General features: G+C 41.3%; 46 protein-coding genes and 1 pseudogene (1 of these 47 running past the window's edge). 17 read left to right on the top strand and 30 right to left on the bottom strand.

From position 1 onward, the window contains the following. Window positions 1-899: the final stretch of a DNA sulfur modification protein DndD gene (gene dndD, locus CWC28_RS00560; RefSeq protein ID WP_138624575.1), read on the top strand. Its footprint begins 1093 nt before the window's first position; the window shows 899 of its 1992 coding nt (coding positions 1094-1992); its start codon lies off the left edge, out of view; it ends in the stop codon at window positions 897-899. After that, window positions 899-1258, top strand: a complete 360-nt coding sequence (gene dndE, locus CWC28_RS00555; RefSeq protein WP_138624574.1) for a DNA sulfur modification protein DndE — start codon at window positions 899-901, stop codon at window positions 1256-1258. Before dndD ends, dndE begins: the two co-directional genes overlap by 1 nt. Before the next feature lie 64 nt (window positions 1259-1322). On the opposite strand, the gene CWC28_RS00550 is transcribed toward dndE, so the two are convergent. The 6 genes from CWC28_RS00550 to dptF form a co-directional block, all read right to left on the bottom strand. Next, window positions 1323-2531 (bottom strand): AIPR family protein, encoded by a 1209-nt coding sequence (locus CWC28_RS00550; RefSeq protein ID WP_138624573.1) that lies wholly within the window; start codon window positions 2529-2531, stop codon window positions 1323-1325. Window positions 2532-2654: 123 nt separating this feature from the next. Continuing rightward, window positions 2655-2894: a hypothetical protein gene (locus CWC28_RS00545; RefSeq protein WP_138624572.1), complete on the bottom strand. Its 240-nt coding sequence runs from the start codon at window positions 2892-2894 to the stop codon at window positions 2655-2657. Window positions 2895-3114: 220 nt separating this feature from the next. After that, window positions 3115-4239 (bottom strand): PIN-like domain-containing protein, encoded by a 1125-nt coding sequence (locus CWC28_RS00540; RefSeq protein ID WP_138624571.1) that lies wholly within the window; start codon window positions 4237-4239, stop codon window positions 3115-3117. Further along, a complete protein-coding gene (gene dptH / locus CWC28_RS00535; protein ID WP_138624570.1) occupies window positions 4229-9283 on the bottom strand; it encodes a DNA phosphorothioation-dependent restriction protein DptH in 5055 nt (1684 codons plus the stop codon). The genes CWC28_RS00540 and dptH overlap by 11 nt, the downstream gene beginning before the upstream one ends. Next, the gene (dptG, locus tag CWC28_RS00530) at window positions 9264-10562 is read right to left on the bottom strand and encodes a DNA phosphorothioation-dependent restriction protein DptG (RefSeq protein WP_138624569.1); all 1299 of its coding nucleotides are present in this window, start codon (window positions 10560-10562) and stop codon (window positions 9264-9266) included. The genes dptH and dptG overlap by 20 nt, the downstream gene beginning before the upstream one ends. Before the next feature lie 3 nt (window positions 10563-10565). Further along, on the bottom strand, window positions 10566-12155 hold the full coding sequence (gene dptF, locus CWC28_RS00525) for a DNA phosphorothioation-dependent restriction protein DptF (RefSeq protein WP_138624568.1): 1590 nt from the start codon (window positions 12153-12155) through the stop codon (window positions 10566-10568). A gap of 396 nt (window positions 12156-12551) precedes the next feature. Between dptF and CWC28_RS00520 the strand changes: the two genes are divergently transcribed. Continuing rightward, window positions 12552-12812, top strand: coding sequence for a hypothetical protein (locus CWC28_RS00520; RefSeq protein WP_138624567.1), 261 nt, complete (start codon window positions 12552-12554; stop codon window positions 12810-12812). Between the two features lie 64 nt (window positions 12813-12876). Here the strand turns inward: CWC28_RS00520 and CWC28_RS00515 are convergent, their stop codons facing one another. Continuing rightward, the gene (locus tag CWC28_RS00515) at window positions 12877-13470 is read right to left on the bottom strand and encodes a class I SAM-dependent methyltransferase (RefSeq protein ID WP_138624566.1); all 594 of its coding nucleotides are present in this window, start codon (window positions 13468-13470) and stop codon (window positions 12877-12879) included. 328 nt (window positions 13471-13798) lie between these two features. Between CWC28_RS00515 and CWC28_RS00510 the strand changes: the two genes are divergently transcribed. The 3 genes from CWC28_RS00510 to CWC28_RS00500 all read left to right on the top strand — a co-directional run bounded on the left by CWC28_RS00510 (window position 13799) and on the right by CWC28_RS00500 (window position 16806). Then, window positions 13799-14569, top strand: coding sequence for an EAL domain-containing protein (locus CWC28_RS00510; protein ID WP_063703958.1), 771 nt, complete (start codon window positions 13799-13801; stop codon window positions 14567-14569). A 671-nt stretch (window positions 14570-15240) separates the two neighbouring features. Beyond that, window positions 15241-16386 (top strand): porin, encoded by a 1146-nt coding sequence (locus CWC28_RS00505; RefSeq protein ID WP_063703955.1) that lies wholly within the window; start codon window positions 15241-15243, stop codon window positions 16384-16386. Window positions 16387-16398: 12 nt separating this feature from the next. After that, window positions 16399-16806, top strand: a complete 408-nt coding sequence (locus tag CWC28_RS00500; RefSeq protein WP_063703953.1) for a type 2 periplasmic-binding domain-containing protein — start codon at window positions 16399-16401, stop codon at window positions 16804-16806. 57 nt (window positions 16807-16863) lie between these two features. Here CWC28_RS00500 and CWC28_RS00495 read toward each other — a convergent pair whose 3' ends face one another. Continuing rightward, window positions 16864-18489: a methyl-accepting chemotaxis protein gene (locus CWC28_RS00495; RefSeq protein WP_063703950.1), complete on the bottom strand. Its 1626-nt coding sequence runs from the start codon at window positions 18487-18489 to the stop codon at window positions 16864-16866. A 742-nt stretch (window positions 18490-19231) separates the two neighbouring features. Here CWC28_RS00495 and CWC28_RS00490 point away from each other — a divergent pair. Both CWC28_RS00490 and CWC28_RS00485 read left to right on the top strand, forming a co-directional pair. Beyond that, window positions 19232-20830 carry an ABC-F family ATPase gene (locus CWC28_RS00490; protein ID WP_082874043.1) on the top strand — a complete coding sequence of 533 codons (1599 nt, stop codon included), beginning with the start codon at window positions 19232-19234 and terminating at the stop codon, window positions 20828-20830. 136 nt (window positions 20831-20966) lie between these two features. Continuing rightward, the gene (locus CWC28_RS00485) at window positions 20967-22892 is read left to right on the top strand and encodes a hypothetical protein (RefSeq protein ID WP_063703948.1); all 1926 of its coding nucleotides are present in this window, start codon (window positions 20967-20969) and stop codon (window positions 22890-22892) included. A 730-nt stretch (window positions 22893-23622) separates the two neighbouring features. On the opposite strand, the gene katG is transcribed toward CWC28_RS00485, so the two are convergent. Continuing rightward, on the bottom strand, window positions 23623-25800 hold the full coding sequence (katG, locus tag CWC28_RS00480; RefSeq protein WP_063703945.1) for a catalase/peroxidase HPI: 2178 nt from the start codon (window positions 25798-25800) through the stop codon (window positions 23623-23625). 264 nt (window positions 25801-26064) lie between these two features. On the opposite strand from katG, the gene CWC28_RS00475 reads away from it, so the two are divergent. Next, window positions 26065-26322: a hypothetical protein gene (locus CWC28_RS00475; RefSeq protein ID WP_063703943.1), complete on the top strand. Its 258-nt coding sequence runs from the start codon at window positions 26065-26067 to the stop codon at window positions 26320-26322. 63 nt (window positions 26323-26385) lie between these two features. On the opposite strand, the gene CWC28_RS00470 is transcribed toward CWC28_RS00475, so the two are convergent. Beyond that, window positions 26386-27759, bottom strand: a complete 1374-nt coding sequence (locus CWC28_RS00470) for a GAF domain-containing sensor histidine kinase (RefSeq protein WP_063703941.1) — start codon at window positions 27757-27759, stop codon at window positions 26386-26388. Window positions 27760-28030: 271 nt separating this feature from the next. On the opposite strand from CWC28_RS00470, the gene CWC28_RS00465 reads away from it, so the two are divergent. The 4 genes from CWC28_RS00465 to CWC28_RS00455 all read left to right on the top strand — a co-directional run bounded on the left by CWC28_RS00465 (window position 28031) and on the right by CWC28_RS00455 (window position 31046). Next, window positions 28031-28921, top strand: a complete 891-nt coding sequence (locus tag CWC28_RS00465) for a tetratricopeptide repeat protein (protein WP_063703939.1) — start codon at window positions 28031-28033, stop codon at window positions 28919-28921. A gap of 371 nt (window positions 28922-29292) precedes the next feature. Beyond that, on the top strand, window positions 29293-29505 hold the full coding sequence (locus tag CWC28_RS22725) for a pentapeptide repeat-containing protein (RefSeq protein ID WP_502704927.1): 213 nt from the start codon (window positions 29293-29295) through the stop codon (window positions 29503-29505). Window positions 29506-29545: 40 nt separating this feature from the next. Beyond that, window positions 29546-29845: a helix-turn-helix transcriptional regulator gene (locus CWC28_RS00460; RefSeq protein ID WP_063703937.1), complete on the top strand. Its 300-nt coding sequence runs from the start codon at window positions 29546-29548 to the stop codon at window positions 29843-29845. Beyond that, a complete protein-coding gene (locus CWC28_RS00455) occupies window positions 29835-31046 on the top strand; it encodes a type II toxin-antitoxin system HipA family toxin (protein ID WP_063703934.1) in 1212 nt (403 codons plus the stop codon). The genes CWC28_RS00460 and CWC28_RS00455 overlap by 11 nt, the downstream gene beginning before the upstream one ends. 482 nt (window positions 31047-31528) lie before the next feature. On the opposite strand, the gene CWC28_RS00450 is transcribed toward CWC28_RS00455, so the two are convergent. From CWC28_RS00450 to CWC28_RS00430, 5 genes are all read right to left on the bottom strand, one after another. Continuing rightward, window positions 31529-32338 carry a nuclear transport factor 2 family protein gene (locus tag CWC28_RS00450; RefSeq protein ID WP_167350242.1) on the bottom strand — a complete coding sequence of 270 codons (810 nt, stop codon included), beginning with the start codon at window positions 32336-32338 and terminating at the stop codon, window positions 31529-31531. A 71-nt stretch (window positions 32339-32409) separates the two neighbouring features. Continuing rightward, window positions 32410-33150, bottom strand: a complete 741-nt coding sequence (locus tag CWC28_RS00445; RefSeq protein WP_063703931.1) for a ferredoxin--NADP reductase — start codon at window positions 33148-33150, stop codon at window positions 32410-32412. A gap of 172 nt (window positions 33151-33322) precedes the next feature. After that, window positions 33323-35677, bottom strand: a complete 2355-nt coding sequence (locus CWC28_RS00440; protein ID WP_138624565.1) for an Ig-like domain-containing protein — start codon at window positions 35675-35677, stop codon at window positions 33323-33325. A 268-nt stretch (window positions 35678-35945) separates the two neighbouring features. Continuing rightward, window positions 35946-36647: a purine-nucleoside phosphorylase gene (deoD, locus tag CWC28_RS00435; protein WP_036972525.1), complete on the bottom strand. Its 702-nt coding sequence runs from the start codon at window positions 36645-36647 to the stop codon at window positions 35946-35948. Next, window positions 36647-37876, bottom strand: coding sequence for a phosphopentomutase (locus tag CWC28_RS00430; protein WP_063703926.1), 1230 nt, complete (start codon window positions 37874-37876; stop codon window positions 36647-36649). Before CWC28_RS00430 ends, deoD begins: the two co-directional genes overlap by 1 nt. Before the next feature lie 191 nt (window positions 37877-38067). Here CWC28_RS00430 and udk point away from each other — a divergent pair, with 191 nt between their 5' ends. The 3 genes from udk (at window position 38068) to CWC28_RS00415 (ending at window position 40828) form a co-directional block, all read left to right on the top strand. Further along, window positions 38068-38697 carry a uridine kinase gene (udk, locus tag CWC28_RS00425; RefSeq protein ID WP_054553619.1) on the top strand — a complete coding sequence of 210 codons (630 nt, stop codon included), beginning with the start codon at window positions 38068-38070 and terminating at the stop codon, window positions 38695-38697. An 18-nt stretch (window positions 38698-38715) separates the two neighbouring features. Then, on the top strand, window positions 38716-39939 hold the full coding sequence (locus tag CWC28_RS00420) for a NupC/NupG family nucleoside CNT transporter (RefSeq protein WP_063703924.1): 1224 nt from the start codon (window positions 38716-38718) through the stop codon (window positions 39937-39939). Window positions 39940-40096: 157 nt separating this feature from the next. Beyond that, the gene (locus CWC28_RS00415) at window positions 40097-40828 is read left to right on the top strand and encodes a substrate-binding periplasmic protein (RefSeq protein ID WP_063703922.1); all 732 of its coding nucleotides are present in this window, start codon (window positions 40097-40099) and stop codon (window positions 40826-40828) included. Here CWC28_RS00415 and CWC28_RS00410 read toward each other — a convergent pair. The 15 genes and pseudogenes from CWC28_RS00410 to CWC28_RS00345 all read right to left on the bottom strand — a co-directional run bounded on the left by CWC28_RS00410 (window position 40825) and on the right by CWC28_RS00345 (window position 54776). Then, window positions 40825-41553, bottom strand: coding sequence for a substrate-binding periplasmic protein (locus tag CWC28_RS00410; protein ID WP_119852742.1), 729 nt, complete (start codon window positions 41551-41553; stop codon window positions 40825-40827). The genes CWC28_RS00415 and CWC28_RS00410 overlap by 4 nt on opposite strands. A 138-nt stretch (window positions 41554-41691) precedes the next feature. After that, the gene (locus tag CWC28_RS00405; RefSeq protein WP_054553399.1) at window positions 41692-41901 is read right to left on the bottom strand and encodes a cold-shock protein; all 210 of its coding nucleotides are present in this window, start codon (window positions 41899-41901) and stop codon (window positions 41692-41694) included. Window positions 41902-42101: 200 nt separating this feature from the next. Beyond that, complete coding sequence (locus CWC28_RS00400) at window positions 42102-42806, bottom strand: hypothetical protein (protein WP_063703917.1); 705 nt, start codon at window positions 42804-42806, stop codon at window positions 42102-42104. Continuing rightward, window positions 42794-43543: an iron transporter gene (locus tag CWC28_RS00395; RefSeq protein WP_233999094.1), complete on the bottom strand. Its 750-nt coding sequence runs from the start codon at window positions 43541-43543 to the stop codon at window positions 42794-42796. Before CWC28_RS00395 ends, CWC28_RS00400 begins: the two co-directional genes overlap by 13 nt. Next, complete coding sequence (locus tag CWC28_RS00390) at window positions 43527-43847, bottom strand: cupredoxin domain-containing protein (protein ID WP_082874063.1); 321 nt, start codon at window positions 43845-43847, stop codon at window positions 43527-43529. Before CWC28_RS00390 ends, CWC28_RS00395 begins: the two co-directional genes overlap by 17 nt. A gap of 19 nt (window positions 43848-43866) precedes the next feature. Then, window positions 43867-45177, bottom strand: coding sequence for an ATP-binding protein (locus CWC28_RS00385; RefSeq protein ID WP_063703910.1), 1311 nt, complete (start codon window positions 45175-45177; stop codon window positions 43867-43869). Next, the gene (locus tag CWC28_RS00380; protein WP_063703908.1) at window positions 45177-45836 is read right to left on the bottom strand and encodes a response regulator transcription factor; all 660 of its coding nucleotides are present in this window, start codon (window positions 45834-45836) and stop codon (window positions 45177-45179) included. The genes CWC28_RS00385 and CWC28_RS00380 overlap by 1 nt, the downstream gene beginning before the upstream one ends. A 3-nt stretch (window positions 45837-45839) precedes the next feature. Continuing rightward, entirely contained in the window at window positions 45840-46487 is a 648-nt protein-coding gene (locus tag CWC28_RS00375; protein WP_063703906.1) for a tetratricopeptide repeat protein, read from the bottom strand. A 20-nt stretch (window positions 46488-46507) separates the two neighbouring features. Continuing rightward, window positions 46508-47284 carry an SDR family oxidoreductase gene (locus tag CWC28_RS00370; protein ID WP_054563176.1) on the bottom strand — a complete coding sequence of 259 codons (777 nt, stop codon included), beginning with the start codon at window positions 47282-47284 and terminating at the stop codon, window positions 46508-46510. Then, complete coding sequence (locus CWC28_RS22245; RefSeq protein WP_105173768.1) at window positions 47281-47970, bottom strand: iron-containing redox enzyme family protein; 690 nt, start codon at window positions 47968-47970, stop codon at window positions 47281-47283. Before CWC28_RS22245 ends, CWC28_RS00370 begins: the two co-directional genes overlap by 4 nt. 12 nt (window positions 47971-47982) lie before the next feature. After that, window positions 47983-49440, bottom strand: a pseudogene (locus CWC28_RS00365) (AMP-binding protein); the annotation flags it as partial. Then, a complete protein-coding gene (locus tag CWC28_RS00360; RefSeq protein WP_063703902.1) occupies window positions 49437-50078 on the bottom strand; it encodes a thermostable hemolysin in 642 nt (213 codons plus the stop codon). The gene CWC28_RS00360 and the pseudogene CWC28_RS00365, both read right to left, overlap by 4 nt. A 186-nt stretch (window positions 50079-50264) precedes the next feature. Beyond that, complete coding sequence (locus CWC28_RS00355; RefSeq protein WP_063703900.1) at window positions 50265-52424, bottom strand: S46 family peptidase; 2160 nt, start codon at window positions 52422-52424, stop codon at window positions 50265-50267. Window positions 52425-52548: 124 nt separating this feature from the next. Then, window positions 52549-53433 carry a GTP cyclohydrolase FolE2 gene (folE2, locus tag CWC28_RS00350; RefSeq protein ID WP_063703897.1) on the bottom strand — a complete coding sequence of 295 codons (885 nt, stop codon included), beginning with the start codon at window positions 53431-53433 and terminating at the stop codon, window positions 52549-52551. 11 nt (window positions 53434-53444) lie between these two features. After that, on the bottom strand, window positions 53445-54776 hold the full coding sequence (locus CWC28_RS00345; protein ID WP_063703894.1) for a dihydroorotase: 1332 nt from the start codon (window positions 54774-54776) through the stop codon (window positions 53445-53447). A gap of 431 nt (window positions 54777-55207) precedes the next feature. Here CWC28_RS00345 and CWC28_RS00340 point away from each other — a divergent pair, with 431 nt between their 5' ends. After that, window positions 55208-57373, top strand: a complete 2166-nt coding sequence (locus CWC28_RS00340) for a M3 family metallopeptidase (RefSeq protein ID WP_063703891.1) — start codon at window positions 55208-55210, stop codon at window positions 57371-57373. Window positions 57374-57671: the final 298 nt, after the last annotated feature.

Here is a 57671-nt window from a genome sequence, read left to right as displayed (position 1 = left end):
AGAGTAGTATGGAATCGCCAGAGCTGGATATTTCTGATTCTGAGTTTGCACTTATTCAGGCACAAGTAACAGATGCTCAAAAATCACAGGCATTACTTAAAGAGCTAACACAAGCCCTTGAAGCTGTTCAAAACAAGCTAAGTACCTTATCAATAAATATTGAACGTGCCCCAGATGCAGAAGAGCTTAAAGACCTTTACGAATCGTTACGAGCTCTTGAAAAACAGCGCGATGCAATTAGCAAAGAGTACATTAGCGAATTACTTAAAGCGAAAGAACTCAAAACGAAAGAGCTCGAGTTAGCAAAACGTTTAGAAAAGTTTTACGCAAAACTTAAAAATAAACACTCATCAGACAAAGCTGTGGAGCGAGTAGAGCAAAGCCAAAACGTACTCCACGAATTTAAAGAAGCACTTACTTCACAGCGTGTTAGCCAGCTTGAAGAGCTATTTGTTAAGGCATACCGCAAACTTGCTCGTAAAGAAGATTTAAAGCTATCAGCTAAAATTGACCCTAACAGTTTTGATGTAAACCTTGTTGATGCGGAAGGCTCTGTGATTAACCGCAAATCAATGTCCGCTGGTGAAAAACAAATTTTTGCTTTTGCTATTTTAGAGGCGCTAGGTAAGCTTTCTGGCAAAGTACTACCTGTGGTGGTAGACACGCCTCTTGGCCGATTAGACTCTAAACACCGCGACAAGCTCATTAAACACTACTTCCCTGAAGCCAGCGAGCAAGTAATTTTACTATCAACAGACACCGAGGTAGATGAAAGCTTCTACCAAGCTATTGAGCACAAAGTATCTCACGCGTTCGAAATTGAATTTAATCAGCAAGCAAGTAGCTCAACTATTCGTGAGGGTTACTTTTGGGCTGAGCTTGCACAGGAGGCCGTATAATGCTCCCACAAACAATGTGGCTAAATAAAGCCGTTGAAGAGCAATTACAAACGCTAAAAGGCAAAACAGGCGTTACACCAAACGTTGCTGCCCGTATTGCTTTTTTTCGCTCTATTGAAAAGGGCTTTGTATTTGATAAAGATACTGATTATAAGCTCTCTGGCAGCTTTAAGCTTGATAAACATACTTGGCTGGGTAAAACGCAAATGGTCACTGAATTGCTTTTAAAACAACGCTACCCAGAATATTCTGATAAAGAATTACAGATGGCTTGGGCAGCGCATGTTGAGGATGGGGTATCTGCTATTAGGAATCAAAGTGAGCTTTGCTCATTAATTAACGCAATAACTCGGAATTAACTTTCAGATACCTCTAATTTTGAAAGGGCCTCAGAGGCCCTTTCAATATGGAAAATAGATTTAGTTACCCTACCTTTCCATCCTCAACCAGCTTCATGAACACCGTAAAGTAACATAACTGATATGCTGTTGGCTTGCGTCCAACTTCTCCTGGCCTACTTTTTTGTTCTTTGTGAGCTGTAGTAATTATTTCAACTAAATCATTTATGACTTCAGACAATAATACAAGTGGTTCCTCTAACCACACCAATTGACCACTATCCCAAGATTTTCGACAAATGTTAGCTCTAAAGGATGCAAGCATTGGGTACAACCATCCCTGAGGAATTAACCCACTAATCTCTCCATCAGAGAATATTGCGTCACGTTTGTGGTCAACTGAGCCGACTCGATTTGAGTCTTCAGTATTTTTTATTTTGTAATAACTTGTAATCTTAGCGCATTGCTTTTGAACCTCATCAGATAAGATTAGAATCTCATCAATCCTTGGCAGTAAACGTGCAAAACTTGAGTTTTCTTTATTATCAATATCAGTATCATATCGCTTTAACACTTTTTGTTTACTACCAAAAATATCATTCGGATGTTTATCTTTCCCAGGATATTGGTTTAAATCAAAAACACTCAAAATATGAAGGACATCCAAGATATCAACTTTTCCAGGCTCGCCATCCGAGTATGCAATTTGATCTCCGCCTCGCTTCCCGCTCATTGCTTCTTTTATAGGATCGAATTTTTTGACTAAGTTTTTTAAACTTGCTTGATCAACTTGTAAATTTTTATTTAACCCTTCTGCTAAATCTACGATTTGTTGCTCAGGAATATTTTGATACAAATGTAGCCTTACAAAAGCTTGTCCCTCATATGTATTTTGTTCGATGACTTGCCGAATAGCCCTATAAGTATGACCACCATTAACAATACCATGCTTATCTATATCGCTTAATGTAATACTAACTTCATGCCTATCACCACTTATTCTATTAGATTCAACATGGTCTACTAGTAAATACACACCTAAGTTTTTCAATGCGAATTTTTCGGGTTCTTCTTCTAAAGTCTTTACAATTGATCTAGCAACTTGCCCTGATAGTTTTTCAGTTTTAGAAAATTTTGGATTCCTAGGGTTTACAGACGTCCACTCCTTTAAATCCTTAGGTAAATCTTCAACTCTAGCGAACAAGGTACCTAACTTTGATTTCTGACCTTCGCTGTTTGGTATTTGCAATACTCTGTAGTCATCACAGGTAATGTTAAATGTTAACTCTTTCATATTTTTCCTATTTATTTTGGGGGATGCTTGCCGCCAATACGATCTTGCGATAGTTATGTGAAAGCGATATCTCGGTTTCAAAAATAGGGGGGCACGCCCCCCTATACATTCAAATAATAAAAGCTAATTAGACTCTTTTTCCAACTGGAATACAGTACTCCCTTTGGTAATAAATCTAAAGCTATAGTCCTGAACAACTTGCTGCTCATTAGCTGTTTGAGATGTCGTAGATTCCTCTATACGGAACCCAAAATCCACCTGAAGGTCAGCTGTAACTATAAAGCTTAAACTTATCAAAGCCATAAAGATAATAACAAATGGATTCTTTGAAAAGTTCTTACTTGATTTTTTATTTTTTGACATAATTATACCTCTAAAAAACCGTGCCTCTTAGCGGTAGCTATACCTACTTGAGTATGACGGTGACTGTAAGTAACAGCTTCAAGGCCATAAGAACTGGAGTTGAAGCCATTAATTTATCCCAAGCCTGCTTGCAGGCTAGGGGGCTAACCTAACTTACGCAGCTAGGAATCTAACGCATGATAAAACTTTATTAAACTATATCAATGCATTAAAACTAAAATCACTTTCTCAATTCATACTTTCCACTTTCGAGCTTTCTAAATAAATCTTTTTTCCCTAAGTAAGCTTTCACATCGGAACAATGGTTATATATTGTCCTTCTAATAATTACATCCCAACTAGGCGGTAAGTCGCGTGAGGTAGCGTCTAAAATGGTCTTATAAACTTCTTTTAAATGTAAAGGCCTGTCGTAATGATGAAAAACACTCAAGACATCCTCAAGCCAACCTGTGTTATCTTTTTGGTTGAGTTCAATTATTTCATTTGTTGTTTGCTCAGATAGCTTACGTTTAAGTTTCGGTTCAAAAAAACGTTGAAAGTTTGGCAGCGTAAGAGAATAAAAGTCTTGTCCTGTTTTCAACTTAAACTCATTGATAAGTTCAGGTCGGACTCTATCATATTCCTTTGAATGCCAATCAGGCTTCTCATCTCCTGTTACCAGTACTAGTGTCATTGCATTGGATTTAGCTTTATCGATTAATTGGCTCCATAAAATATAATCTCCATACTTAGCATCAACTTTTGTACCCATATAACTGTAAGTTATCTCCTTACTATCATCCTCAAAACCTGGCGGAATATTATTATTAAACCTATAGTTCCCTTCGGCTTCAATGTGTTCCATTCTCTCGCTTGAATAGCAATCACCAACTAAACCATCAAATATTTCATATATGTGGTCTATTACTGAATCTTTTCGCTTCACTCTGTTCTGTTGTGGTAAGTGACTATTAATAACATTTGCAATTTTATCAAAGTGGGCACCTAGCTCTTTTTTTAAGGGAAATAACTCACTGTTTTTACCACCAACAATAGAGTGTCCCTCAATTTTCTTTTTAAACGACCTAAACTCGTCTTTAATGGATTGAACTGCTTTTTCCTGTTTTTTAAAAGTAGACTTTCTTTGTAAATTAAACTCTAACGCTACTTGATGTGGTAACCATATTTCAAAAAACTTGTTTTTCTTTAAAGATTTCATTTGCATTAATATGTCGTTAACGATTTTCTTTTCATAGCGGTAAAGGTTCAATAGAATATTTGTATCAAAAACAACTATTACTTTCTCACTATTAAGAATATTATTTTCCAAGTAATCATCTATATAACCAGGAAACTTACTTTTCATTTAACAACTCCCAAAACGCCTTATCTTTAATACGTTTAATTTGTTTTTCACCGTTGATATAAAGGCTGGTATGCTTTTCTAGTTCGCGAATGTTTTTCATCAGCAGCTCTTGCTCTGATTTATCATCCACATTGAATATGCCTTTAATATCTTGATTTTTGATTTGCGCTACGCGGTGTACAATCCAGCTTAAAATGTAGGCTGAATAGTCGTTTTCACCGGTTTTAAAATGCGTAATATCTTGGGTCGATAAAATCACACCAACACCGTATTCACGGCCTTCTTTTAAGATCTTGCGAAGGCTTGGAAAGTTCTGCGACATAAAATTGTCTGCTTCATCCACCAGCACAAGTTTAGTAACTTGCCTAAAGTCACCTTGCACTTCGGGCTTACCTTGCTTTTGCATTTGTGAGTAAAACAAATCAAGCGTAAGTGCTACCACTAAGTTTTGAACTTCGCTTGGGTAACCAGCTAACTCTACAACCGTAATGCCATCTACTAGATCATAAAGCGACATACACTTGGAAGTATCATCTTCAAATACTTCAAGCTCACAAACACTTTCTAGCGCAGCATAAAGCGAATCTTCAGCGGGTTCGCTATCTAAAAATAGCGCCCAAAGGTCTGCCATTGTTGGTGCAGCTTTGTGCCATGTTGATTTGTCAGATTTATGAATCCCCGCAAGGTCGTAAGCTTCACCTATAAGCTTACGTAATTTAAGCTGCTGCTTAGTGCCTAAGTTGAATGCTTTACCCATCGTCTCTGAGAAACCGCGGGCAGTGTGCACAGGCAACATTGGCGTATCACCAAACAAACTAAGAGGGTTGTACGGAAGCTTATGCAAATTAAACTTTTTGCCACTCGTAGCATTTAAAAATTTATCGTCCACATAATCTGACTTGTAATCAAAAATCAAAATGCCAATCGGTTTACCCTCTACATTTTGATGTTGATTTCGATAAAGCTGAGTTACTACAGATTTAGTACATTGGGTTTTACCTGTACCCATTGTGCCTATAATGCCTGAATTGGTATTCATAAACTTGGCGGTATTTGTGGGCTCCCAATAAACAGGTTCGTTACTCGGTATAACATGCCCCACCAATACTTTTAATGGCTCTTTCTCTTTTCGCTCAGCCACTACAATCGGCCCATCAGCAATTTTAGATAATACAACTGGAGTTTCATTATTGACTGCAGGTGCATCATCACTCGTTTCAGGGTTGTCACTTGCAGGCTTAATGCTAATGCTCTCATCAGCTTGAGTACTGCCATTCAATATATATTGTTCAGGTATATAGCAAAGCTCACTGCTTTGAATGTTGCTTAGCAAGCTTTGCAATGGTGTGCTGATAAAACGATTCAAATTTGCGCTCGGTAATTTTATTTGCAGAATGTCTTCTTGTAGGTCGAATTCTTCTTTCGCAAATGAGGCATTTTCAAAAAATGCCATCATGAAACCTTGCGGGTAATCAGCTAAATCAGCAACCTTGTAGTCACCTTGTAACCACCATTCTCGTTGTGATTTAAGAGCATCAAAGTAATCTGGTTGATAAACTTTATATAATTCAAACTTATCAACTTGCATTAAAATTTGTCTTACGAATAGGCCGCGGTATAAATGCCCTGCTAAGTCGTCACGGCCAAATAGATTTTCAACTAAATAGCGCTTTAACTCTTTAGCTTGTTTAACGCCTTTATCATGAGTACGTTGCTTACCAATTTTCACTTCGAGCGGTAGCAAATACATGTTTTGATCTTTGAAACCAACGAACAATACATCATCTGAAATAGCGCCGCTTTTAAAACCTTGAGCAAAGCGCGAAAACTCACTTTCACTCATTTTTAAACCAACATTACCTGCTACGCGTAGCATTTCGGCCACGCTCATTGGTACCCAGGTAATATCGCTTTGGTGTAATAGGCAGTTAATGTACTTATAAGCGCCAATGATACTTTTTTTCTCTTTTCGCTCGTTATCATTGCAAGTGATCATTTTAAGCAACCACTCACCATTAAAGGCATTAAACTCATCAATTAAGCCTTTAACACCTTGTGAAAGTACTTGGTCGTATAAATCGCGGCGCTTTGTTACGGTGATTGCATCGTAATTAGCTGAATTTGAAAAGTTGTCTGAATAATGTATTAGTACGGCATCTTTTTGCGATTTAAAAAAGTCGAGCGTTACTTTTGGATCAATAATTACTGTCCAAACAGAGCTCTCATAAACATCTTCTAGTAACTCGGTAAGCTTGCCCGCCACTTTTAATGCTAGACCATTATTGGTTTCATACTTTTGCCCGCACCAAGCTGCTTTGGCTAGATTATTAAATTGACTGCTCAATTTGAGGCTTGGGTTATTATCTAACACTAAATTCTGCAAACCGTATGTTGTAAGGTAAGTGTTTTGCTCGTTATAGGCGGTTTCACCTGCTAATAAACCATGGCATGCAACACCCGACTTTTCTGTTAACACATCAACAGGCGTTGGCTCAACACTTGTGTCGTTACGAACAAAACTAATGTGCGCATAAGCAAAGTCAAGTTCACTTTCTAGTTTGAACTTGCTGTAAGTTATACGGTTTTTAAGCATATCTGCTATAGCATCAGCTTTGTCTTTTTCACCGCTCAGCTCTGCAAGTTTCTTTAACTCATCGTAACTTGGCGCATCGGCAAACTCATCAAAATAAGTACGCTGTAGTGATTTATCGTATAAATTTACATGGATCCGATTTGCATCGTCTGGTGTTTGTTTTTTTAGATAATCAACTAACCCTAGAAACAATGCTTTGTTATCGGCATTATTAATTGAGTTGATATGCAGAGTTTCTTTTTTGCCCTTACTAAATAACACATCAAATGCTTTAGCAAACTCGCTTGCTTTTTGTCTTACCAGTGGGCGTACATAACCTAAACTAACGTCTTTATTTGCAACTAGATTACACCACATGCGATTGTCAGGCAGAGCTTGGTTGTATGCAAAACCATCTTTTGCGTGCCAAACAAAAGGTAATAGTCCTTCCGCATTTAAGCGTTTTAATGTGGCTTTTGGTAATGTATTAAAGCTTTTGTCGTTTTCATCACCCGCTTTAGTTACTAATTGAGTAAAATAAGCTAAGCATAGTGGGTGATATGGCGTTATAAACTCTTGCTCTTCAAACTCTGCGATACCAATATTTACTAGCATGCTAGACTCAGGGGAGAGTAATGCTTTGGTTTCTATTTTTTCTATTTCGCTTAGATAGCACTCAACCACATTTTGCGCCAAGCTTGTAAACTGTTGCCCCCAAGAGCATGTACTTATTAGCGCTTTACGTGCATCTAGGTAATCAAATAGTTCGCTGTAAGCGTTATATAGTGATGGGTGAGTATTTTCGATATCGCTTAGCATTAATTGAGGTCGCTGCCCCACTGTAGTTGCTAGAGCCCTATTATCTTGTAGTTCTGCTTCCCATTTTAATAGCGTTTTACGCAAACCTTTAGGTGTTAGGTCTTTACCATCTAGTACCACTTTCTCTTTTGCACGATTATAAAGACCGTTAAAATCATCGTTATATAGTCGGTTAAATAAATTGGTATCTAAAACTAATGGCAATGATAGGCTGTCTGATGACACTGCGCCATCGACCTCAAAATTCAAAATACTCTCGCCACTTTGGACGGCAAAGGTAAGTGTATCAGTTTCATTTGCGAACTCAGCAAAGTCAACTACTTGAGTTTGTTGAACCAAAAACGTTTGATTAGACTGAGTTACCTTAGCAGTACTACCCTGCTCTGAGACTTTAAGCATTCCAGCATTAGTTTGCAGTGTAATTAGTTGTTTTCGAGGTACAAGTAAAAAGCTATCAGCTAAGTCCTCAAGGAAAAATGCCCCTTTTGGTAACACAAGGATCCGGTATTTAAATCTCTCTTGCGGCTTTTCTCGTTTAAAGTCAACGCTAAAGTAAAGAGGCTGCCCAGAGAAAGAGCCTATAACTTCAACGACACTATGCTTTGCTGAGCGGTTATTTACATCTAGCGTAATTGGCTCTTTTGTGTGTTGCAGTTTTAATTCATTTTTTAAAATCTTGCCGCCAGTGAAGTAAGACTCTAATTTAAACTCAGACTCACCCTCTGGCATTTCAATGATTAGATGCCTTTCTTTTTTATTTTCACGAGCAATAAAAGTAAGGTTTTGCGCAATTTCTTTTTCAAATGAAAGTAGATTTTCTTTGTTATCTCTACGCTCTTTTAAAATTGCGCCAAAATCTAGATCTTGCCAGTTTTTATTATCACCAAAGTGCTCTGAGACAAACTTTTCACCAAGGTCTAGATCACCCAGCTTCTCAACTAGCTCTTGCGGGTATTTTTCAACAATTTCACTAATATTTTCAAATAGCTGATGATTTTGTGATAATCGCTTATCTATTTGTGCCGTATCATCCCAACCAATTATGGTGTTGTCGTTAAATAGACCTAGCTCACGAAATTGAATAACGCCATCTTCAAGTGCTTCAAAGAGCTCGCTGAAGCCGAACATGGTTGCGCCATCTTCAATTATTAGTTTAAAGCGATGTTCAAGAAGGCATTGAGAAATTTGATCCGTACCGCTAATTGATGTGATCAATTCACTCAATGAATGCTTTATTGTAGAGGGGTGCCAAACCTCGCCTACATTGCCTAAGTCTCTTGCAGAGTTAATTAATGTATCTAAGTACGAGTTGTGTACTACAAGTAAAATGCAATCACCCAACTCTCCATCTTGGCTGGATATTAAATCGCGTAGGTGCGAAATATAGTTTTCACTTAGGCCATTTTCAGATTCACTGTGTACAACTGGAATGAGCTTTTTATCAGCTAGAGATAGAGCTTTAAATTGCTGGTTTATATCTGCCGTTACTATTTCTACAGTCGTGTCTGCCTTTCTTAATAAAGCTTCATATAAGTTTTGGCTATTTGAGCTATCCGGAGAGCGAAATTGAAAACGACTTTCGCCTTCAAAGCCCTTAGCTGCCCACTTACAAAAGTGCTCGACTAAAAAGTCTTCATATAGTTTTTTTGACATATACTGCATCCCCGCTGTCACTCATTCGCTCAACATTACCCATACGCTCAAATAGGTCTATTAAACATTCTTCACTACTTTTATCAAAAAATACGCCACGGTTTTGAAACTCAACTAGCAGCTCATGAAGTCTTAGCTTTTCTCTTGAGCCAATTGAGATATTGGTAAGTAATAAAAGGTAGTCCTGATTTAAAACAAGGTATGAACCAGCTCGCCCACGACTTTGTTCAAAAGGCTTAATTAAGGTTTCACGCGTCGCTTTTACAAAGTTACTAAAGGCTGTTTCGCGTGTAGCGCCTTTCTTAAACTGCTCAGTAAATAACTTTATTAGGCTTGTAATGGCTTGATCTATATTTTCTGCCGGTAGTAGCTCACTAGTTAACTTACGGTCTTCATGAAAATCAGCCGCATAGTTGTTAAGCGCATCAATATCATTACTTGTTAATTCACCAACAAGCTCCCATAGCGGCACAATTGATGATTTAGCGTCTTGCAAGCTCTCGTTTAAAGCAAGATAAGGAAACAAAGCATAACTAGATTCAACAACTTGTTTGTGCCCATGAAGCTGCAGCTTTGTACGCTCTTTACTTGCTTTTTCGCTATCAAGAATGAAATAACATGGCTTTACTTCTGGTTGGCTCGACCAACCTCGTACATTGAGTGCAAGTTGTGCGGTATATAAAAAGCCATATAGCTTTAAAAACGACTTAATATTCTGTAAAAAATGCTCTGGGTAACCTACTAAAAACTCTAAGTCTTTTTGAAAAAACTCACTAAGCTCAGGTAAGTATGGCTTGTTAAATTTCTTTAGTTTTTGACTTTTTTTAGTAACCAGAGGCGAATCAAATACAGTTTTGATTTCTCTTTCTAAAAAGTTTAAATGTGACTCTGGCGGCTGAGTTAGTTGTAAATCGCCCAACAGGCCAACTAAAAAAGATGTTAAACGCTCATCACCCGCATTGCTACTTTCTGGGTTTAATACTTTCAGAGCTTGCATTTCTGGCGAAATATTGAGTACTTGCTCGTTGTCGAAGTACATTTTCTCAATAATATGCCAAAAAGGCTCACCATCAAGTTTGTTTGTAATTTGAGTTTTACAAAGCAACTTAAAGTCATCTAGCGAATTAATCGTTTTCTCTAGCTCTATGTTATGCAATGACTTGATAAAAAAGCCAACAACGGTTTCCCATTCATACTTATTATTTGCACTGTTGGCTGAAACAGGAAAATAGCTAGCTGCACTGTTATTTTTAGGTTTTAATTGTTCAACTAATGGCATTGCTTATCCCTCACTTACCATTATTTCTTCGTCATCTAACTCTAAGAGGTACTTTTGCCCATCGCCGGTAATGACCAGCTCATTTGACGATTTAGCTTCTTGAATAATTTCACTGGCTAATTCATCTAATAGAATAACTGAGTTTTTGTCGTGCTTATTTGGGCGATAGCCATTATTAATATTCATTAACAACGCTAATAAGTTGATGTTTATTGGCAAGGTAAATTTTGTGTTTTTCAACTTGAGTCGCGCATTAAAAAAAGCACTACTCGTTGTTGTATTCAACTTAACTTCAGCTAAGTCCATTGATAAATCAGCTGGTGCAGCCACTTGGTACTCGCCAAAATCTGACAGTAAGAAGTACTTCTTACCCAGCTTAGGTGCGTTTCTATTTATGTAAGTTCTAATTGCTGCAATTAATATTTCGCGATAAAAAGCTTTTATTTCACTTTTTTGCTCTGGTGTATCTTTGAAATCTTTATGGAGCTGATAAATTTCAATGTATTTATCAATCAAAGTAGCACTGAAGTCAGGTTTGAATTGTTTATGGAAGTCGTTAGCAAAGTCTTCATATCTAAGAACATAAAACAGTCTTAAATATTGCGCCCCGGTATTTAAACCACTAATTCCAAAGGTTTGAAGAGCACCTTTAAATGCGTGGAATTCTTCATCTGGCAAGTTTAAGTCATAGGCAAGAATAAAACGGTCGATTTCTTTTGTTCTTAAGTTAGCAGGATCAAAATCTTCAATTTTATTTGCAAGCTCATTATCACCACCTGCAAATAAGTTATCAAACAAGTAGCCGTCTGAAACTAAAAGTTCATGAATAAAATCGAGTAACGCCCGCGCTGTTAAGAATTGATCACGCATTAATCTTGCTTTAAATAGTAAATCAACAATTACTCGTTGTACTGATGGGATACTCAGAAGCTCAAAGTTTGTGATAATGCGTTGTGAGCCAAAATCATTTAGTTGTTTTTCTTTTTCGACTAATTGCCTGATTATATTGTCATTTGGCTGGGTGATTCGATCTAATAACTTTTGCGCAAACTCTGAATCGTAGCCATGCTCGTGGATTGCAAACTTAGGATAATCTTCAAAGTTAATAAAGATAATGTCTTCAGTTATTGATTTACGATTAGTTAAATAGCGAGATATAACAGTTTTAATGTTTTGATCTTTACCTTCCTCTGCATAATTGCCCATCATGCCAGCATTAATGCCTACAACAAGAGGTGTTGATCCTTGATTGAATTTTTCAAAGACTTTGTCGAGCGTTTCAATAGCAGTACCTTGAGGATCAAAGCTATGAGTTGCATCTAAGTGGAAGTTAATTCGTTGACCGTATTGCTGCTTAGCTTTGGTTAATAGTTCTGATTTACCATCACCACTGCTACCACATAAAAATAGAATTTTTTTATCATTTGCACCAAAGCTCGAAATAGCTTTATTTACTGCGATCTCAATTGGCATTTGGATGTACAGGTATGACTTGATTTCATCAAGTAGAGACTGACGCTGAGCGTTTCTTTCTGTAGAAACAGCGTAAGGTGAAGACTTTGATAAAACGCTGAGGGCTTCTTTTAAGCGCATAAACTAAATCCTGTTACTGCGGCTTAAAATGAATAAACCGCTCCATGGTTATTTCTTGATACTAAATGACGAGCCGTTAAGCCAGCATTAAGTTTAGGAACAATCTAGCATGAATAACCATGAAAAATATAGGTTTTTTCGATGAATAAAATAATAACTCTAATTTATTGAAGAGGATTTTAGTGCAGAAATGCATTCTAAGAGGGTACAATCAGTTTGAAAGTTTTGTTTTATCAGACTAAAGAACTATCAAAAACTTGAACAATTTTTAAAAATAACCACGTGTTATTGAGCTTTTAAGGATATCAAGCTCTATGCAAATACCTAATATTGAATTTCATCTCCCGATTAGGCGGTTACTGGAAGCAGTAGCCACTTCCAACGTGGAGATAAAATATGAAAAAATCGCGCTCATTAAGGCGTCATCATTACGCTAGATTAAAAAATAAAGTTGTAAACCAAACTTACTTTGGTCATAGCAAAAACGATTGGCGTTGTGCACTTGAAAGAAAAATTGGTTTTTATGCTAACACTGCAAAGTGCATTTCTTCGGCACTTAGCTCAAACCCAAGAAACAATAAATGGAATTCAAAAAAGCATCAATTAACGCTGCAAGAACGCAGAAGTGAATTTGATGCAAAAGAGTTTAATTACTAAAGCTAAAAGGTCGGCAATTGCCGACCTTTTTTGTTATTTGCGCTAGGGTTAAGCAGCTAAGCTACTATATCGTTCTTCTGTGCAAAATAGCGTTTAGCCATGTTTCTGTGGCGCGCTCTGGGCGTTGATCGGCGCTTTGCCATGACTTGAGGATAAACAGGTCGGTGCCTTTAATAATGCTCTCAATGGCTTGTTCGTTTAGGTCGGTAAATTCGCGACCGTTGTGTTCGCGCTCGCCGTCGCCGTATTTAAACGATACATACACGATGCCTTGTGGCTTTAATGCGCGGGCAAGGTTATTGAATGCGTCGGTTAAGTCGTTTTTTGCTACGTGAATAAGGCTTGCGCAGCACCAGATGCCGTCGTATTTGGCAACGTCGTTTAGCTCTAGAAAGCTGTTTACTGCTACGTCTTGGTTTAAGTATTCTGACGCCAGCTTTGCCATAGCTGGGCTGATATCGAATGCATCTACGCTATAACCACGCTCTTTAAAGATGAAAGCGTCGCGGCCAGAGCCACAACCGGCATCGAGTAAAGCGCCTTTTTTTGGGATCAGCGGTAAGAATTCGTCGTAAAGTTCATTGAGGTCTACATCGAGTGTGGCATCTACAAATGCTTGCGCATTTTGGTTGTAGTATTCGACGGTTTTGGATGCCATTTTACTTCCTTTATAAGGGCAAGATTGCTTGGCGCTAAAATACCATTAAAGCTAGGTAACGCAAAGGATGAAATGTGATTTTAGATGCTAAAAATCAACGGCTTTAGAGTAGGTATTAGAAGTTAGTTGGAGGGTGGTTGGAGGGAGTTGTTACGAGGTGCGAGGGACGAGATGCGAGATGCGAAGGACGAGATGCGAGATGCGAAGGACGAGATGCGAGATGCGAAGGACGAGTTGCGAGATTATATACTTTTAACTCAACAACATTGCACAATTGGCAATTTGCTAGCACTATTATGTATTAAGAAGACTTTAGTCTGAGGTAAGCATGAACGACAAGCAAACTCATTGCCAGCCAACAGGTTGCAAACAGTGTGAAGACCATTTGGCACTAGGTTTTGATTTTACAATGGCTTTTCAGCCAATCATTGATTGCACCGATAAGCACATTTTTGGCTATGAGGCTTTGGTTAGAGGGCCTAATAACGAGTCGGCTTATTCTGTTATCTCACAAGTGAACGATGAGAACCGCTATACCTTCGACCAGCTTTGTCGTATTAAAGCTATTTCGCTTGCCGCTGAGCTGAAGCTTGATTCTGTGCTTAGTATCAATTTTTTACCTAATGCAATTTACAAGCCTGAGCGCTGTATTAAAACAACCCTTGAAGCTGCAAAGCAATATGGTTTTCCGGTAGAGCAGATTATGTTTGAGTTTACCGAGGTAGAACAGGTTGAAGACAGTACGCACATCAAACGTGTGATCGAATATTACCAATCACTCGGATTTATTACCGCAACCGACGACTTTGGCTCTGGGTATTCGGGTTTAAATTTATTGGCTGATTTCCAGAGCAATATAATCAAGCTCGATATGGAGCTGATACGCGATATTCATTTAAATAAAGCACGCCAAATCATAGTGAATCATTGCATTGCTATGTTTGAAGAGCTCAACATCACCGCCCTTGCCGAAGGCATTGAAACAGTTGAAGAGTATCAATGGTTGCGCCAAGCCGGCGTAAGTTTAATGCAAGGGTATTTCTTCGCTCGCCCAGGGTTTGAGAGCCTGCCAGAGGTTGATTTTAGTAAGTTGGGGTAAGTGGTTGTAACGAGAATCGAGTTGCGATAAAACAAGAGCTTTCAGCCGTAAGCTCTCGGACGCATGAAGACATTAGGTTCTAGGCGCTAGGACGCGATGTAAAATCGCTGCTACTTGTTCGGCGTTAAAACGCCTCCTACATCTCGTATCTCGCATCTCGTTCCTTTCCCCTTTACTCTTTCCCCTTGTAACTCGCTAACTTAAAACACTTCCCGGCTAAAGCCAGTCCTACGCGGGAAACATCAGGTGCTAGGTTTTGGGTTCTAGGACGCGATGTAAAATCGCTGCTACCTCGTATCTCGTAACTTTCCCCTTTACTCTTTCCCCTTGAAACTCGCTAACTTAAGACACTTCCTTGCTAAAGCCAGTCCTACACGGGAAACATTAGGTGCTAGGCTCTTGGACGCGATGTAAAATCGCTGCTACTTGTTCGGCGTTAAAACGCCCCCTACATCTCGCATCTCGCATCTCGTAACTCGTAACTTTACTCTTTCCCCTCGAAACTCATAACTCTCACTTTCCCCACTTTTAGTACCGTTTTTGTAAAAAAATAACAACTTATTCGTTGATGTAGTTACAATTTATCTGTAACTTGTGTCGCCCATTTCGCTACGCACGACTATAATATTAAGCGAAATCAACATTTTCATACTAAATACTAGGGATATACAATGAAAAAACTTCCTATTGCATTGGCTCTATGTGCTGCTTTTGTGTCTGCAAACACAATGGCAGAGGTTCGCATAAATGGCTTTGCTTCTATTGTTGGCGGTAAAGCCCTTGACGACGACGCAACCCTTTACGGTTACGATGACGATATTTCGTTTAAAAACGAAAGTATGTTCGCATTACAGCTTTCTGCAGATTTACAAGAAAAGCTGAGCGCTACGGCACAAATTGTGGCGCGTGGTAGTGATGATTTTGATGCTGAGTTTGAATGGGCTTATTTAACTTATGAGTTCAGCGATGAGCTACAAGTAAGTGCTGGTAAAATGCGCGTGCCTTTTTACCGTTATTCAGACTTTTTAGACGTTGGTTACACTTACCGTTGGGTTCGTCCGCCGCAATCTGTTTATAACCTCCCGTTTTCAACGTATGAAGGCCTAAGCCTGTTACACAACACGCAATTAGGTGATTGGGATTCAACCGTTCAAGTTATTTACGGTAGCTTCGATGGCAACATTGCTGTGGTATCGGTTAATGGTGATACAGAGCTTAATGATATTGCAGGTATCAACTGGACGATGAGCTATGACTGGTTCAGCGCTCGTGCTGCGTACTTTGTAGCCGATACAACAATTGCAATTGAAAACGACACCGATGCAGGTGTTGCACTTAATGGCCTTGAGCAAACTCTTCGCGCTGCGGGTTTTGTTGATCAAGCAGATGATATTGCTGTAAACGAAGATGACGGTTCTTTCTTCGCTGTGGGCTTTTCAATTGATTACAACGACATTCTATTTGATGCTGAATACACTGAGTTCGAAGTAGAAAACAGTGCTCTTGCTAAACAAACTCAATACTACACGTCTGTTGGTTACCGTATGGATGAGTGGATTGTGCACTTAACTTACGAAAATAACGACGACAAACACGATAGCAACCGCTACAACGCACTACCTGCAGTACCAGCTTTAAACGCAGGTATTAATCAGGTGCTTGAAGGCGTTAGAGCAAAGAGCAACGTGTATACCATTGGTACGCGTTATGACTTCCACCCATCAGCAGCATTGAAAGTAGATTTCAGCCGCTTTAAAGATGACATTTCAGATACAGAAACCGACGTTGTTGCTGTTGCTGTTGATTTAGTTTTTTAATTGGAGTTCATAATGAAAAAATTATTAATCGCTACAGCAATGACTCTTTGCTCGCACGCTGCATTTGCTGATGTTGCTGTGATTGTGAACCCTGCAAATGGCAATGCTATTGATGAAGGGACAATCAAAAAGATTTACCTTGGTAAGGCCAAGTCGTTTGATGATGGCACAAAAGTAAACCCGGTAAACCAAGACGGCAACAGCGTAAGCGATGAGTTTAACGATAAGGTTGTTGGTAAGTCGAGCAGCCAGCTTAACGCTTATTGGTCGAAATTGGTATTTACTGGTAAAGGTACTCCGCCTGAGAAACTAGCAAACGATCAAGCTGTTATTGATTTTGTTGCAGCCAACGGCGACGCCATTGGTTATATCGATGCAGCAAAAGTAACTGATAAAGTTAAAGTAGTAGGTACTTTTTAAGTCATTACTACGGCTAATAAAAAACCAGGCAATGCCTGGTTTTTTTATGCGCTTAAATTACTCGACTTTAAATTTAGCTGTGGCGTCGAGTAACGAATCAGACAGGTAATGAAGGTTCTTCGCTACATCACGTACCGCCGACAATGAGTCCATTGTTTCTTCAAACGACATATGCATATTCGACACGTTATCAACCACCATACTGGCAACTGATGTTTGTTCTTCAGTGGCCGCGGCGATTTGCGAATTCATACCGTTAATTTCTAAAATCTGCTCAGAGATTTTATCAATCGACTGCCCTGTATTTTCTGCCGCTTCGGCATTGTTTGTAGCCATATCTCGGGCTGAGTTCATTGCATTTACCGCATGGCTCGCTGCGGTTGTCAACGTTGAAAGCAGCTCTCTGATTTCGTTGGTTGAGTGCGATGTTCTTGATGCAAGCTCACGTACTTCATCTGCTACAACCGCAAAGCCACGACCTTGTTCACCTGCACGCGCAGCCTCAATAGCCGCGTTTAGTGCCAGTAAATTGGTTTGCTCTGCAATTGAGGTAATGACGTTTAAGATCTGAGTCACATTTTTAGTGTCATTTGCCAGCTGGTTAATTGTTGAAGCCGCTTGGTTTATTTCTTCACTTAATGTTTTTGACTCAGTAACAGAGCGCTGTATTTGCGTTCTGCTTTGCTCAACTTCGCGCTCGGCTGTTTGCGCAGCTTGCGATGCGTTTGCCGCTGAATGTGAAATATCAGCAACACTTTGACGCATTTCTTCCATCGACTGCTTAACGATTTCGGCATCGGATGTTTGTTTCGTTGTGGCACGCTCAGCACGTTCCATACCTTGCACAAGTCGCGTTGAGTTCTCCATTAATGGTTCACACACAGCTATTACCTCAAGTACCGAGCCTTTTAATAGCTGAATAAACGCATTGAAGTTAATTGATACCTGACCAATTTCGTCTTTAGCGTGTACTTCAAGTTGTGTGCTTAGTGAGCCTTTACCGTCGGCTAATAGACGTAAGTTATCAGCCGCAGCGCTAGCTGATGAGCCAATTCCACGGGCAATCCAAATTGAGGTAACCACCAATAAAATAAGTGATACAACAGACACAATAAGCATTAAGTGTAGTGCGTTGTCTGAACGCGCTTTGGTTGCTTGTACAAGTTCAAAAAAGCGGTCGTCTGCACGGGTTTGTGCACGTTTAAATCCCGCTAAAACGGCCTCGTATTGCTGTGTTTTTTGCTGTGCTTGCTGTTGAATTTTACTAAAGTCGGCGGTGCCGTCGATCATTGAGGTTGCAATACTCGACGAGGTTTGCGCATAAAGCTCTAATTGTTTTTTGGTATCGGCATGCACATAGCTGTCGTTGATACTGATAATATTTTGTAGATTTTCGTTAATTGTTTTATATGTTTGTGCAGCACTATCCACTAAGTCTGACTCACCAAATGTTACCGCTTGAGTATATAACTCATCTAGTTTTTCGAGTAGCGCAACGTTTGCTGAAGTGAGTTTAACGACTTGATATGACGACTTTTCTAGCTCGTCGAGCGAGATCTTGTTGTCATTCATGGCTATAAAATTGGTTACTACTATGATCACGAATGCCGTTATGGCAATGCATGTTATGGCGTGTATTTTTTTTGTGATGCTCAAGTTATTGAATGAAATACTTGCAGACATTGAATCCACCTTTGCTGTCATATTACTTAGTATTATCGCCCGATTTCCCTAAAGTATTAACTATATTTATATATTTTCAGGTTTTTTTCTTATTTTGTGCCGTTTGTGGGAGGTCTTGTAGGAGGTACTTTAGTGCCGAACCAAAAATAAATAAGAGCTTTCAGTCTTCAGCTGTCAGACGCGCGAAACAAGTTTCACGCCTACGAATGAAACATAGGCGCTAGGATCTGGGTCTGGGTTCTAGGTTCTAGGTTCTAGGACGCGATGTAAAATCGCTGCTACAGACTCGAATCTCGCACCTCGCACCTTTCCCCTCGTAACTTGAAACTCGCTAACTTAAGACACTTCCCGGCTAAAGCCAGTCCTACGCGGGAAACATAGGCGCTAGGATCTAGGCGCTAGGACGCGATGTTAAATCGCTGCTACAGACTCGCATCTCGCACCTTTCCCCTCGTAACTTGAAACTCGCTAATTTAATACATTTCCCGGCTAAAGCCAGTCCTACGCGGGAAACATCAGGCGCTAGGATCTAGGCGCTAGGATGCGATGTAAAATCGCTTACTCGCACCTTTCCCCTTTACTCTTTCTAACCCGCTAACTTTCCCCTTGAAACTTTCCTTTTTTAATAGCGTTCTTTGGGGCTGATCTGTATAATCCGCGGCCTATTATTTACCCTATTGCTTGTTTATTTTCGCAGTTGCTGCGCCCATAACCCTGTCAGTATTTTTCTAGGAATAATTCGTTGATTTCAACCGCTAATATCACCATGCAGTTTGGTGCAGAGCCTCTGTTTGAGAACATTTCAGCTAAGTTTGGTAACGGTAACCGCTATGGTTTAATTGGCGCGAATGGCTGCGGCAAATCGACCTTTATGAAAATTCTAAGTGGTGCGCTTGTGCCAACGTCTGGCAATGTGTCGATTGCGCCGGGTTTAAAGCTAGGTACGCTAAGCCAAGATCAGTTTGCGTTTGAGCAATACACTGTGGTTGATGCGGTGATCATGGGTGATGCAGAACTTTGGAAAGTTAAACAAGAGCGCGACCGTATCTACTCACTACCAGAAATGAGTGAAGAAGACGGTATGAAAGTCGCTGAGCTTGAAAGCATTTTTGCCGAAATGGATGGCTACACAGCAGAAAGCCGTGCGGAAGAAATTTTGATCCAAGCGGGTATTGAGCAAGAGTTTCATTACGGCTTAATGGCAAACGTTGCGCCGGGCTGGAAACTTCGAGTACTTTTAGCACAAGCGCTGTTTGCAAACCCTGATATTTTGCTGCTTGATGAGCCAACCAATAACCTTGATATTCACACCATTACTTGGCTAGCTAACGAGCTTAACCAGCGTAAGTGTACGATGATTATTATCTCTCACGACCGTCACTTCTTAAACTCGGTATGTACACACATGGCCGATATCGATTACGGTGAGCTACGAATTTACCCTGGTAACTACGAAAAGTGGATTGAAGCTTCAAGCTTGCAACGCGAACAGCTGCTTGCTGAAAACGCAAAGAAGAGCGCCGAAATTGACGAGCTACAAGAGTTCGTAAACCGCTTTGGTGCTAACGCATCAAAAGCAAAACTAGCGAGCTCTCGTGCTAAGCGCATGGATAAAATTAAGCTTGATGAAGTAAAAGCATCGAGCCGTATTAGCCCATCACTTCGTTTTGACGAAGGCAAAAAGATGTATCGCCAAGCATTAGAGCTTACCAAGCTAGGTCATGGCTTTGAGGGTGAAACCCTGTTCAGCGGTGGTGACTTATTACTAGAAGCCGGCGCTAAGCTTGCGGTTATTGGTGAAAACGGTGTTGGTAAAACCACCCTATTACGCTGCCTAGTGAATGAATTACAAAGCAACGAAGGTGTGGTTAAGTGGTCTGAAAATGCCAGCATTGGTTATTGCCCGCAAGACAGCAGCAAAGAGTTTGATAACGACTTAACTCTATTTGATTGGATGTCGCAGTGGCGCACCGCTAAGCACAACGATTTAATGGTTCGTGCTATGTTAGGCCGTTTATTATTCACTGCAGATGACGCTAACAAAAAAGCACGTAACTGTTCGGGTGGTGAAAAGAACCGCCTATTGTTTGGTAAGCTCATGATGCAAGACATCAACGTGCTCATTATGGACGAGCCAACCAACCACATGGATATGGAAGCCATTGAAGCACTCAATAATGCATTAAAAGATTACCAAGGCACACTGATTTTTGTGAGCCACGACCGTGAGTTTGTATCGTCATTGGCGACTCGTATCATCGATATTAAAGATCAACAGCTTATCGATTTTCAGGGCACGTTTGACGAATATATGGACCATGTTGCGCAACAAGCGCAGTAACCCCTTCTTCGAAAAGGTGAGCAAGTTAGCTCACCTTTTTTGTTTACGTTCAGTTACATAATACCTTTGACTGACTTACCCAATTTAGGTAATTTGCATCTCTTTTACAAAGAAAAATAAACTTTAAAGGATGTAAATGAAAAAGCTTCTTAGCGTATCGGCATTAACACTGGCATTAACAGCGTGTGGTGGCGGTTCATCAACAGACAAAAAACCAGATGTAAAAGTTGAGCAAAATACTGCGCCTACCCTCTCAGGCTCACTGGCCCTTTCTATTAAAGCGCTTGAATCAGCTAATTTAGTTGTTGATTTAAAAGATGAGCAAAACGACAGTGTGACAACAACGATTATTGATAAGCCAGAATGGCTGACTGTATCCACCAGCAGTAATCAAGTAACTTTTAGTGCTGAGCCAAGCCTATTCGACGTTGCTAACCACGCTTTTACTGTGGAAGTCTCTGATGGTAAAGCAAGTAACCAATATACCCTAACCGTTAATGTCGCTGAAAACCGTGCCGCATGGCAACCAATTGAGCTTAGCAACAGCGAAGTGATGGGGAATTGGCAGTCAAGCGATAGCAGCGTGCAGCTTTCGTTTGCCTCTGAAGACACCGGTGTGATTGCTCAAAACGGTGAGTTAAGCCGTTTTAGATGGTCAAATCCTGATGTTATTGCGTTAAATACCCAAGCAATTGATTGTTTGCATGAGTGTAATCAACAAGCCCTTCTTGAAATGGAAGTGTTAGCTAAGCGCGATGACGCTATTCGTGTTGAGCTTTTTAATGTATCAACCGATAAAGGCGAAGTAGTTACCCTTTATAAATCAAATACAGAGCTTAGCTCTGCGTATTATGTTGATATGGATGACAATACTTTTCACATGGTGAATCATATAAACACCGAAGGTGAAGAAAGCTATTTTGAAGTATCGATAGCAAGCTATATTCCAACAGCTTCAGGCAGTACCACATCATTCCCTTATGCAGAGTTTTCGGCGACCTTAGAAGGTAAATCGTTAGCGATTAATGGCGACAAATTTATTACGAACAGCTATGCAAATCAGCTAAATAAAGAAGGCTACGAGGTGAATGTAGAGTTTGACCTTAACCTCGTTAATGCCGAAGTAGTTGCGCAGTTCGATGATTTTGCGGTTCTAAAACTGCAACATATTCTTAGCTATCATGATGAAGCTGACGCTGCGAATATTGTTGAGTCAGAAGAGCTAACTGAAGCTATGAAAGTGCAAACATCGGTTGTTGCATTACAAAAACTGACACCGATTGCGGTTCCTGAGCTTAAAGTGGGTAAAACGTATACTGGCCGCTTAAATAATAAAAATTCAGATACAGGTGAAGGATTAACGCTTCGCTATTTACCATCATTTTTCACTATCACTGCCGCCGACACTGCAACGGTAACATTCAATACGCCAATAAGTACCGACTCGTTCAAGTGGCATTACAACTTAGACAATAATGGCGACACCGTTAAGGTAACCGGCAATGGCCTAGATACCAGCTTACAATTTTTCACTCAACCTGATGGTAAAACTCTCATGGTGCGCGAGCGAAATAAAGAAGAGCGTCAGGCTCGCTTAGGGTATGAATTTTTGGAAGTGATTGATGATTCAACCATCACTCTTGATGACTATAAGCATCTATTTAGCTACTTACGTCAAGACTACACCAGCGGCAACCTGAAAACATACTGGTTTATAAATGATGATGGTAAAGGCAGCTTCTATTATGCTGATCAATATGGCCTTGAAAACAGAGCTAACTTTACGCCAAATACCTATTGGCAATTTGAAGCTGATAATAGTATTAGTTTTGCAATGATGTCTCAGTGCCCAGGCGCAGTTGATTATGCTAGCTGTAAGGATGAAGTGTTAGGCGATGATGAAATTTTATATGCCTCTTTAATTAATTTTAAAATTATTCATAAAGAAGCAGATAAATTCATTTTCGACCGCCTGTTTTGGCAGCGTATCTATAACTACAGCGATAAAGAAGTTGAAGAAAACATATACCAAAACAGTTATTGGTTAGGGATTGAAAAGTAAAGGAGCTTGCAGCGGTCAGCCGCGCGAAACAAGTTTCACACCTACATGTAGCAGCGGGTTTATCCCGCGTCCTTGGCGAGGTTCTTGGCGCTGGGATTTAGGTTCTAGGCTCTAGGCGCTAGGTCCTAGGCTCTGGGCTCTGGGACGCGATGTAAAATCGCTGGTTTCTAGTCGTTAGAGGTCAGATGTTAGATGTCAGTCGAGCTGTGGGGTTGGTTAGTTCGAGAGTTTTTCGCAACAAAAATGCCTCTTATGCAACATTGTAGGAGGTACTTTAGTGCCGAATCGGACGTCGAAAAGAGCGGTTAGTCAGACGCGCGAAACAAGTTTCACGCCTACGTGTAGCAGCGGGTTTATCCCGCGTCCTTGGCGAGGTTCTTGGCGCTAGGCTCTAGGATTTAGGCTCTAGGATTTAGGTTCTAGGCGCTAGGTCCTAGGCTCTGGGCTCTGGGACGCGATGTAAAATCGCTGCTACCTCGTATCTCGTATCTCGTATTTCGCATCTCCTATTTCGCATCTCCTATTTCGCATCTCCTATTTCGTATCTCGTATCTCCTATTTCGTATCTCGTATCTCGTATTTCGTATCTCGTATTTCGCATCTCGTAACTTTACTCTTTCCCCTCGTAACTTTCCCCTTTCCCCTTTCCCCTTGAAACTCGCTAACTTCTTTAAATAAAAAAGGCCACACAGTTTAACTGTGTGGCCTTTGTACTTAACGGAATTTTAAGTTAAATATCGAAACGGTCGGCGTTCATTACTTTCACCCATGCGTCGACAAAGTCTCTTACAAAACGTTCGTTGTTGTCGTCTTGTGCATAAAACTCTGCGTATGAGCGTAGGATTGAGTTTGAACCAAACACTAAATCAACGCGTGTTGCTGTCCATTTAGTTGCACCTGTGCTGCGCTCAACAATATCGTAAAGGCCATTGCTTGTTGGCTTCCATGTGTAAGCCATGTCAGTTAGGTTTACGAAAAAGTCTGTGCTAAGTGTGCCTACATTATCTGTAAACACGCCATGCTTAGAGCCGCCGTGGTTAGTGCCAAGTACACGCATACCACCAACAAGAGCGGTCATTTCTGGTGCTGTTAAGCCCATTAATTGCGTACGCTCTAGCATTAGCTCTTCTGCTGAAACCACGTAATCTTTCTTCAACCAGTTACGGAAACCATCGTGAATTGGCTCAAGTACGTCGAACGAGTCTGCATCTGTCATCTCGTCTGTAGCATCACCACGACCCGGCGCAAATGGCACAGTGACGTCAACACCCGCTGCTTTTGCAGCTTGTTCAACCGCAGCAGAGCCACCAAGTACAATTAAATCAGCGAGGCTTACTGGTTTGCTTAAACCCGCTTGTACTGATTCAAGTGCGCTTAATACTTTAGCTAAACGCTCAGGCTCGTTACCTTGCCAATCTTTTTGCGGTGCTAGGCGAATACGTGCACCATTTGCACCACCGCGATGGTCTGAACCACGGTAAGTACGGGCGCTGTCCCATGCTGTTGCAATTAAGTCTGCTTGACTTACACCACAGTTAAGTAGCTTGGTTTTAAGCTCGCTAATTTCGCTGTCTGATAAGGTGTAATCCACCGCTGGGATCGGATCTTGCCAGATCAGATCTTCGCTTGGTACATCGGCACCTAAATAACGTGATTTAGGGCCTAAGTCACGGTGCGTTAGTTTGAACCATGCACGTGCAAACACATCACTAAAGTATTCAAAATCATCGTTAAAACGTTCGATAATCTTACGATAGGTTGGGTCCATCTTCATCGCCATATCGGCGTCGGTCATAATAGGATTTAAACGAATTGATGGATCTTCTACATCAACTGGTTTGTCTTCTTCTTTAATATCGATTGGTTCCCACTGCCACGCACCTGCTGGGCTCTTCTTAAGTTCCCACTCGTAGTTAAGCAGTAAGTAGCAATAACCGTTATCCCATTTAGTTGGGTGAGTGGTCCACGCGCCTTCGATGCCTGATGTCATGGTATCGCGGCCAATACCGCGTGAGTTATGGTTGTTCCAGCCAAGGCCTTGCTCAAACACATCAGCCGCTTCTGGCTCAGGGCCAACGTTCTCTTCGCTACCATTACCATGGGTTTTACCCACAGTGTGGCCACCGACTGTAAGCGCTGCAGTTTCTTCGTCATCCATTGCCATACGGGCAAAGGTTTCGCGAACTTGTTCAGCCGTTTTAAGTGGATCAGGATTACCATTCACCCCTTCTGGGTTCACATAAATTAAGCCCATTTGTACCGCTGCTAATGGGTTTTCCATGGTGTCTGGTTTAGCTACATTTGTATAACGCTCATCACTAGGTGCTAACCACTCTTTTTCAGCGCCCCAGTAAACGTCTTTTTCTGGATGCCAAATATCTTCGCGGCCACCTGCAAAACCAAAAGTTTTTAAACCCATTGATTCGTATGCCATATTACCGGCTAAGATCATTAAATCAGCCCAAGAAAGTTTGTTACCGTATTTCTTTTTAATTGGCCAAAGTAAACGGCGTGCTTTATCTAAGTTAGCGTTATCTGGCCATGAGTTTAATGGCGCAAAGCGTTGATTACCCGTACCACCGCCACCGCGGCCATCTTCTAAACGGTATGAACCTGCTGAGTGCCACGCCATACGGATCATTAAACCACCGTAATGGCCCCAGTCAGCTGGCCACCATTCTTGGCTTTCGGTCATTAAGTTTTTTAAATCGGTTTTAACTGCTTCAAGGTCAAGAGATTTGAATGCTTCTGCATAATTAAAGTCTTTGCCGTAAGGATTCGTTTTGCTGTCGTGTTGATGAAGAATGTCGAAATTGAGTGCGTTTGGCCACCAGTCGGTATTTGATTGAGCGGTGACAGTGTTACTACCATGCATTACCGGGCACTGGCCCGTTTTTCCATTACTCATTATATGCTCCTCATAAGCTAAAAATATGACGAAACGCTAAAAAGTCGCTTTTATCCCTTTCGTCATAAAGAGAGATTTTCTAATAGTTATGAATAACTAATAGCAAATAAGTTCCTGTTGTTTAAAACTATAGGAGTTGTATATAAATAAAGCTAGATCTAGATCATGGTTTTAAATCGATTGCACCGATAGAAAAATCTGATTTGATTCATTTTGTAAAACCGTCCATTTTATAAGGGTATTTTTTAACAGCGAGTAGCCCTTATGAAAACTATTAATCCTGATGTTGCTAGACAACTAAGTATTAACTTTTTTATCGCCAATTTACCTATTTTGATGTTAACGGGGCTGGTAGTTGCTTCGCTTGTCGGGCTAACCTTTAGAAGCTCAGTATTGTTTTGGCTGGCGTTGTTAATCACACCTTTAAGCATTAATTATTTATATTCTAAAAAACGCATAAAACAGTTTTGCAAAGACAACAAATGCTCAGATATTTCTTGTCTTGCCAAGCAAACTGATTAATTTTTAATTTCATTACCCAGTCACCAGATTATTTAGCCTGCAACTTGTTTAAAAATTAATTAGTTATGCGAGTTTCATAGGTAGTTTGAAGGTGACAGTAACACCGTTATCGGGTTTACTATCGATGCTCACTTCACCTTGCAGCGCTTGCGTTGCAAGGTTATAAACGATCGACATACCCAACCCACTGCCGCCACTCCCTCGTTTGGTGGTAAAAAATGGCTCAAACACCTTGTACATAACATCTTCAGTCATGCCATGGCCATTATCTTTGTAGGTGACAGTGTAGCTGTGATTGTCATTATCTATGCTCACAGCAATATCTATGCGGTTTTGCTCTCGGCCAATAAAGCCATGCACGCAGCTGTTATTAACTAAGTTTAGAATTATTTGGCTAAGCGCCCCTGGTACGGTGATCAACGAAAAGTCTTCGACGCAGTCGATGTTTACTTCGACACTATGGCTTCGCGTTAGCGGCATAAGACTGTGCAATATATTTTCAAGATAATCTTTAATATTGGTATCTAGTAAATTAAGCGATGACTGATCAACTGCGGTTTGCTTAAAGTCGCTAATCAGTTTTGCAGCCCGCTCAAGGTTGGTAAATGATATTTTGATGCACTCGTTTAAGTGATTCATACCTTCGAGTAAGGCCGTTTTTGTTAAGGTATTTGCCTCTATATGTTTGTTAAGGGCACTGAGTTTATCTTTTGCCGAACTATTCGCGGTTACTGCAATGCCAATAGGCGTGTTGACTTCATGTGCAATGCCCGCAACAAGATTACCCAGTGAAGCCATTTTCTCGGCTTCTATGAGTTTTTCTTGCATTGCGGTGAGTTCTGATAAGGTTTTTTCAAGTGTACGCGTACGTTCAGCTACACGTTGCTCTAGATGCTGATTGGCGCGCTCAAGTTCTGCATTGATACGTTCATTCTCTTGTGCAGACAGGGCTCTGCCATAAAGATCTGCCAATGCACCAATAAATGAACATTCATCTTCTGTCCAATGCCGCTTGCCACCAATATGCTCACAGCAAAAAATCCCGATCATTTTTCCTTTATAGCGAATTGGTGCATCAAGCATTGCACCGATATTAAGAGGGGTTAAATAACTTTCGCTAAATTCATAGGTGGCAGGGTCGGTATGAGCATCTACTGCGGTAATCGTACGTTGGGTGTCGAGCGCTTTGAAGTAGGCTGGGTATGCATCACGAGGGAGCACTAACATTTGAATTTCTTTGCCGTTTTCTCTATCAAGTAACAAACGACACTCAATCGCCGTGTTTTCGGCATTTAAAAGCCAAATCCCAGCTCGGCCAATTTCAAGGCCATCAAGAACAGCATTTAGAATTAAGCGTTCAGCTAATTCAACATTGCCACTATCAAGATCGGAAGAAATTGATACTCCATACAGCAGTTGGACTAGTTGTTGGCGCATACTCTCACCTTTTAGTTTTACGACTCCTTAAGTCTAGACGAACATTATGATTCTGACAGAACGAATATAAGTTTTTAAAAACTCATTTAGTATTAAGTAGTTGTTCAGATAAACAGGGGTATATTGTACCTAACTCCTGTTGATACCCCTTACGACTTTATGTTGTTTAAGCAGTTTGGCCAGCTCTCCCCCGAGCTGGTTTTTTTTTGCCTAGTCCACAGTGCTCACGCATGTTACAGTTACTCTAGAACTCACTAAAAATGAAAAGATCATGCGTTATACCTTAATTTTAATTACTTTTTTAATGAGCTTTAGCACGTTTGCAGCAGCTCAAAATGAACCTGAAAACCGCCCTGCACTGAATGAAGCAGAACAACAACAAGCACTCGATAAACTTCAAGAACCTATGTATAAGCCATTGTTAGAGCGTTATATTCTTGATGAATTAAAAGCAGTGCGCCAAGACCAACAGAAACTGCGTGAAGATGTGACCAAACAAGTTGCTCACACACAACTTGATACTGCCGACCGCGCATTAACTTATACAACCGACACCATTAATAATGTCTTTTTTATTATTACCATTACCGCTTCAATTTTAGTTCTAGTTGGCTGGAATTCGCTGCGTGATGTTAAAAACAAAGTAGAAGACATTGTTAATACACGCGTGAGTGCAATCACCAAAGAATACGAAGAGCGATTAAAAGTACTAGAAGAAAAACTACGTGAGCGATCTGAAGAGATCTTAACGAATCAGAAAAAGATCTCAATTACGAATGAGGTTCACTCTTTATGGATGCGTGCCAATTTAGAAAGCGATGTTGCCAATAAGATTGAAATTTTTGATGAGATCTTAAAACGTAAGCCAGAAGATGTAGAAGCGATTGCCTATAAAGCCGATGCATTACTTGAAAAGAATCAAACCACAGAAGCTATTGCACTTTGTAATCAAGCATTAGAAATCGATAGCGATTACGGCTATGCATACTGGCAACGTGCTTGTGCGTATGCATTACTGCACAAACACGCCGATGCTATGGCTGATATTCGCATGGCCCTTGAGTATTCTCCTAACTTGCGTAACGAGCTATTACACGAGAGCGCGTTTGCCAGCCTGCACGACAACGACAGCTTTAATTCGTTGTTAAACGAAACGGTTTAGTCGCCCCCCCATGTAGCAGCGGGTTTATCCCGCGTCATAGGCGTTAGGATTTAGGTCCTAGGCACTAGGATTTAGGCTCTAGGTCCTAGAGCCTAGGACGCGATGTGAAATCGCTGACTTTTAGCCGTTAGAGGTCAGATATTAGATATCAGCCGAACTGCGGGGTTGGTTAGTTCGAGTGTTTTTCTCTGCAATGAAAACCTTGTTCGAGGCATTGTAGGAGGTACTTTAGTGCCGAATTGAACTTAGAAAAGAGTGGTCAGTCAGACGCGCGAAACAAGTTTCACGCCTACATGTAGCAGCGGGTTTATCCCGCGTAATAAGCGTTAGGCTCTGGGTTCTAGGTCCTAGGCGCTAGGACGCGATGTAAAATCGCTGCTACCTCATATCTCGCATCTCATATCTCGCATCTCGTTACTCGTACCTTTACTCTCGCTAACTTTACTCTCGCTAACTTTACTCTTGCTAACTTTACTCTTGCTAACTTTACTCTCGCTAACTTTACTCTCGCTAACTTTACTCTCGCTAACTTTACTCTTGCTAACTTAATCCCCCTCTATTGCAAAAGCCCCAAATACCGCTAAACTAATCATTAAATACCTAATGATTATAAAAGCAATCAATATGCGTTCTGAACAGGCAGCAAAAATGGCACAAAAGCTGGGCGATTTGATACGCCAGCACCGAACACTTCATTATACGCAAAGTACATTTGCGAAAATGATTGGGGTATCACGTTCAACTGTACAAAAGTTGGAGCAAGGTGATGTTGTGAAAAGTGACATTCTTTTTGAAGCGCTGGTTGTACTTAACTTACAAGGAGCACTGCTTGACGAAATAAATGAATTAGCTGCAGACGTAGGTGGCTACAATGCGCGCCAACGCAAACGAAATTCACCACAGGAAATTAATGATGACTTCTGAGTGCTATGTCTTTATAGATGGTTTAGAAGAAAAACCCGTTATTTGTGGTTACTTTAAATTAGATAATCAATCAGGTCGCGGTGAGTTCAACTATGGTAAGAGCTATTTAGCCCGAAGCGATGCCTTTGCTCTAGATCCAGTACATCTGCCATTAAAATCGGGGATTTTCAGTTACAGCGCAAACAGAGGTCTATTTGGCGTATTGAGTGATGCAGGAGCTGACTCGTGGGGGCGCAAGTTAATTCTTTCGCTTCATACTACAAAACCCAAAAACGAGTTAGAATTTTTATTAGCTGGGTCTGGGTATGGCGTAGGAGCTCTTGTTTTTAGTCTCTCGCGAAGTGCCTCAAAGCATAAAACTAACAAAAACACCTTGTCTGATTTAGCCTTGCTAGACCAAGCTAAAGATGACTTGCTGGCGAATAAAACAATTTCTGATGAAGCTAAGAAAGCATTTGAGTTTGGCCAAAGCATGGGGGGAGCTAGACCGAAGACCTCTATACAAATTGACAACAAACTCTACTTAGCAAAATTCAATCGCCAAGATGATTTATTCAATCTAGTCAGAGCTGAACATGCTGCAATGAAAATGGCGGAACAGCTTGGTATTCGAACGGCTCCTACCTTTATTCATAAAACACATACCGGTGATGTGCTACTTGTTGAGCGGTTTGATGTTAGTAATGGGTTACCAACACACCACTTTTTAAGTGCGAATAGCTTACTTCAAAAACCTAAAGTTGCTATGAGTGATCTTTCAAGTGACTACTCATATGGTCAATTAGCTGAATTTATAAGGCATCAAACAATGCAAAATGCAGGTGATGCTGAAGAGTTGTTTAAGCGAATGGTGTTCAATGCGTATATTGGTAATACAGATGATCACACTCGCAATCATGCATTCCTATATTCATTTTCACAAAAAAATTGGCGATTAAGTCCAGCTTATGACATCACTCCAATCAACAACTCAAAACAACATGGTCTTGGCTTTGGCGATGATGGTCGTTATGCAAGTAAAAGCAATTTTTTATCTCAGGCTAAGCGATTTGGATTAGCAAATTCTGCAGCAAAAAACATCATCAAAGAGATTGAAGAATATTGCAAAGATTGGCCGACTCACTTTAAACATTTTGCCGACGTTAGTGATGAAGATATCACTCGCTTAAAAGGTGTAATTCCTGAAATAAATGAAGAGTAATAGCGTGAAACAAGTTTCACGCCTACGTTTTATCCCGCGTTATAGGCGCTAGGATTTAGGCCCTAGGTTCTAAGACGCGATGTAAAATCTCTGGCTTTTAGCCGTTAGAGGTCAGATATTAGATATCAGCCGAACTGCGGGGGTGGTTAGTTCGAGTGTTTATCTCTGCAATGAAAGCCTTGTTCGAGGCATTGTAGGAGGTACTTTAGTACCGAATTGAACGTAGAAAAGCGCGGTCAGTCAGACGAGCGAAACAAGTTTCACGCCTACGTGTAGCAGCGGGTTTATCCCGCGTCATAGGTTCTAGGATTTAGGTCCTAGGCTCTAGGCGCTAGGACGCGATGTAAAATCGCTGCTACAGACTCGCACCTCGTTACTCGCAGCTTTCCCCTTGAAACTCGCTAACTTTACTCTCGCTAACTTGTAACTTGAACCCACTAACTTTCCCCCATAAAAAAAGAGCAGCTGGGCTGCTCTTTTTTCTATCGGAAGAATAACACTTTGGTTATTTTGCCATTCTCTATTTTGTAGCTGGTGACGAACTCTGAGCGCTTGTCGACGACTTTCGGGTCTTGCGTACAAGTTTCAGAGAGTTCATGATCAATCACGATGTTGCCAAGTACGATGCGTTTAATTGGCGATGACTTAATGCACTTTAGCTTTTTGAACATGATACCGTATCGTGCAATAAGCTTTTCTTTACCAGTAAACATAAGCTCATTCGGGAATGTATAAAACTCAACGTTTTCATCATACATCTTAATAAAAGCATCAATGTTGCGAGCGTTGTACGCAGCGATAACTTGTTCAATCACTGCCATTGATTCACGTGACTGGCGCGCTTTTTCTTGCTGCTTAGCTGTTAGTGCTTCTTTAGCTTGGTTAACGGCTTTTTCTGCTTCTGCGACTGCTTGCTGTTTTTCGGCAACTGTTTTTGGTTGCTCAGCAGGTGCTGGGGTTTGTGTACCGAGTACTTTACTGTCATCGACTTCTGCAACCGCTTTTAACGCTTCGGCAGTGGCTTTTTGCTCGTCACTGTTTGTTGTGGTTGCAGTCGTTGTTTTAGCTGCTTCTTCAGCTTTCGCTTTTTCTTCTGCTGTGGTTTTTTCAGCTTCCGCCGCTGATTTTTGCTCTGTTGCTGGCTTTTCTTCAATAAACTCTAAGCTTGGTACGTCCTTCTTTTCGGCTTTTTGTTCATTGCTCGTTTGAGGCTCGGTTTGTTCGGTGGTTTCGTCACTTGCAATTGACTGCCAAGAGAATAATAAACTGATTGCAAAAAATAACGGTTTCATACTTTTCCTAAATGCATCATTCCTGATTTGAGGCGCTAAGGTAGCAAATTCTAGCTGTTTGGCATAGTTTTTTACCAATATTGCTCTACTGTGATCTGCCCAGGTTCACGGCGCCTGTTGCGGCTAAAACCAAGCTCTAACAAAATAGCCGAGGTATCTTTTACCATTTGTGGGTTACCGCAAATCATAAATTGTGCGGTATCAGGTACAGTCGGGCGCCCTATTACATCAAATAAACGATGGTCTTTTATTACGTCTGTTATCCGGCCATTAAAACCGATTGTGGCTGACTCTCGGCTGACTACAGGCGAATAGTAAAGATTTGGGTACTGCTGCTGTAGCGCTTTAATGCGCTCCTGATAACTTAAGTCCTCATTAAGACGAACTCCATGCACTAAATGAACATGCTCAAACTTTTGCCACACTTCGCCCTGCTCTAATATTGAAATAAAAGGCCCAAGCGCAGTGCCTGTACTCAGCATATAAAGCTGCTCACTGCTTGGCACTTCATCAAGAGTAAAAAAGCCAGTCGCGCGGCGCTCTATAGTCACTGAGTCACCCGGCTTTAATTGCGCAAGTTGTTGAGAAAGTTGCCCGTCTTTCACATTGATAAGATAAAACTCGAGGTCGGGATTATTCGGCGCATTCACATAAGAATATGCACGTGCGACACGTTTATCACCCACTTGCATTGCAAGCTTTGTAAACTGCCCCGCCGTGAATGGTTCGACATCAGCATTAACGATTAAGCTAAATAATGACTCAGTCCACCATTTAACGTCTTTAACCTTAGCTTCAACCCAATTAGACATACACATCCTCAATTGTTGTTCCTCTATTAAAGGTGGCAACAATTGCTTGAATTTTCAAGTTTTAAGGGTCGGATGCGAGATGCGAGATGCGGGCAGGATTTTACGCGAGGTAAATAAGTAGTCATAAAAAAAGCCGCATAAATGCGGCTTTGATAGGGTTTCATTAATTAGGTTATAAGCCTTTATCAACCGTGTTTTGCCATGCTGCTTCCCAAAGGCTAAGATCTTCTAGTTTGATAAAGTTAATGCGAGGATAAATTAAGTTTTCAATTTCATCCTCAGAAATTTCACCATTATTATCCTCATCATAACCATAATAACCATACTCATGTACTAATGCAGAATTTGATTCAGGAACATATGCTAGTACGTCCCAAAATCTATAGCGCATTTCAAAGTCGCTTTCATAGCCCATTTTAATTTGGTTTTCTGTTCGGCTCCATGCCCATTCGGTTCCAATGTGAAAATAGTTATCAGGCCCATCTATTAAATGAGCTGAACGAATAGCCCGCTTTACAGTATTGTTCGCATCAAACTGGTAAGCAAATAGATAATCAATATTCATTAGGTCATCTTCATATACACTCTCACTACCATGATTCATTACTGTAATCATAGGTTGATACACCTTTGGTAGCTCAGTAATCATGTTGTCAAAAAACAATTCAGCATCGTCTTGTACCTTAACAACGGAGCCTGTACCTTGAAAAATTAGTTCATCATTTTCCCATTGCTGTACAAAGGTTAAGTAACGATGACTATCAGACATAATCGGCGTATAAGTCACTTTTTCTGTAGAGCTAGAAAGCACCAAGCTATTTTCTAAGCGCTCTACTACATAAGATTTACCTGTGTGTTTCGCAGTTGCTGTCACACCTGAAATTGTTAAGAACTCATGATTAAGAGTGCTTCCTGAAACTTCCTCTGCAACATACAGTAATGGGACAGACCACTCCCCAACTAACTGTTCTGAATTAAGCAATGAAAATTCATCATTGGTGCCGTTAACAATTTTCAATGCTCCATCAATTGGTTTTTCGTAAATTAGAGTATCTGATTCCCATTCAACGGCTTCCGGGATCTCTAACTCTTCAACATCTACTCCAGAAATGTATGCTAAAACACCTGACTTATCATTGGCTAATTTAGAAACCGTTCTTTTTAGTGGGTACTTTTTAACAATAATAAATGAATTTATTTTGCCCTTGTAGTAAGCATCTCGTATTGCTATGGCGATATCTTCGCCCCATTTATTAGCAATTTCTACCATTCCACTATCAATGTTGAAGCTTAAGTCGATTGCATATCGTAAAACAGAGTCTTCTGCAAAATCGAATACAAGCTTACCTTGTTCGATTTTCCACTCAACACTCGCTTCTCGAATATCGTTATTTTTAGCGACTATACTTTCACCTTGATGATCACTATTCAAAATAAGTGTTTTATCTGCATATAGCGGCATTAACTTTTTACGGTACGCTGAAAATGTAAATAGTGGTTGCTCAGTGAGCTCTTGTTCAGTAAAAACCAAATCAGTACTGCTGATAGAGTCATTTTTCGCTTGTGTGAAATCAGCTTCATACTGCTCGGTTAGATTACCTTGCGTATCCATTGCAGCAATACTCACTAAGTAAGCATTTATTGCCTCTTTAACTTCACCAGAGTTTAGTAAAGTCAACGATGTACCTTCAGCAACTGTATAGTTGTCATTATCGACCAACAGTTTTATAAAACTTGCAGTATCTAATAATTCCTTTGGTGATATTTGTGCAGAAAAACTATCGTAAGCTTCTTGGGTAATTATTGTGTCTTCAGCATTTTGTTCTTCAGCCAATAAATAGTGGGCAGTCGATAAGTGAGTGATGTTGGCATTGTTTCCTTGCTCATATGAAAAAATGCGATCCTCACCCGAAGCTAGCATTACACTTTCAAAACTCCCAAATAAATTAACTAACTCGACGTGTTTTTGATCATTAGCCGTACCAATCGCCTTTAATAAAAGCATATCGGTTATATCTGACGTTTTAACATCTAACTGATAAAAGCCATTACTGTCAGCTTGAGTTTCTAGTGTTTCGCCATTAATTGTTAAAGAGACATCAGCATTTGCAATTGGTTTATCAACCACTTGCCCTTTTAAAGTCAACTGCTGATATAATGTTAGCTCAACGCTTGCTTGTGACGTTTTTTCTCCATCGGTTATTTGATAGCTGAAGCTATCTTTTCCTGCAAAGTTTGCATCAACCGGAGTATAAAGCACTTCATTATTTGAAATCGTTGCTGTTCCGTGAGTTGGCTGCGTTAATATTTGCGCAACAGTTAACGCATCACCATCACTATCTGTGTCATTTTCCAAAACACTAATTACAACACTTTCACCATTAAGGGTTGAACTAGTATCAATAACTGCAACGGGTGCCGAATTTGTTAATTCTTGTTTAGATTCCTCATTACTATCACTATTGCCACCACAACCAGTAAGTAAAGATGAAAAGACAAGGCTTAGAGGTAGGTATTTATATTTCATACTAATCCTTAGTATTTTTGTCCAAGAGAGTTTATTAATTATTTACTTTTTAGGTACAAACCTAAAAGGCTAACAATAAAGTATTGTTGCTTATGATTACAACTCTTTTTTATTTATCAAGGCTTAAAATTGCGAGATGCGGGCAGGATTTTACGCGAGGTAAATAAGTAGTCATAAAAAAAGCCGCATAAATGCGGCTTTGAGGTTAGTCTCACTTCACTTTGGGCGTGTTTCCAAATTTCAGTGAATACGTTACCAAGGAACTTATTTAAATTGATTCTAAAGCAATTTTAACCATTTCGTTAAAAGTGCTTTGACGCTCTTCACTTGGTGTTGCTTCACCAGTGATTACGTGGTCACTCACAGTAAATAGTGCCATCGCTTTTGCGCCGTATTCAGCGGCTACGCCGTACATGCCAGCTGTTTCCATATCAACAGCAAGTACGCCTAGCTTGTCTAATTCTTGATAGAATGTGTTATCTGCTTGGTAGAATGTATCTGTTGTAAATACATTACCTACTTTCGCTTCAATGCCTAATTCTTTTGCTGCGTTTACGCCGTTAAGTAGTAAACCGAAATCAGCAATTGCGGCAAAGTCGTAACCACGTACGCGCGCACGGTTTACGTTTGAATCTGTGCTTGCACCTTGTGCAAAGATAACGTCACGGATTTTGATATCGCTACCAATACCGCCACAGGTACCAATACGAATTAGATTTTTAACGCCGTAACTAACGATCAATTCACGGGCATAAATTGACATTGATGGAATACCCATCCCAGAACCCATAATACTAACTGGCTTACCTTTGTAGGTACCGGTAAAACCATACATATTACGAACGCCTGTTACTTGTTTTGCGTCATCTAAAAAGTTTTCAGCAATGTATTGAGCGCGAAGCGGATCACCCGGCATTAATACCGTTTCTGCAAATTCGCCTACATTGGCGCTGATATGAGGAGTACTCATTATTGGTTTCCTTTTTTGTTCGCTAATAGCTTGTCGTTAAAGCTATCACCGTATTCAAGTGCAGGAAGATTAAACCACTGGGCAAGGGTTTGACCTATGTCTGCAAAACTAGCTCGTTCTCCAAGCGGGGTGTTTGTCATTCCCGGTTGGTATGCAAGTACTGGCACGTATTCACGTGTATGGTCAGTGCCTGCTGCTGTTGGATCACATCCGTGATCGGCCGTGATAATTAATACATCATCACTATTTAGCTGATTTAAAATGGTCGGCAGGTAATCATCAAACTCTTTTAATGCTTTAGCATAGCCAACTGCATTACGGCGATGACCGTACTTTTCATCAAAATCAACTAAGTTTGTAAAAATCAAACTATGGTCAGGTGCGCTTGCAATCACTTCTGAGGTTTTCTCAAGCAAGTTCATTAGCCCTGGCGCTTTGTGTTTTTGGGTGATGCCTTGGTGCGCATAGATATCGGCAATTTTACCAATACTGATCACTTCACCGCCGTCTTGCGATAATTTATCAAGCAAGGTTGGCGACGGTGGCAACACCGAATAGTCACGACGATTACCTGTACGGGCAAAATCGTCACGGCTCGAACCCAAAAATGGCCGCGCAATCACTCTTCCTATGTTCATTTCATCAAGCAGCGCCCGTGCGATTTCGCAAACCTGATAAAGTTTCTCCAGTCCAAATGATTCTTCGTGCGCGGCTATTTGAAACACGCTATCAACTGAGGTGTAGCAAATCGGCATGCCGGTTTGCATATGTTCTTCACCTAGCTGTTCTAAAATAGTAGTTCCTGAGGCATAACAGTTACCTAAAATGCCAGGAATCTCAGCGCGAGCAATTAGCTCGTCAACAAATTCTTGGGGAAAACACGGCTGTGTATTAGGGAAGTATCCCCAATCAAATAACACAGGTACACCGGCCATTTCCCAGTGCCCTGAAGGCGTGTCTTTACCACTTGATAACTCTTTAGCGTAACCCCATGCGCCAATAGGTGCTTGGCGGTCACTAACTAAACAAGGTTCTTTACCTGCAGCTTCGCATGCATCAGCTAAACCTAAACGGGTAAGATTAGGTAGCGATAAGTGCTCACCTGTTTCTTCTGCATAGGCTTTAAGTAAATGAGCAAAGGTATTTGCGCCTACATCACCAAACTGCTCTGCGTCAGGTGCTGCGCCAATTCCTAGGCTATCTGCCATTAAGATGAGTGCTCTTGCCATGGGTACCTCGTTATCAATATGTGAATACTTTATATGCTCTTCGAATTTTTGGTACAGGACATAAGTCCTGTTTCATAAAACAGAAACATTATAAATTTGCATCTCTAAGCGAAGCAAAAGAGATTAATCGTGTCTTTTTTGCTATTGTGATCTACCTAACAATGTTTCCTTATGTGTGGGCGAGAACTTTAGTGACACGAACAATTATAGCTATTGCTGGCGCATCTGCGTCGGGCAAGTCTCTTTTTAGCAAGACGATTTATAACGAATTAGTCAATGAGCTTGAACCGGGCGCGATCGCAGTGATCGAAGAAGATGCTTATTACAAAGACCAGTCGCATTTGCCGTTTGACCATCGAACGCAAACCAATTACGACCATCCTGATGCTTTCGAGCATGAGCTTTTGCATGAGCACTTACTTCAATTGCGCGCTGGAAAATCAGTAGACGTACCAACTTATGACTATGCAATGCATACCCGTAGCGATGAAACGCGTCGAGTGGCACCTGCAAAAGTACTTATCGTTGAGGGTATTTTGCTCTTGAGTGATCCGGCACTTCGAAAAGAATTTGATATTAAGGTGTTCATTGATACACCGTTAGATATCTGCCTTATGCGCCGTATGCAACGAGATATGGAGCAGCGTGGCAGAACATTACAGTCCGTTGTTGATCAATATCAAGCGACAGTGCGACCTATGTTTTATCAGTTTATTGAGCCATCAAAGCACAAAGCTGATCTCGTAGTCACACGCGGCGGTATGAATCGCGTTGCCATTGATATAATTAAAAGTAAAATAAAATATTTACTGCAACAATAACAACGGGAAATAGTCAGTATGACAACATTTATGAGCTTAGTAGGCATTGTTGTGCTACTAGGCATTGCTTTTGCGGCTTCAACGAACCGTAAAGCAATTAATTTAAGAACTGTGGGCATCGCCTTTTTACTTCAAGTGTTAATTGGTGGCTTTGTCTTGTTCTTTGAAGTGGGCAAAAACGTACTGGCAAGTATGTCTCGAGGAGTCTCATCAGTTATCGGTTATGCCAATGACGGGATTAGCTTCTTATTTGGCTCACTGGCATCGCAAGATACTTTAGGGTTTATTTTTGCGATACAAGTATTGCCCGTTATCGTGTTCTTCTCAGCACTCGTTGCTGTGTTGTATCACATCGGGGTAATGGATTGGATAATCAAGATTCTAGGCGGTGGCTTACAAAAGCTATTGAAAACCTCTCGCCCTGAATCGCTTTCTGCAACCGCCAATATTTTCGTTGGCCAAACAGAAGCACCATTGATTGTTAAACCATTTATCGCCAGCATGACTAAGTCAGAGCTATTTGCGGTAATGGTAGGTGGCCTTGCTACCGTAGCCGGTTCTGTTATGGCAGGTTACGTAACAATTGGTGTAGAGCTTAAATACTTAATTGCAGCCAGCTTTATGGCGGCACCAGGTGGTTTCTTAATGGCAAAAATGATTGTGCCAGAGACCGAAACACCAAAAGAAGATTTAGCTGATTTAGACGTACAAGAAGAAAAACCGGTTAACGTAATTGATGCAGCCGCATCAGGTGCCGCAAACGGTATGCAACTAGCACTGAACGTAGGTGCGATGTTACTGGCTTTCGTAGCACTTATTGCACTTCTAAATGGGTTATTAGGCGGTATTGGTGGTTGGTTTGATCACCCAACATTAACGCTACAAGAAATTTTAGGTTATGTATTCGCACCGGTTGCATGGTTGTTAGGTGTACCGTGGAGCGAGGCAGTAATCGCAGGCAGTTTTATAGGTCAGAAGGTAGTAGTTAACGAATTTGTTGCTTACCTCGACTTTATTAATTATCGCGATACGTTAAGTGCGCACACACAAGCGATTGTCACATTCGCGTTATGTGGGTTTGCTAACTTATCATCGATAGCAATTTTACTAGGTGGATTAGGCGGTATGGCGCCTAGTCGGCGAAAGGATATCGCACGCTTAGGGCTCAGAGCAGTGTTAGCAGGATCTATGGCTAACCTCATGAGTGCAGCAATTGCAGGTTTTTTCCTCTCGCTAGCTTAGAAACTTAATGAGATGAGCCGTAGTTGCAAAACAATAGGATAGGACTTTAAGGGGTTAAAGGTCTATCTGACTTGAACGATACTTCACCAAGGGCCGCAAGGCCCTTTTATCGTTTTATGTGCTAAGATTTAATTACTAAGTCCTTTTAAGTACATAAATGAACTATTTACGACTTTATTTACTAATCATTTTCTTTAGTTGGCCAGCACTGTGCACGCCGACTCTAACCGTTGTGACTGAACTGTCGCCACCCAATCAGACCTTAATCAATAACCAAGTTGCCGGTGAGAGCACCGAATTAGTAAAAGCGATTTTTGCCAAAGCTAATTTGAACGCGAATATAGAGCTCTACCCTTGGGCCCGTGCCTACAATATGGCATTGAAGAAGCCGAACATTTTCATTTACAGTATGGCGAAAACCGCTGAGCGCGAGCAGCACTTTCATTGGATTGGTGAAGTGGCAACCTATCAAATGGGCTTTGTTAAATTAACCTCTCGCAGCGATATAAACATCACTACAAACGAGCAAGCTAAGCAATATAAGATTGCGGTTCAGCGTCATGACCTAGCGGCACAACGCTTAACTGAGCGTGGTTATACGCTGGTTTATACCTCTGATATCAATAAGTCGTATCAGTTGTTGATGTCGGGCAAGGTTGATTTAATTATTGATGATAAAAATTATATAGCGGCGATGGCTGAGCAGTTAGCACTGGATGAAGCTCGTTTCAGCTTTGCGCATGCAATCGACTTTTTAACCATGAAAGGCTATCTTGCTGCAAATATTAATACCGACCAACGTTACGTCGATGCCTTAAAAGCAGCGTTTAATGAGGTGGTCATGACACCAAGATACAATGCGGTGATGATGCTCGCACAGCGACCTTAATTCGCTTTGTATTGCTCAATATAAGTCTCTAATAACCCTTGCTTACTGAGCTTGTCATAACTTGCCTGTAATCGGCTTACAAGCTCTTCGGGTAAGGCCTTATTTAAGGCTAGAAAGTTACCTACCGTGCCATTTAGTGGCAACTCAACCAACTTAACCACTTCTCGCCCTTGGTGACCGTACTGCATTAATTGGTAATTAAACGACAGCTCCGAGCCAATAATGAGCTCTATTTTATTTTTGAAAAATAAATTAATGCACTCGTAATAGTGACTCACTTTGAGAAGATTTTTTTCACTGCGAAAACCAATACTCTCAACAAATTTTTCGTAAATACTGTCTCTTACCACGCACAGACTATGATCTTTCACTTGCGATAAATCGATGGGATTAATACGGTCATTTGATTGTAAGCGATAAAAGAAGTTACTTGATGAAGCCAGTGGACCAACCCAGTTAAACAGCGCTTCACGATCGGGTATACGAGCCGTAGAAACAAGACCTGATTGCGGCTTTTGCTGGGCTAAGTGATATGCCCGAGACCAAGGCAAGAGCTCGAATTGACATTCAATGTCTGCATCAACACACATCGCTTTGACAAACTCGAGGTTTATGCCCTCTAAGTGCCCTTTGTTCGAAAAATTATATGGCGGGAATTGCTCGGTGTAGATGATGACACTGTCTTTTGCCAGTACTACAGGTGCAAAGCTTAGGCACGCTAACAACAAATATTTTAAAATAATTAATACACTCTAATGACACAGCTGCATTAAATATAGAAATATTCATTAACTCAGTCAATTTTTAGGCATAAAAAAAGCAAGCCGTAGCTTGCTTCTTCTCAACTTTACTTTTCAGTAAAATTATAGCGGCTTGATGTTGTCCGCTTGAGGGCCTTTTTGACCTTGTGAAAGAGTGAACTCTACACGTTGGCCTTCAGCTAAAGTTTTGAAACCTTCAGATTGGATAGCGCTGAAGTGAGCGAAAACGTCTGGACCATTTTCTTGCTCGATGAAACCAAAACCTTTAGATTCGTTAAACCACTTAACTGTACCTGATACGATGTTAGACATAGTATTATTCCTGATATAAAAAATTAAACATGCCCTAGTGGGCGGGTGTAGCAAAAAATGAGATGGTACTTAAAAACTTCAGGACGGTACTACAAGTATTACTTATACAACAACGAAATAAAGATTTATTAATTACACGCTTTCTTTCTAGCTGGTGCCCACTATATAGAGTTAGTTTGATAAGTCAAACACTATCGACATTAAAATTCAAACTCTAAAGCCAAGCGAAAGCTATGATCTTTGCCTGATTGGCTAAGCTCACTAATAAAACCTGCTTCCCATTTTAACTGGCGTTTAGGGCTAAATCTGTGTAGCCCAATAAAGCCTGGACCAACCCCAAAAAAGTCCTCTCCCGCATAGATTTCTATCGATGGTTGAAAGGCCGAACGATAGCGATAACGGTATTGTAAGCGAAACTCGCTCTCCCACTCGTTTGCAATATCAGCGCCCCATTCATACACTAAAAATGCGTTCATAGTCAGGCTTGTACGGCCAAACTCTTTTTCCCATAAAAACCCAGTTGTTGCTTCGTATGCATCGATATTATGCTGTTTTTCAAGCTCAAATAACGCTCCCCAATCGGCCCATAAACGGCCTTGCTCAACTAGCTGCCAACGTAACTCAAGCTCATACGAAGATAAGCCAAAATCACCGTTATCATCTCGTTCGCCAACTAAGTAGCCCTCAAGACTCATGGTGTCGTTAATTGCGCCACCAAAGCCTCCTCGCTGCGCCAGTACATTACCGTTATCGGTTTGCCGAGACACTAAACGCCACTCAACCTCACGTTCAAACGGCATCACATAAGGGTGATATACTTTATCAACCACCATGCCATCTGCCTGCGCGACTTGGCTGACACTTGCTAACAACAAGCAACTTAAGCTAATTATTAAGAACCGCATACTGGCTCCTCTGTCTTTTTAATTTTTAAAACGCGCGCTAAGGCAATAAATACTACAGCAGCAATAACATACACCCAGAGCGCTGTTTTACTCGGCGTGGCTTCGTAGCCCACTAAGGCTTTTAATACGCGCCCAAGCTCTGAGTTTTCAACTAAAAACCCACGCCAATCTAAATAATTTGAGGTCACGTCAAGTAAGTCGACCTGGCTTGCTAAATCAAGAAATATCAATAACTTTGCTGTTGCATTAAAGGCAAGCAGCACGACTAAAGGCTGCACACCTGCACGTCTGACAATACTTTCCAGTAAAAAGAACAATAACACACCAAAACTAATACATATGCCCACACCTAAACATGTACCGAGTATCAATGGCTCAGCGGTATCTTTACTGTGCCAAAAGCTGACCAAATAGATCATGTAATGGCTTAAATACAAGGTCATGGTTGCAATCAAGGCCAGTGCAGCCGCCATTTTTCGTTGCTGACAACTCATCAGTGCAGCGACAAAAATCATTATACACAGCAGCATTTGTATGAACTCTAAGCCTCGGTGATCAAATAACTGACTCACCCAAGCAGCGGCTTGTACAAATACTAAGCTCATCAGGGTACCAATAACGGCATAAATACTCAGCTGGCGCTGACTTAAAGGCACGATCAAACTCAAAAGCACAGCTAAAATAACCACAGGTAAAAGCTGATTAATGCTCATTAATAAACTAGTTATCAGCATCATTCACCTCCGTAGCCACGACAGTACCTCGCGCCGTATTAGGCGAAAATTCTCCAAAAAAATCATAACGTCCAGGGCTGAGCGGTCCGATATAAATGACACTCGTACGACCTGGGTAGAGCACTTTTTCACGGTTTAAGTCAAAGCTATCGAACTCTTCTGGGGTGTCATCTTGGTTTTCGATAACTAATCGCAACTTTTTATTGGCAGGTACTGTTATTTCAGCGGGGTAAAACAAATGATCTTTTAAAATCAGCTTGTACTCTTTGGCATAGGCAAGCCAAGACGACATACATAGTAGCAGCATAGAAAGCGCTAAAATCCATTTATTCACTGACATCTCCTTGCATAAAAGAGACACTCACTCGCAAGCCACCAAGGTGACTATCTGCTAAAGCAATATCAGCGTTATAAATCGAGACTATGTGTTCAACAATGGCCATACCAAGCCCGGCTCCTTGTTCACCTGATGGATGTTTATCACCACCCACACGGTAAAAACGGTTAAAAATGCGCTGTTTTTGAGCTTCATCAATACCTGGGCCCGAGTCATCTATTTGCCAAATAAAACGATTATTTTCGGTTTTCAGCGTAATACAAATTTCTCCCACAGCTGGGGTATATTTTATGGCGTTACTCAGTAAATTGCCAAACAAAGTAACTAAGGTGAATTCGTCACCGGCAATGATAAAATCATCGCCATCAATGCTAATGGTATGCTCTTTTTCGTCAATACGATCATAAAGTTGTGCAACAACTTGTTGGCTAATTTCTAACACCGACACGGGGCTAAATTGCGCTTGCCATTGCTCTGGATAAGTACGCCCCAAAATCAGCATTTGCTCAACGATATTGCTCAGTTTATCAACGCCTTTTTCCATCGCATCAAGCTCAACACTCTCAACACCTTGAGCCACTAAATTATGCACATTGATTTTTAAACTACTGAGCGGGGTACGCAGTTCGTGGGCCGCATCAGAAGCAAAAAAGCGCTCTCGTAAATAGGCACTTTCAACCCGTTTGAATAGATCGTTTAAGCGGCTAATTACGGGTTTTATTTCTTGCTCTGGGGTTTGCCAAGGGATTGCAGTAAAGTCATTTGCTTGACGATGTTTAAGTTGATTTGATAACCGAGTTAGTGGCGCAAGCCCTTGTTTTACAAACACACTAATAAGGAGAGCAAGGATAGGCACACTCCACAACAGCGGCGTCATGGCCGATAGAATCACGGTTTCGGTTAGCGCCACACGTTTACTCAAAGGCTCTGCAATAAGCACGCGCTTATTACCTTCGCTTAAGCGATACACTTTGACGCGTTGCCCAGCCAAATTCTCAACACTAAACCCGCTTTGCCACTGACTTTGATTGCTAGAGTTATGCTGCAATGATTTTGAGCTTGAGGCCAAGCTGTCATCAACCCAAACTTGAAATAATAACTGCGGTAGATCACTCGTATAGGCCGGAGCTTCTTTATTGAGTGGCTGCTCGAGTAACACATGCGCCAGCGTTACCAGCTCGTTATCAAGCAGTGCTTCAGCCTGATTCATACTTTCACGGTAACCTTTAGTAAATGCCAAAAAGCAGGTTAAGATCACCATAGACAAAATAAGTAGAGTCAGCCTTTTACGAATTGACACTAGCGCTTACCCACCACATAACCAATGCCGCGTAAGGTTTTAATAAACTCTTTTGGGAATTTTTTACGCAAGTGATGAATGTGCACTTCGATGGTATTTGACCCCACCTCTTCGCCCCATTCATAGAGTTTATTCTCTAACTGCTGTTTTGATTGCACGCGGCCTTGGTTTTCTAGCAAGGCTTTTAGGAGCATAAACTCTTTACGTGGCAAGTTTACTGGCTCACCTTGAAAACTCACGGTAAAAGCGGCGGTGTCCATTTCAACATCACCGACTTTTAAAGTGCTGGTCTGAGCTTGGGTCACACGCCTGCTGGCAACCCGAAGACGGGCAAATAATTCTGCGGGATCAAAAGGCTTTGCTAGGTAATCATCAGCACCTAAATCTAGCCCCATGACTTTATCATCAATACTGCCCCGAGCCGTTAAAATCACCACGGGCAGGTTTTTACGATGCTTTTTGATGTGTTTTAAAATGTCGATGCCATCACCGTCTGGTAGTCCTAAATCAAGGACTACCAGCTCAATTTCATCATTTTGCAGCCATTGCATCGCTGACTTAACGGTCGAACTATGTTCAACACTGTATCCTTGTTGACGTAAAGAACGACACAGGCCTTCTGCCACTAAATGGTCGTCTTCAACGAGCAATAAATGCATAGTTTATCTCTTTATTTTTTTCTCTACCTTAGCCAATAGTTTAGTAATTTCTTGTTGGCGGTAAAGATCTGCTTTTGGTCTATCAGGGCGCGCTGGCGCTTGCTGTGCAACCAATAAAAACTCTCTAGCTGATTTATACTTGCGCTCGTCATACAGGAATGACGCATATAAATAGTTGCTATCGATACCACGCGGGTTTAGCTCAAGCGCTTGCTTAAACAATTTTTTCGCTTCATCGTCATCACCAAAACCAATTGGCCAACCAGGTACTTTACCGTATAAGGTTGCAAGGCTGGTGTATGCTGAGCCATCAAGCGCTTTTGGATCTAGGCTTAGCGCTTTTTCAAATTGTGCTTTCGCATCTTTTGCAAGACCTAGCGCACCTAAGCCCCCTTTTGCACCTGCATAGCTCGATAACACAATACCGTACCAAATATGGCTAGCTGCTTGCTGGTCGTTGGCTTTGGTAAACTCTGCGGTTTCGCTCGCTAACTTTTCGAATGCATCTAACTGCGCATCTTCAACTAATTCGTAATTCACCACTGCCCACTGTTTTTGCACCGAACTTAAATCGCTATTAAAGTCGGCTTTTGCAGGCGCAGCCATGATAACACCTAACATCATTAGGGCTTTAAAATTTAGTTTAGTCATAATCATTCACCTTAATCAATTTAGTTGGCAAAAAAACTTTTAATTTTAGGAAGTTGTTTTGCTATTGCGTTATCAACGAGTGATGGAAATGCACCGTTAATACGGGCAAATAATGTTTCTGGAAAACCAATAAAACGACGACGTTTTTTTGATTTAATTAAATCTATTAATGCATCAGCCACTTTTTCTGGCGGATCCATGGTGTTGCCCAGCTCTTTATTCATCGCGCGTACTTGCGGCGAATTAATCGCGGTATCGGTGGCACGAGGCGCTAAATACAATACTTTGACATCGCTATGGCTGAGCTCTCTGGCAAGGGCTTCGGTCATCCCTCTTAGGCCAAACTTGCTTGCGCAGTACAAGGTTTGATACGGATAACCAATGCTGCCAAACGATGAACCAATATTGACAATCGTGCCTTTATTGCGGGTCACTTGAGGTAAAAACAGCTGACACAATTTAATAGGCACATGCAGATTAATATTTAACAGGTGATCAATTTGCTGTTCGCTAATTTCACTAAACCCCTGCATTACATTAACGCCTGCGTTATTGATTAGTAACGTTGCCCCGCCAATTTGCTGAGCAAACTTAGCAAGATCGTCGCGAGATTCGCTGTTACTTAGGTCAGCCTGAAAATACTCAGCATCATTGCCACATTCCAATTGCAGTGCAGCAAGTTGCTTCACATTTCGACCAACAAGTAATAAACGCCAACCTTCTTTTGCAAGGCGAAGGGCAATAGCACGGCCAATCCCCCCTGTTGCACCGGTTAGCACACAAACTGGGCTACTCATGCGCTTTGCTCCAAGTCAGCCTCGCTAAAGAAAGGTTCTGAATCGAGGTCACGGAAAATATTGCCGTACAGTTTATAAAAACATTTTGCGGCGTGAATGATGGCTTGCTGGTCGTCCTCGTTATCAATTTTGTTCATAAGATTTTCGAAAAACTTCACATGTTCAATATCAAGTGCACCGTGCGAAGTAAGGTAGGTAAACGCCTTTTTAGGTAAACCTACAACCTCACGGATTTGCCCTGCTGCATTATCGGCTAATGCAATCGAAGTGCCTTCAAGCACATGAACCATGCCAAAGAATGCTAATGGGTTACCGCGATTAATTGCATCGTAGGCGTACGACACCATTAATTCGGTCGAAAACTGTGGACGAGAATGACGTACTAGCTCTTTATCAAAACCGCATGCTGCAATATCGTTTAGCACCCATTCTTGGTGGCCTAACTCTTCTTCGATATATTCTGCAACAGCTTCGCGCAGCCACTCTTGTTTATCGCTCAGCTTTGCACCGACTGCCATCAGCAGTGGTACTGTATGCTTAACATGGTGATAAGCTTGCGTTAAGAACGATGCATATTCACTTAGGCTTACTTCACCTTTAAAAACGCGGCCGATAATCGGCGCAGCTAAAAGGTAGTCACGTTCTTTCTGTGTTTCGGCTTGTAATGTATTGAAAAATTGACTCATGCTCGTCGCCTCTTGATAAAGTGCTGAAATCTCTGTAGCAAAAAATTGATTAATAACATCGCGTTTAGGGCGATTATTGCTGGTTAATAAACCTTGCGTGTGGCTCATAGGCTCTGCCATTCGATGCCATTTTCTGATCTGTGCGTATTCGGGTAGTTGCGCGTTTTGTGCCGTAATATGGGCAGCAAGTTCAGCGTCACTCATCGCTTGGTTTGCATAGATAAGCGCGGCTAAAAATGCCTGGCCTTCGCCAATCACCACAGCTTGTTGTACTTGGCTGTGGCTAAGCAATAACGACTCTGGCCACTCGGCACTGATATTGCGCCCAAAGCTGGTGATAAGCTGATTTTTCAAGCGGCCTTGTATAATCAAGCGACCTGCTTGCTCAGTAACGAGATCGCCGGTTGCATACCAATCGTCAGCATTTTGCGCTGCTTGACCTAAGTACCCCAAAAACAATGAGCCTTTGATATAAAGCTGGCCATTTTCAATTTTGTATTGAATGTGCTTTAGCACTCGCCCTGCGGTGTCAATGTCATCATCAGTCTGTGTATTTAGGCTCACCACCGATGAAGATTCAGATAAACCATAGCCTTGATAAACGGGTAAACCGAGCTCACGAGCTTGCTTAATAAGCGCTTGGCTTACAACCGCGCCACCTACAGCAATAAACTTTAAGCTTGTAGGTACTTGCCAGCCTTGCTTTGCAAAAGCCACTAAACAAGTCAGTAACTCAGGCACTAAAATAAGGGTATTTGGCTCAGTGCGTTCAATTGCTGCTATCAATTTGCGTGGTTCAAGTAACTGTGCACCAGAAAAGCCAAGTTCCGCTAAAGGCACTAAGTTAACTGTGCCACCTGCTAATAGCGGCGCATACACACCCGCTAAATTCTCAAGTAAAACCGGTAGCGGCAGTAAACATAAATGGTTTGGTTTTTCTAAACCAATGCTTTGATAAAGTGATGTCGCTACCTGCATTTGACTCTCAAGCGATAAACACACCCCTTTAGGTGTGCCCGTTGAGCCCGACGTAAAGGTAATCTTTTGCGTGTTTGCAAAATAAGGTACAGACTGTGTATTACTCAATTGATAAACATATAAAGGGTAATGCTTACATACATCCACTAGCGCCACTAATTTTGCATGCTCACCTTCATAAGCGCGGTCACATACAAATAACCCTGCCCCACTGTTTTGCAAACCAAACGCAATTTGCTGGGCAGTAAAAAACGTTGGTAGTGGAATCGCCACTCTTTGAAGTTCGCTAAGCGCAGCTTCTAATACACACCAAGCGGGTGTGTTATCTAATTGGTAAGCAACACCCTGGGCATCAAATTCAGCCAAGGTAGGAAGCAAACGAGCCACTTGTTCTGTAAATTCTTGTTTAGTTAGTGAGCGCACACCTTCACTTTGATGGCAAACCATCAAGGTGTCGCTATCCTTATGCGGTAACTGTGTTAACCAGCTCATAACGCCTCCAAATAGACAGCCAATTCAAGGGATGACTGTAAACACTGCTGTTTGATATTGAATAAAACGGGGGTATTTAATACACGTTGATGTGCTTCGTTTAGGTCAACCACACAAATGGTTGGTTGATTATCGTAATAGCTCCCCCAGCTTGCTGGATCTTGTAGTGCTTGTGCATTGGCAACACCGATTTCTTTGCAATTTACACCCAGCATTTTTAATAGCGCTCTCACTTTACGGGTTGCACAAAACACTAAATATTTTGCCCCTGCTTGATAGAGTGCTTCGTTCATTAAAACAAAATGTGCCAAGGTGGCTTTTCGATGCGTTGAGCATAAATTACCTAGCTCAAAAATGTGCTCACGCTTGGCACCTACAAAGTGCTCAATAGACGCAGGGAGGTATTGTTCAATAAACAAAGGTTGTGATGCAGAGCGAAGACCTAACGTACATACTTCATCATCAACATTAAGCTCACACAGTAGCGGCATGAACTGCGAAATTTTCGCATCATAAGCTGCAGCAAAACCTTGCTTGATATTACTCTCGAGACGGTCACGGAATTGACCTCCTTCACGAGTGCAAACAAAGGCCGGCTCTTGAACTTGAGTTTGATGTGATTGTTGAACTGAAAGCATAATTGTTCGCTCCACTTAGGTTATGTGTAAAATTTATCGAGCGAAACTTAAATAAAACTTAAGAAAAATTAATTTTTATAAATATTTTTCAACCTTATGAAATTCAGTACTTTTATTTTTATAAAAAACAAAAATGCCAGTCTGTTAGACTGGCATTTTAATGCTTAAATTAACCTTAAACTTAGATTACTTAACGATAGTCATCTCTTTAAGTAGGTTTTGAGCATTATCAACTTTATCCATCACCCACAGCATATATCGTGAATCAACGTGAATTGAGCGATTTAAATTTTCATCGTAATCCCAATCACCAATAATGCTTTCGTAAACACCATCAAATAACAAACCAACGAGCTCAGCATTACCGTTTAACGTTGGAGAGCCTGAGTTACCACCTGTGGTATCTACATTCGATAAAAAGTTAACCGGAACAGTATTCATACCGCCTGTGTAATCGCCATAAAGCTTTTGCTTAATTAACTGATTTTGCTTTTCTGGTGAGTTGAATGGTTCAACACCAGTATTTTTAGCAAGCAGGCCTTCTAACGATGTAAAGGGGGTTGCCACTAAGCCATCTTGCGGTGAATAGCCGCCTACCGTACCGTAAGTTACCCGTAAGGTGCTATTAGCATCTGCATAAACAGGTTTATTAAGTGCCTTGTTATAAGCAATGATTGCTTCCATTAATGCAGGGCGAGCAGCTTGCTGTTTACCGGCCAGCTCTTTTTTCGCATCTTCAATATCTTTTGTGACTGCAAAGATTGCATGCGCATACTGAATGAATGGATCGCTACTTTGCTTTAACTGTGCAAGGTCAAGTTCTGTCATCCATAAACGTTTGCTTTCATCTGCAAGAACCGATTTAGCATACATATCATCAAGCAAGGCTTGCTGTTTTTGTTTATCAAAGCCATTGCTCAAACCAAGTGCTTTATCAACCTCAGCAACGCGCTCATCGCTTGGTAAGGCTGCATACTGCTCAATAAAGTACAGTAAAATGGCTTTATCAACGGTTTCATCATAACGACGACTCATGCTTTCTAAACGTGATTTAATGCGTGGCATATCACGCTCTTGATAACCGCTTTCGCGCTCAGCGTCTGGCTTTTGTTTTTCATAAGCTAAACGGTATAGCATGCGTGCAGATGACATCATTTGTGAACGGTGTACATACCCTAACATACGGTCGCGCTGGTTATGCTCTTGTGACTGTGCAACTAACGCTGTTAAATCAGCAAGTACGTGTCCGTATTTAGCTTTGCGGTTGCTATCTTGATTGATCCAAGCAGTAAGATCTCTTTCGAATTGTTGCTTACGGCTATACATTGACCCTTTATTGAAGCTCTCAATCATTGAGCCGTAGTTTTTAATGTAGTTGTTGTAACCCGCAATCGTGCTTTCATAAGCGATACGTGCCTCTGAACCATCCGGGGCATTTTCTTCAATTAACGAGACATATTTAGAGTTATATTTACGCGCTAATGGATAGGCTGTATTAAACACATAGTCAACTTCAGGCGAAATGCGGTAACGGTTTGTGCTGCCCGGATAACCGGTAACCATCACAAAATCGCCTTCTTGTACGCCTTTAGCACTTACTTTTAAAAACGCATCACTTTGGTACGGCACGTTGTCTTCTGAATATTCAGCTGGCTTGCCATCTTTGCCAACATACGCGCGATAGAACGAGAAATCACCTGTGTGGCGCGGCCACATCCAGTTGTCGATATCACCGCCGTATTTACCGACGCCCATCGCTGGGGCATAGGCTAAACGTACATCTTTTATTTCAAGCGACTTAATAAGGTAGTACTCAAGACCACCGTGGAAAGTATACACATTACAGCGGTAGCTCTTGTCTTGCTCACACTCACTAACAAGTGCTTTTTCATTTGCTTCAATAGCATCAAAGCGTGCTTTTCCGGTTAGCTGTTCAGTCCCTTTATTTACTTTTGCTGTAACGTCGGTCACTTGCTCTGTTACATAAACACGAGAACCTGGAGATGCAGGCACTTCTTCGCCCGTTGTTTTAGCTAAAAAGCCATTTTCTAAAATATTGTTCTCGGTCGTTGAGTTATATTGAATCGAACCATAGGCACAGTGATGGTTTGTTACAACTAAGCCTTTTGGTGAAACAAACGAAGCGGTACAGCCACCAAGGCTAATTACCGCATTCATCGGAAACTCAGTCAGTTTTGAAATTGACTCTACATCAATGCTCAAGCCTTTAGCTTTTAGGATAGATTCAAGTTCTGGTAACTGGTGAGGTTGCCACATGCCTTCGTCGGCAACAGCAACATTTGCTACAGCGAGACCCACTGCAGCAGCAATAAATTTAAATCGCATAGTCGTCCTTTATATTTGTTATGTTTATCTTTTTAGCGCTCGTATCATTGTCATTATGCTAGCCAATAGCAATAATTTGCGACCGCAAATGTCAAAGTTTGTAAACCACTTAAGGTTCATGAACCTAATATTTAGACTCATAAACGACCGCATTGTGGCCATGTAAGCTTTCTTGGTGCTCAACCTTAAATTGGTAATCAGCAATACCCGGCATGGTTTCGAAACACTGCTTTAATCGCCTTGCTGCATCTTCGCAAAACAGTAAGTTTTTTGCGTTAAGGGCTGCAAATGCTTGTTCATCTTCACGCTTTACGGCGGTTTGTACTGGGGTGCCTATGGCTTGCTCACATACTGTGATAAAGCCGCTAATATCAGGTAGCTTTTCACTACTAAAAGTGACATCGACATACGCATAAGAGCGCTGGCTATGGGGAGTTGCAATTGAGCCCTGTTCACTTGCAAGCCAATTGAGTAAAGAGGCTTTATCTATATGCTCATCACTAAATTGCTTATCGACGGCCTCGCTCAAAAGCTGCCTCGATAATGCCGCTGAACATGGGCAGGTGCTACTGTAGGCAATATCGGCTTTTAAGTTAATGGTGAGCGATTGCTGCTTAGTAATCGTTAAAACGACAGGGTATGCATTGTATCCAGCATGGTCACTAAGTAGCGCTGGTTTTAGCTGTGGTAAATCAAATTGTAGCACCAACTTTGCGCCTTTACTTAAGCCTTTTTGTGATGCTAAAACGGCCTCCATAAACTCACTAACACGTTGACTCGTTAAGCTTTGTTTAGCCAATTGCTGATTAAGTAATAAATAAAGACGTGACATATGAATGCCTTTTGCATCGCTATCAAGGCTAACAAACACATCAGCTTTGGTATTCAGGTGCACATCAACATGAGTTTGTGCAAGCTTCAAAGGCAATGCTATTTTCTCCATGCCAACCCATTTTAAAGGTGACTGAAAATCTACATTAGAGTGCGAGGTAATATCGGGTAATTGCATATCCACTTCTTTTAACGATTGAATGTTAAGGCCTTAGCGGCCTGTTTGTGCGGGGTCACTTGTTGCCCATCAAAGACACACTCACCATTTACAAAGGTATGTGTTATTCGGTGTGAAAAAGTGGTGCCATTGAAAGGAGTCCATTGGCATAAGTAATGTGTGTTTGTATGCTCAACGTACTTTTCTGCATTTGGGTCAACCAGGACTAAATCAGCAAAATAACCTTCTCTGATAAACCCTCGCTCTTCGATAGCAAATCGCTTTGCCACGTTATGCGCTGTTTTTTCAACAACTTGCTCAAGGCTCAACGCACCACGTTTTACCTGCTCAAGTAACGACAGTAATGCATGTTCGACTAAAGGGAGGCCGGCAGGTGCAGCGCTGTATTTTTGCTGCTTTTCTTGCCAAGTGTGAGGGGCATGATCGGTGGCAATAATATCAATGCGACCATCGCGTACTGCTGCGAGTAGCGCTTGGCGGTCTTGCTCTGATTTTATGGCAGGGTTACATTTAATTTGATTGCCATAGTTTGCGTAATCATCTTGGTTAAACCACAAATGATGCACGCAAGCTTCGGCAGTTATGTGCTTTTGCTCTATGGGTGCGTTACTAAATAGCACTAGTTCTTTTGCTGTTGTAAGGTGTAAAACATGTAACTGTGAGCCATAGCGTTTTGCCAGCGATACGGCATACGATGATGATGCATAACACGCTAACTCATCGCGAATAAATGGGTGATGTTCGATACGTAACTCCCCATAGCGCTTTGCTAAACGGCGCTGATTCTGTTGAATAACTTCGCCTTGCTCACAATGGGTGGCAATGAGTACTGGGCTTTCCCGAAAAATGGCCTCTAGAGCATGAGGGTGCTCAACCAGTAAATCGCCTGTTGATGCCCCCATAAACACTTTAACACCACATACACTTTTGGCATCAAGGGCCTTTATTTCATCGAGGTTGTTTGGGGTTGCGCCAAAATAAAACGCATAATTCGCAGAGCTCGTTTGTGCCGCTATCGCGTATTTATCTGCAAGTGCTTTTGCCGTGGTAGTCGATGGTGAAACATTGGGCATTTCCATAAAACTTGTAATGCCACCAGCCACTGCGGCGGCGGATTCACTGGCGATCGTACCTTTGTGGGTTAAACCTGGCTCTCTAAAATGTACTTGATCGTCGATCATGCCTGGTAATAGCAACAGGCCGCTTGCATCAATTACCTTATCATTGGCCTTAGCGCTGATATCTGCAGCAATTTCAGCGATTCGATCACCTACAATTCTTACATCATTTAATGCGCGCTGCCCTTCATTAACAACGCAGGCGTGTTTGATTATGATAGCCATATGACTCCTTGCTTATTCAGCAACATTTGCAACTTATCGTAAAAAAATGCACTCCATGGCAAGATTGATTGCAGACTAAATTGTTACAATATAACATACCACAAAGTTTTTATTTGGACACTGTTATGAGTCAAAAAGATCAATTGGGTCGGGCTATTTAAGCTGTAAAGTTATAAGTGGCTTTCCGATCTTAGAGAATTTTAACGGCTTATCGCAGCCAATAATCACCTTATCGCAACGTATGAGGTCAATTGTAATAAGACACAGTATGCTGGGCTCATTGATCACATGGTGATACCTGCCTCATATAAGTGCTTTTTTAGCATCTTTTTGTAATCCGTTTTAACCGCTATGCAAATCAAGAGCTTATAAAACGTATGTGCAAGGTTATATCGACACAATTTAATTTTAAAAATGACAAGAGAAAAACTATGAAACACCTAATCGCAACCGCGATCAGTTCTGCGCTGTTACTTACAGCCTGTTCAGAACCGCAAACAACAACATCAACGCCTAAATCAGAGCAATCAGCCCCTGTTGCTGCAAATGAGCAAGCTAACCCACTGTTTGTGAAAAGCGTATTACAATACGAAACGCCTGATTTCAGTGCGATTAAAGATGAACATTTCATGCCGGCATTTAATAAAGGCATGTCTGAGCAAATGGCTGAAGTGCAAGCTATTATCAACAATCCAGCAAAGCCTGATTTTGCCAATACGATTGTTGCGCTCGAGAAAAGTGGTGAGCTATTAACACGCACACGCAGTATTTTTTATAATCTAGCGGGTACGGATTCAAATCCGGCACGTCGTGAATTACAAAAAGAGTTAGCGCCAAAACTAGCGGCTCATAGCGACAACATTTTCTTAAATAAAGCACTTTTTGAGAAAGTAGCGGCTATTCACAGCGAAGCTGACAGCCTTGCCTTAACTGCTGAAGAAAAGCGTTTATTAGACGTTTACTACAAACGTTTTGTGCGTGCTGGTGCAAAATTAAGTGCAGAGCAAAAACAACAAATTCGTGATATCAATACAAAGCACTCGAGCTTAACAACTCAGTTCTCACAAAACTTATTAGCGCTTACTAAAACAAATGTTGTTTTAGTGGATGACAAAGCAGAGCTTGAGGGCTTACCAGCAGGTCAAATTGAGCAGCTTGCCAATGCCGCTGCAGAAGCAGGTCACCCTGGTAAATACCTAATTAAGATCACAAACACCACGCGTCAGCCTATTCTGGCAACACTGAAAAACCGTGATTTACGTGAAAAAGTATGGCGTGCATCGGCTGAGCGTGCATTATCGGGCGAAAATAGTAACCGTGATATCGTGGCAGAACTTGCTCACTTACGTGCTCAAAAAGCGAAACTATTAGGTTACGACAGCTGGGCTGATTTTGGTTTAGAGTCGCAAATGGCGAAAAAACCACAAGCTGTATTTGATATGTTTGCAAGCATGATCCCTGCATTAATGCAGAACGTAAACGCAGAAGCGGCGGCTATTCAAGCTAAGATTGATGAGTCAGGTGAGCAGTTCAAATTACAGCCATGGGATTGGTTATTCTACGCAGAGCAAGTGCGTAAAGATAAATACAACCTTGACGAAAATGCAGTGAAAGAATATTTCGAGTTCAACCGCGTTTTAGAAGACGGCGTATTCTTCACCATGAACCGTTTATACGGCATCACCTTTAAACCACGTAACGATATTCCGGTTTACCACCCTGATGTAAAAGCCTATGAGTTATTTGATGAAAATGGAAAGAGCTTAGCCATTTTCTTTGCTGACTACTTTGCGCGTGAAGGTAAGCGTGGCGGTGCATGGATGAGCTCATTCGTTAAACAATCTGGCCTTAAAGAACAAAAGCCAGTTGTCGTAAACGTTATGAACATTCAAAAAGGCGCGAATGGCGAACCTACGCTTATCAGCTACGATGAAGCAACAACGATTTTCCACGAGCTAGGTCATGGCTTACACGGCATGTTCTCAAACGTGAAGTACCCGACTCTATCTGGCACCTCAGTATCACGTGACTTCGTTGAGTTCCCATCAACTTTTGAAGAAGATTGGGCAATGTACCCTGAAGTTATCGCTAACTATGCAAAACACCATAAAACTGGCGAGCCAATTCCTGATGAGCTACTGAAAAAAGTAATTCAATCACGTAGCTTCAACCAAGGTTTTGATACCCTAGAGTACGTTGCAGCTGCATTACTTGATATGGAGTGGCATTCACTTTCTGCTGATGCACCATTACAAGACATTGAAAAGTTTGAGCAACAAGCGCTTGCAAAACATGGTGTTGATGTACCATTTGTACCACCTCGCTATAAGTCAGCCTTCTTCTCGCACTCAATGGGCGGCGGTTACTCAGCGGGTTACTATGCTTACATGTGGAGTGAAATCTTAGCGGCAGACGCCTTTGCATATGTTCAAGAGCAAGGTGGTTTAACTCGCGAAATGGGTGAAAAATACCGTAAAGAAATTTTAGAAGTGGGTAACTCACGTGACTTAATGGAATCGTTCAAAGCATTCCGAGGTCAAGAGCCAGACACGTCAGCGTTATTAAAACGCCGCGGCCTAAAAGCAACAGTTCAATAGCTTACCTTAAGCTTTAAGCTTTAAGTTCTGAGCTCTAAGCTGTAAGTCAGAAATGTGGGGTTATCGAGTGTTGATAACCCCACAACGATAGTAAAAGGAGCTGTCAGCCTTCAGCTATCAGCCGTCAGACGCGCGAAACACGTTTCACGCCTACGAATGAAAACATCAGGCGCTAGGTGCTAGGGCCTAGGACGCGATGTAAAATCGCTGCTACCTCGCATCTCGTACCTTTCCCCTCGTACCTTTCCCCTCGTACCTTCCCCCTCGTATCTTTCCCCTCGCTAACTTTACTCTCGCT

The sequence above is a fragment of the Pseudoalteromonas sp. S4492 genome, assembly GCF_005886115.1.
Taxonomy (GTDB): Bacteria; Pseudomonadota; Gammaproteobacteria; order Enterobacterales; family Alteromonadaceae; genus Pseudoalteromonas; species Pseudoalteromonas gelatinilytica.
The sequence above is the reverse complement of the archived record's forward strand: the minus strand, read 5'-3'. Positions and strand labels throughout refer to the sequence as shown.

Coding starts and splice junctions, on each gene's coding strand:
- CWC28_RS00540 (WP_138624571.1), bottom strand. CDS start 4,239: ATGAAAAGTAAGTTTCCTGGTTATATAGATGATTACTTGGAAAATAAT.
- CWC28_RS00460 (WP_063703937.1), top strand. CDS start 29,546: ATGCGTTCTGAACAGGCAGCAAAAATGGCACAAAAGCTGGGCGATTTG.
- CWC28_RS00465 (WP_063703939.1), top strand. CDS start 28,031: ATGCGTTATACCTTAATTTTAATTACTTTTTTAATGAGCTTTAGCACG.
- CWC28_RS00400 (WP_063703917.1), bottom strand. CDS start 42,806: ATGCGGTTCTTAATAATTAGCTTAAGTTGCTTGTTGTTAGCAAGTGTC.
- katG (WP_063703945.1), bottom strand. CDS start 25,800: ATGAGTAATGGAAAAACGGGCCAGTGCCCGGTAATGCATGGTAGTAAC.
- CWC28_RS00415 (WP_063703922.1), top strand. CDS start 40,097: ATGAACTATTTACGACTTTATTTACTAATCATTTTCTTTAGTTGGCCA.
- CWC28_RS22245 (WP_105173768.1), bottom strand. CDS start 47,970: ATGAGTCAATTTTTCAATACATTACAAGCCGAAACACAGAAAGAACGT.
- CWC28_RS00510 (WP_063703958.1), top strand. CDS start 13,799: ATGAACGACAAGCAAACTCATTGCCAGCCAACAGGTTGCAAACAGTGT.
- CWC28_RS00430 (WP_063703926.1), bottom strand. CDS start 37,876: ATGGCAAGAGCACTCATCTTAATGGCAGATAGCCTAGGAATTGGCGCA.
- CWC28_RS00420 (WP_063703924.1), top strand. CDS start 38,716: ATGACAACATTTATGAGCTTAGTAGGCATTGTTGTGCTACTAGGCATT.
- CWC28_RS00475 (WP_063703943.1), top strand. CDS start 26,065: ATGAAAACTATTAATCCTGATGTTGCTAGACAACTAAGTATTAACTTT.
- dptG (WP_138624569.1), bottom strand. CDS start 10,562: ATGCCATTAGTTGAACAATTAAAACCTAAAAATAACAGTGCAGCTAGC.
- CWC28_RS00505 (WP_063703955.1), top strand. CDS start 15,241: ATGAAAAAACTTCCTATTGCATTGGCTCTATGTGCTGCTTTTGTGTCT.
- dptF (WP_138624568.1), bottom strand. CDS start 12,155: ATGCGCTTAAAAGAAGCCCTCAGCGTTTTATCAAAGTCTTCACCTTAC.
- CWC28_RS00445 (WP_063703931.1), bottom strand. CDS start 33,150: ATGTCTAATTGGGTTGAAGCTAAGGTTAAAGACGTTAAATGGTGGACT.
- CWC28_RS00495 (WP_063703950.1), bottom strand. CDS start 18,489: ATGTCTGCAAGTATTTCATTCAATAACTTGAGCATCACAAAAAAAATA.
- CWC28_RS00405 (WP_054553399.1), bottom strand. CDS start 41,901: ATGTCTAACATCGTATCAGGTACAGTTAAGTGGTTTAACGAATCTAAA.
- CWC28_RS00355 (WP_063703900.1), bottom strand. CDS start 52,424: ATGCGATTTAAATTTATTGCTGCTGCAGTGGGTCTCGCTGTAGCAAAT.
- CWC28_RS00345 (WP_063703894.1), bottom strand. CDS start 54,776: ATGGCTATCATAATCAAACACGCCTGCGTTGTTAATGAAGGGCAGCGC.
- folE2 (WP_063703897.1), bottom strand. CDS start 53,433: ATGCAATTACCCGATATTACCTCGCACTCTAATGTAGATTTTCAGTCA.
- CWC28_RS00340 (WP_063703891.1), top strand. CDS start 55,208: ATGAAACACCTAATCGCAACCGCGATCAGTTCTGCGCTGTTACTTACA.
- CWC28_RS00440 (WP_138624565.1), bottom strand. CDS start 35,677: ATGAAATATAAATACCTACCTCTAAGCCTTGTCTTTTCATCTTTACTT.
- CWC28_RS00380 (WP_063703908.1), bottom strand. CDS start 45,836: ATGCATTTATTGCTCGTTGAAGACGACCATTTAGTGGCAGAAGGCCTG.
- CWC28_RS00395 (WP_233999094.1), bottom strand. CDS start 43,543: ATGATGCTGATAACTAGTTTATTAATGAGCATTAATCAGCTTTTACCT.
- CWC28_RS00500 (WP_063703953.1), top strand. CDS start 16,399: ATGAAAAAATTATTAATCGCTACAGCAATGACTCTTTGCTCGCACGCT.
- CWC28_RS00390 (WP_082874063.1), bottom strand. CDS start 43,847: ATGCTGCTACTATGTATGTCGTCTTGGCTTGCCTATGCCAAAGAGTAC.
- CWC28_RS00520 (WP_138624567.1), top strand. CDS start 12,552: ATGAAAAAATCGCGCTCATTAAGGCGTCATCATTACGCTAGATTAAAA.
- CWC28_RS00450 (WP_167350242.1), bottom strand. CDS start 32,338: ATGAAACCGTTATTTTTTGCAATCAGTTTATTATTCTCTTGGCAGTCA.
- CWC28_RS00455 (WP_063703934.1), top strand. CDS start 29,835: ATGACTTCTGAGTGCTATGTCTTTATAGATGGTTTAGAAGAAAAACCC.
- CWC28_RS00360 (WP_063703902.1), bottom strand. CDS start 50,078: ATGCTTTCAGTTCAACAATCACATCAAACTCAAGTTCAAGAGCCGGCC.
- deoD (WP_036972525.1), bottom strand. CDS start 36,647: ATGAGTACTCCTCATATCAGCGCCAATGTAGGCGAATTTGCAGAAACG.
- dptH (WP_138624570.1), bottom strand. CDS start 9,283: ATGTCAAAAAAACTATATGAAGACTTTTTAGTCGAGCACTTTTGTAAG.
- CWC28_RS00550 (WP_138624573.1), bottom strand. CDS start 2,531: ATGAAAGAGTTAACATTTAACATTACCTGTGATGACTACAGAGTATTG.
- CWC28_RS00370 (WP_054563176.1), bottom strand. CDS start 47,284: ATGAGTAGCCCAGTTTGTGTGCTAACCGGTGCAACAGGGGGGATTGGC.
- dndE (WP_138624574.1), top strand. CDS start 899: ATGCTCCCACAAACAATGTGGCTAAATAAAGCCGTTGAAGAGCAATTA.
- CWC28_RS00485 (WP_063703948.1), top strand. CDS start 20,967: ATGAAAAAGCTTCTTAGCGTATCGGCATTAACACTGGCATTAACAGCG.
- CWC28_RS00515 (WP_138624566.1), bottom strand. CDS start 13,470: ATGGCATCCAAAACCGTCGAATACTACAACCAAAATGCGCAAGCATTT.
- CWC28_RS00375 (WP_063703906.1), bottom strand. CDS start 46,487: ATGACTAAACTAAATTTTAAAGCCCTAATGATGTTAGGTGTTATCATG.
- CWC28_RS00470 (WP_063703941.1), bottom strand. CDS start 27,759: ATGCGCCAACAACTAGTCCAACTGCTGTATGGAGTATCAATTTCTTCC.
- CWC28_RS00545 (WP_138624572.1), bottom strand. CDS start 2,894: ATGTCAAAAAATAAAAAATCAAGTAAGAACTTTTCAAAGAATCCATTT.